This is a genomic window from Clostridium sp. AF17-21AC (assembly GCF_003461365.1).
GTDB lineage: Bacteria > Bacillota > Clostridia > Lachnospirales > Lachnospiraceae > Coprococcus > Coprococcus ammoniilyticus.
Genome location: NZ_QTWY01000004.1, coordinates 1 through 57,671, shown reverse-complemented (window position 1 = coordinate 57,671; position 57,671 = coordinate 1). Strand labels below are relative to the sequence as shown.

The 57,671-nt window shown below is 42.1% G+C and carries 45 protein-coding genes and 1 other annotated feature (1 of these 46 running past the window's edge); of the genes, 5 read left to right on the top strand and 40 right to left on the bottom strand.

The features are described 5' to 3' along the window. The 5 genes from DWW85_RS07100 to DWW85_RS12925 form a co-directional block, all read right to left on the bottom strand. A protein-coding gene (locus DWW85_RS07100) for an N-6 DNA methylase (protein ID WP_117808171.1) crosses the window boundary here: on the bottom strand, positions 1-569 show its 5' end (the start). Its footprint begins 1,039 nt before the window's first position; the window shows 569 of its 1,608 coding nt (coding positions 1-569); its start codon is at positions 567-569; its stop codon lies beyond the left edge, outside the window. 1 nt (position 570) lies between these two features. Beyond that, entirely contained in the window at positions 571-792 is a 222-nt protein-coding gene (locus DWW85_RS07095) for a helix-turn-helix transcriptional regulator (protein ID WP_117808344.1), read from the bottom strand. A 620-nt stretch (positions 793-1,412) separates the two neighbouring features. Continuing rightward, positions 1,413-1,655, bottom strand: coding sequence for a DUF6061 family protein (locus DWW85_RS07090; RefSeq protein WP_117808170.1), 243 nt, complete (start codon positions 1,653-1,655; stop codon positions 1,413-1,415). 74 nt (positions 1,656-1,729) lie between these two features. Continuing rightward, positions 1,730-2,407 carry a site-specific integrase gene (locus DWW85_RS12930; RefSeq protein ID WP_242996085.1) on the bottom strand — a complete coding sequence of 226 codons (678 nt, stop codon included), beginning with the start codon at positions 2,405-2,407 and terminating at the stop codon, positions 1,730-1,732. Positions 2,408-2,431: 24 nt separating this feature from the next. Then, complete coding sequence (locus tag DWW85_RS12925; protein ID WP_242996083.1) at positions 2,432-2,779, bottom strand: Arm DNA-binding domain-containing protein; 348 nt, start codon at positions 2,777-2,779, stop codon at positions 2,432-2,434. Between the two features lie 575 nt (positions 2,780-3,354). On the opposite strand from DWW85_RS12925, the gene DWW85_RS07075 reads away from it, so the two are divergent. Further along, the gene (locus DWW85_RS07075) at positions 3,355-3,795 is read left to right on the top strand and encodes a helix-turn-helix transcriptional regulator (protein ID WP_117808169.1); all 441 of its coding nucleotides are present in this window, start codon (positions 3,355-3,357) and stop codon (positions 3,793-3,795) included. Between the two features lie 290 nt (positions 3,796-4,085). Here DWW85_RS07075 and tuf read toward each other — a convergent pair whose 3' ends face one another. The 32 genes from tuf to DWW85_RS06910 form a co-directional block, all read right to left on the bottom strand. Continuing rightward, positions 4,086-5,273 (bottom strand): elongation factor Tu, encoded by a 1,188-nt coding sequence (gene tuf / locus DWW85_RS07070; RefSeq protein ID WP_117808168.1) that lies wholly within the window; start codon positions 5,271-5,273, stop codon positions 4,086-4,088. 209 nt (positions 5,274-5,482) lie between these two features. Continuing rightward, a complete protein-coding gene (gene fusA / locus DWW85_RS07065) occupies positions 5,483-7,600 on the bottom strand; it encodes an elongation factor G (RefSeq protein ID WP_084770701.1) in 2,118 nt (705 codons plus the stop codon). 39 nt (positions 7,601-7,639) lie between these two features. After that, positions 7,640-8,110 carry a 30S ribosomal protein S7 gene (rpsG, locus tag DWW85_RS07060; RefSeq protein ID WP_044945754.1) on the bottom strand — a complete coding sequence of 157 codons (471 nt, stop codon included), beginning with the start codon at positions 8,108-8,110 and terminating at the stop codon, positions 7,640-7,642. A gap of 189 nt (positions 8,111-8,299) precedes the next feature. Next, the gene (gene rpsL, locus DWW85_RS07055) at positions 8,300-8,722 is read right to left on the bottom strand and encodes a 30S ribosomal protein S12 (RefSeq protein WP_044945751.1); all 423 of its coding nucleotides are present in this window, start codon (positions 8,720-8,722) and stop codon (positions 8,300-8,302) included. Positions 8,723-8,833: 111 nt separating this feature from the next. Then, positions 8,834-12,592, bottom strand: a complete 3,759-nt coding sequence (gene rpoC, locus DWW85_RS07050) for a DNA-directed RNA polymerase subunit beta' (protein WP_117808167.1) — start codon at positions 12,590-12,592, stop codon at positions 8,834-8,836. Positions 12,593-12,609: 17 nt separating this feature from the next. After that, on the bottom strand, positions 12,610-16,449 hold the full coding sequence (locus DWW85_RS07045) for a DNA-directed RNA polymerase subunit beta (RefSeq protein ID WP_117808166.1): 3,840 nt from the start codon (positions 16,447-16,449) through the stop codon (positions 12,610-12,612). Between the two features lie 449 nt (positions 16,450-16,898). Further along, the gene (gene rplL, locus DWW85_RS07040; RefSeq protein WP_021944598.1) at positions 16,899-17,264 is read right to left on the bottom strand and encodes a 50S ribosomal protein L7/L12; all 366 of its coding nucleotides are present in this window, start codon (positions 17,262-17,264) and stop codon (positions 16,899-16,901) included. An 84-nt stretch (positions 17,265-17,348) separates the two neighbouring features. Beyond that, entirely contained in the window at positions 17,349-17,837 is a 489-nt protein-coding gene (rplJ, locus tag DWW85_RS07035) for a 50S ribosomal protein L10 (RefSeq protein WP_008402032.1), read from the bottom strand. Between the two features lie 55 nt (positions 17,838-17,892). Continuing rightward, positions 17,893-18,030: a sequence feature (ribosomal protein L10 leader region), on the bottom strand. A gap of 152 nt (positions 18,031-18,182) precedes the next feature. Further along, entirely contained in the window at positions 18,183-19,418 is a 1,236-nt protein-coding gene (fabF, locus tag DWW85_RS07030) for a beta-ketoacyl-ACP synthase II (protein ID WP_117785714.1), read from the bottom strand. A 202-nt stretch (positions 19,419-19,620) separates the two neighbouring features. Continuing rightward, positions 19,621-20,376, bottom strand: coding sequence for an OmpA family protein (locus DWW85_RS07025; RefSeq protein ID WP_117808165.1), 756 nt, complete (start codon positions 20,374-20,376; stop codon positions 19,621-19,623). A 3-nt stretch (positions 20,377-20,379) separates the two neighbouring features. Further along, the gene (locus DWW85_RS07020; RefSeq protein ID WP_117808164.1) at positions 20,380-21,390 is read right to left on the bottom strand and encodes a MotA/TolQ/ExbB proton channel family protein; all 1,011 of its coding nucleotides are present in this window, start codon (positions 21,388-21,390) and stop codon (positions 20,380-20,382) included. Positions 21,391-21,668: 278 nt separating this feature from the next. After that, entirely contained in the window at positions 21,669-22,517 is an 849-nt protein-coding gene (locus DWW85_RS07015; RefSeq protein ID WP_117808163.1) for a hypothetical protein, read from the bottom strand. Positions 22,518-22,592: 75 nt separating this feature from the next. Next, positions 22,593-24,488 carry a fibronectin type III domain-containing protein gene (locus DWW85_RS07010; RefSeq protein ID WP_117808162.1) on the bottom strand — a complete coding sequence of 632 codons (1,896 nt, stop codon included), beginning with the start codon at positions 24,486-24,488 and terminating at the stop codon, positions 22,593-22,595. 3 nt (positions 24,489-24,491) lie between these two features. After that, positions 24,492-26,690 carry a hypothetical protein gene (locus DWW85_RS07005; RefSeq protein WP_117808161.1) on the bottom strand — a complete coding sequence of 733 codons (2,199 nt, stop codon included), beginning with the start codon at positions 26,688-26,690 and terminating at the stop codon, positions 24,492-24,494. A gap of 35 nt (positions 26,691-26,725) precedes the next feature. After that, positions 26,726-27,793 carry a hypothetical protein gene (locus DWW85_RS07000; protein ID WP_117808160.1) on the bottom strand — a complete coding sequence of 356 codons (1,068 nt, stop codon included), beginning with the start codon at positions 27,791-27,793 and terminating at the stop codon, positions 26,726-26,728. A 501-nt stretch (positions 27,794-28,294) separates the two neighbouring features. After that, positions 28,295-29,035, bottom strand: coding sequence for a 3-oxoacyl-[acyl-carrier-protein] reductase (gene fabG, locus DWW85_RS06995; RefSeq protein WP_117808159.1), 741 nt, complete (start codon positions 29,033-29,035; stop codon positions 28,295-28,297). Further along, complete coding sequence (fabD, locus tag DWW85_RS06990; protein ID WP_117808158.1) at positions 29,028-29,951, bottom strand: ACP S-malonyltransferase; 924 nt, start codon at positions 29,949-29,951, stop codon at positions 29,028-29,030. The genes fabG and fabD overlap by 8 nt, the downstream gene beginning before the upstream one ends. 182 nt (positions 29,952-30,133) lie before the next feature. Continuing rightward, positions 30,134-30,367, bottom strand: a complete 234-nt coding sequence (gene acpP, locus DWW85_RS06985; protein WP_008402591.1) for an acyl carrier protein — start codon at positions 30,365-30,367, stop codon at positions 30,134-30,136. Positions 30,368-30,485: 118 nt separating this feature from the next. Next, a complete protein-coding gene (locus tag DWW85_RS06980) occupies positions 30,486-31,769 on the bottom strand; it encodes an FtsX-like permease family protein (protein ID WP_117808157.1) in 1,284 nt (427 codons plus the stop codon). Next, positions 31,770-32,690 (bottom strand): hypothetical protein, encoded by a 921-nt coding sequence (locus DWW85_RS06975; RefSeq protein ID WP_242996081.1) that lies wholly within the window; start codon positions 32,688-32,690, stop codon positions 31,770-31,772. Positions 32,691-32,692: 2 nt separating this feature from the next. Beyond that, positions 32,693-33,370 carry an ABC transporter ATP-binding protein gene (locus DWW85_RS06970; protein ID WP_117808156.1) on the bottom strand — a complete coding sequence of 226 codons (678 nt, stop codon included), beginning with the start codon at positions 33,368-33,370 and terminating at the stop codon, positions 32,693-32,695. A gap of 146 nt (positions 33,371-33,516) precedes the next feature. Beyond that, positions 33,517-35,973, bottom strand: coding sequence for an ABC transporter permease (locus DWW85_RS06965; RefSeq protein WP_117808155.1), 2,457 nt, complete (start codon positions 35,971-35,973; stop codon positions 33,517-33,519). A 60-nt stretch (positions 35,974-36,033) separates the two neighbouring features. Then, complete coding sequence (locus tag DWW85_RS06960; protein ID WP_117808154.1) at positions 36,034-38,469, bottom strand: ABC transporter permease; 2,436 nt, start codon at positions 38,467-38,469, stop codon at positions 36,034-36,036. A 213-nt stretch (positions 38,470-38,682) separates the two neighbouring features. Continuing rightward, positions 38,683-39,720: a HAMP domain-containing sensor histidine kinase gene (locus DWW85_RS06955; protein WP_117808153.1), complete on the bottom strand. Its 1,038-nt coding sequence runs from the start codon at positions 39,718-39,720 to the stop codon at positions 38,683-38,685. A 17-nt stretch (positions 39,721-39,737) separates the two neighbouring features. After that, on the bottom strand, positions 39,738-41,843 hold the full coding sequence (locus DWW85_RS06950) for a glycoside hydrolase family 13 protein (protein ID WP_117808152.1): 2,106 nt from the start codon (positions 41,841-41,843) through the stop codon (positions 39,738-39,740). Positions 41,844-42,727: 884 nt separating this feature from the next. Beyond that, positions 42,728-44,650: an ATP-dependent zinc metalloprotease FtsH gene (gene ftsH / locus DWW85_RS06940; protein ID WP_008402561.1), complete on the bottom strand. Its 1,923-nt coding sequence runs from the start codon at positions 44,648-44,650 to the stop codon at positions 42,728-42,730. Between the two features lie 49 nt (positions 44,651-44,699). Further along, positions 44,700-45,221, bottom strand: a complete 522-nt coding sequence (gene hpt / locus DWW85_RS06935; protein ID WP_117808150.1) for a hypoxanthine phosphoribosyltransferase — start codon at positions 45,219-45,221, stop codon at positions 44,700-44,702. Then, positions 45,205-46,647 carry a tRNA lysidine(34) synthetase TilS gene (tilS, locus tag DWW85_RS06930; protein ID WP_117808149.1) on the bottom strand — a complete coding sequence of 481 codons (1,443 nt, stop codon included), beginning with the start codon at positions 46,645-46,647 and terminating at the stop codon, positions 45,205-45,207. The genes hpt and tilS overlap by 17 nt, the downstream gene beginning before the upstream one ends. Positions 46,648-46,857: 210 nt before the next feature. Beyond that, complete coding sequence (locus DWW85_RS06925; protein ID WP_117808148.1) at positions 46,858-48,981, bottom strand: SpoIIE family protein phosphatase; 2,124 nt, start codon at positions 48,979-48,981, stop codon at positions 46,858-46,860. Between the two features lie 130 nt (positions 48,982-49,111). Next, complete coding sequence (locus tag DWW85_RS06920; RefSeq protein ID WP_117808147.1) at positions 49,112-49,411, bottom strand: septum formation initiator family protein; 300 nt, start codon at positions 49,409-49,411, stop codon at positions 49,112-49,114. 85 nt (positions 49,412-49,496) lie between these two features. After that, entirely contained in the window at positions 49,497-49,877 is a 381-nt protein-coding gene (gene yabQ / locus DWW85_RS06915) for a spore cortex biosynthesis protein YabQ (protein WP_117808146.1), read from the bottom strand. Next, positions 49,877-50,161 carry a YabP/YqfC family sporulation protein gene (locus DWW85_RS06910; RefSeq protein WP_117808145.1) on the bottom strand — a complete coding sequence of 95 codons (285 nt, stop codon included), beginning with the start codon at positions 50,159-50,161 and terminating at the stop codon, positions 49,877-49,879. Before DWW85_RS06910 ends, yabQ begins: the two co-directional genes overlap by 1 nt. Before the next feature lie 333 nt (positions 50,162-50,494). Here DWW85_RS06910 and spoVT point away from each other — a divergent pair, with 333 nt between their 5' ends. The 4 genes from spoVT to DWW85_RS06890 all read left to right on the top strand — a co-directional run bounded on the left by spoVT (position 50,495) and on the right by DWW85_RS06890 (position 52,507). Then, entirely contained in the window at positions 50,495-51,040 is a 546-nt protein-coding gene (gene spoVT / locus DWW85_RS06905) for a stage V sporulation protein T (RefSeq protein ID WP_021943528.1), read from the top strand. 187 nt (positions 51,041-51,227) lie between these two features. After that, positions 51,228-51,500, top strand: a complete 273-nt coding sequence (locus DWW85_RS06900; protein ID WP_117808144.1) for an HU family DNA-binding protein — start codon at positions 51,228-51,230, stop codon at positions 51,498-51,500. Positions 51,501-51,739: 239 nt separating this feature from the next. Next, positions 51,740-52,198 carry a ferritin-like domain-containing protein gene (locus DWW85_RS06895; protein WP_117808143.1) on the top strand — a complete coding sequence of 153 codons (459 nt, stop codon included), beginning with the start codon at positions 51,740-51,742 and terminating at the stop codon, positions 52,196-52,198. Positions 52,199-52,267: 69 nt separating this feature from the next. Further along, positions 52,268-52,507, top strand: coding sequence for an RNA-binding S4 domain-containing protein (locus tag DWW85_RS06890; protein WP_117808142.1), 240 nt, complete (start codon positions 52,268-52,270; stop codon positions 52,505-52,507). Between the two features lie 462 nt (positions 52,508-52,969). On the opposite strand, the gene epsC is transcribed toward DWW85_RS06890, so the two are convergent. The 3 genes from epsC to DWW85_RS06875 form a co-directional block, all read right to left on the bottom strand. Further along, entirely contained in the window at positions 52,970-53,872 is a 903-nt protein-coding gene (gene epsC, locus DWW85_RS06885; protein ID WP_021943530.1) for a serine O-acetyltransferase EpsC, read from the bottom strand. A 184-nt stretch (positions 53,873-54,056) separates the two neighbouring features. After that, a complete protein-coding gene (locus tag DWW85_RS06880; RefSeq protein WP_117808141.1) occupies positions 54,057-55,682 on the bottom strand; it encodes a response regulator in 1,626 nt (541 codons plus the stop codon). A gap of 261 nt (positions 55,683-55,943) precedes the next feature. After that, positions 55,944-57,671: Cna B-type domain-containing protein (locus DWW85_RS06875; protein WP_117808140.1), on the bottom strand; the 1,728-nt coding region annotated here is incomplete at its 5' end.

The window sequence follows — 57,671 nt, the reverse complement described above, 5'->3', positions numbered from 1 at the left end:
TCTCCCTCTTCTTTTGTAGCATTTACTGCAAATTCTTTAAGAAAGTATTCGTATACACGACCGATAAGATCTTTTTCTTCACCAAATGCCTTATGGCTGATTTTGTTTACTTCATCAACTATTTTCTTTATATCATTGGCAGCAAGATTTCGTGCCGTAAATGTTCCTTTCACAAAACAACCTTTCAACCACGGATCTTCTTCCCCTAGTCTTTGCAAAGCAGTATCAAGTGCAACATTTAATCCCGGAGCTGGTGTATGAATAATTGTCGACCATCTTGCTTCTGGTGGTAAATTATATGTTCCATCTGCGAAAGTAGCATCATCAAAAAAGGCTGCTCTTATATTTTCATCTTCCGGGTCTAATCCCTGTTCTATAAGTGTTTGCTTCAACTTTTCAATTCCATCTTCATACTTTTCTCCAATAAATCTCAAGAACACAAGTGTAAGCATCATATCTCTTTTTTCAAAGAATGAGCCAGAGTTACGTGCCGCACGTAAGTAATCTCTACAATTAAATAAAATACTATCTATGTTCAATGCTTTTTCAACTGTTTTCTTCTTAGCCATATTACTTTTCTTTCCTTTCCTCATCTGGAACGAATTCCATAATGTCTTGTATCTCACAATGCAATACATTACATACTTTTTCCAAAACTTGTGTACTTACATGTTCATTCTTCCCTAGTTTTGCCAGTGCATTTGTTGTAATTCCTGCCTGGTCTCTAAGGTCAACTTTCATCATATTTTCATCTATTAATTTCTTCCACAATTTGTTGTATCTGATTGCCATTATTAAACCCTTTCGTGACATCACAACTATTTACTATGCCCTTTGTATTATATCATCTGCAGCAACAATCTTCAACTATAAGTTGATTTATTCAACCTGGCACTATTTCCCCTTTCTCTCATTATACCGCTTCCCGTCCTTCGCCAGATACACACTTTGTGCCCACAACCCCCTTCGTGCATCCGCTTAAGGGGCAAAGCCCCCTAAAACCCCGTTTTCATATAGGTACTCCACTTTTTGGAGCCATATCATCAAAGTAGCTCCACTTTTTGACGTCATTTTTCAAAAGGTGCTCCATATTGTGGAGCCACTATAAAATTATCAAAATATCTATCATCTGATAGTGCGTCACTTTTTGGAGCCACTTTTATAAAAGTGCTCCATTTATTGGCGTCACTTTCCAAAAGGTGCTCCAAAAAGTGGAGCACCTATGTATATCCAATGGGTTTTAGGGATTTTTCCCTAACCAGTACAGCATTTTGCACCGGATATCCAAAATGCGTATCTGGCAAAAGACACCTCTAAACTTATCTGCATCATTTTACGACATAGGAATACCATTTCAGCAAATAGCAAAACCGACTGAATTTCTCCAGCCGGTTCTACTCCCACTTATCTTTCTACCATACACTCAAGTCATCCAACGCATCCAGCCACACCTGCATTTCCCCGCTAAGCATTAACCTCACATACTCTACCGGGGCATCTATCGCCAGTGCATCCATCCGTCCTTGGGAGTTTGGGGTGGTCCGAAGACCACTCTCCCACTTCCCACAATCAAGACTTATGATGTGATTGGTATCGTAGTGAACCACATTCACCGTATTATTCTGCTCGTTGTAAAATCCTCTTATCATTCTCATGACCAGCCACCTGCCTTTCGAAACCGCATCTCTGTTGCCATATCCACCAAATTGCTTTCCGGTTCCCCGGTAGCCTATGCATTCAGCAAATCCGCCACCTGCTTCTGCTTATTCGGATAAAGTTGTCCGTAGATATTCATGGTCGTATTCACGGAATCATGTCCCACCCTCTGGGCGATCACCAATGGTTGCATCTCCTTCTCTATAAGCAAAGCAATGTGCGAATGACGAAGATCATGCACACGGATAGGCTTTAGTTTCGCCTGCTCCGTCTTTTGCTTCATCTTTTTCTGAATTGCTCTGTCCGTGATAGGAAAGATTCGATCCTCTGGTGTCAATCCATATTGTCTGTCCACAAAGTCCTTCATCTCCTCTGCCAGGAACTTCGGAATAGTAATCTGACGATTAAAACTCTCGGTCTTCGGTGGTGTAATATAATCTGTCTGATTTCTCCTGTAATAAGTATTGGAGATGTTCACCGTTCCATTTTCAAAATCAATATCCTCGCTGGTAAGTGCCAGCAGCTCCCCTACCCGGCATCCAAGCCAGAATAACATCTGAAAGATAATCCGGTACATCTCCTCATCTGAACTAAAACCTTGTATAAACTGTTCGTACTCATCCTTGGTCCAGAAGTTTAACTCCTTCGCATTCGGACGCCCCATTTTATCCACCTTCTTGCAGGGATTGTCCTTCAGATCATAAAACTTCTCTGCGTGGTTAAAAAGTGCTGTGATCTGGTTCTGTATCATTCTCAGATACGTTGGCTTGTAATCCTAATTCAAAAGTGCATTCTGCCACTTGATAATATCCACAGCAGTAATTTCATTCATCTGTTTCTCACCAAAGTAAGGTATGATTTTGGTTTCAAATAGAGTCCGCTTTGTCATTATGGAACGCTCCTTCAGTCTCGGTGCCTTATCCTCAAAGTACACATCCACAAAGGAAGCAAACTTCATATCCATGCTTGCACTCTGTTTCTGTAAAAAATCACGTTCCCACTGCCGGGCATCCTTCTTGGTAGCAAATCCGCGTTTCATCTTGGATTTACTCTCACCAAGCCAATCCTTATAGTTGCACTTACAAAACCAGGTGTTTCGTTTCTCGTCCTTATAAACCGGCATATTCTTTACCTCTCTTTCTTGCAGCTGCCACACCCGGAATTACTCCGGGTATGGCTTATTCAGTTATCAAAGTTCATCTATTGTGCTTCGCCATATCCGTAGCACTTCTTCTCAAAGTAAGCTCTCGGAACGGAACCTGCCTTGGTAAAATACCCCAGTGCTTTCAGTTCCTTATTTCATCCACGAATGACTGCGTAAGCGGTTGATTCTGCAACTCCCAGAAGTTCTGCAACTTCCTTTGCAGATAAATAGCGATTCGTCATACTCCTTCCTCCTTTCCACTAAAACTTATGTACGTTCTTGCACATGGCACTCACCTCCCGTTATCTACTTAGTAACTATATTGTTACTGTTTGTTTTTGATTGTGTAGTAACATATATGTTTCTGTCAAGAGATGAGCGAAAAATATTTATCACTTATAAAAAACACTTCTTTTTATAGAGTTTACATTCCCATATCCACGGCTCTGCATTCTGTCCTGAATTGTAGACTTTTTTATTGCCATACAGTAACATTTATGTTATTGTATTATCAGAAACGATATTGTTACTATGTAATTGGAAGGAGTTACACGATGGCTATTGGTGAACGAATAAAACGAATCAGAACTTTCCGTAAACTGACACAAGCTCAGCTTGGCGAAGCTGTTGGCTTATCCGACGTACGAATCCGTCAGTACGAAATCGGCAACCGCACACCCAAGGAAGATATGATACAAGAGCTGGCAAAAGCCCTAAACTGTAATTACCGCTCCATCTACGAGCCTTCCCTCTACGCAGCGGAAGATGTAATGTATGCTCTCTTTGAATTGGATGAACATTACAATATGCCCCTCTACGAAGTTGCAAATCCCGAAGACCCTACCAAGAAACATATCGCTGTTGGTTTTGATTATTCTTTGTTGGATGATTTCCTGAATACCTGGAAAAAGAAAAAAGAGGACTTAGCCTCCGGTAAAATTACCAAAGAAGAGTATTTTGAATGGAAGATTAACTGGCCTCACACCAAAGATTAGAAACCCGTGTATCACACGCGTATCACAAGCCCATTTTGAGTGAAGAACTTGAAAAGGGCATTTTCTATGTTCGTTAATCTTTTCTAAGAAATGCAACCTCGCTTGACGGCTCGGTCGTGGCATTCGCCACATAAGAAAAGCCACTAATACCAAAGGTCATGAGCAAGCTCACTCCCTTGGTTTTAGCGGCTTTCCTGCATTTCTCATTGCTAAAACGCAAAAAACCGCAACTCCTCATAAAATGAGGAATTGCGGCTTGTATTTAAGTTTCTATGATACGAAATCAAAGATTACTCGATAATTGTAGCAACACGACCTGATCCTACAGTACGTCCACCTTCACGAATAGCGAAAGTAAGACCCTGGCTCATAGCGATTGGGTGAATCAGTTCGATTGTCATTTCTACGTTATCACCAGGCATGCACATCTCTGTACCTGCTGGAAGGTTACAAACACCTGTTACGTCAGTTGTTCTGAAGTAGAACTGTGGACGGTAGTTGTTGAAGAATGGTGTATGACGACCACCCTCGTCCTTTGTAAGAACGTAAACCTGAGCTGTGAACTTTGTATGACATGTGATTGAACCTGGCTTACAAAGAACCTGACCTCTTACGATATCTTCTCTCTTGATACCACGAAGAAGAGCACCGATGTTATCACCAGCCTGTCCTTCATCAAGGAGCTTTCTGAACATCTCGATACCTGTTACTGTTGTCTTCTGGATTTCTGGCTTAATACCAACGATTTCAACTTCATCATTTAAGTGGATAACACCAGCTTCTACTCTACCAGTAGCAACTGTACCACGACCTGTGATTGTGAATACGTCCTCTACAGGCATGATGAATGGCTTATCTGTATCTCTCTGAGGATCTGGAATGTATGAATCTATTGTGTCCATAAGTTCCATAATCTTATCTCCCCAAGGTCCCATTGGATCTTCAAGAGCCTTAAGAGCTGAACCCTTAACGATTGGGCAATCTGTGAAACCATACTCTTCAAGCTGTTCTGTAACTTCCATCTCTACAAGTTCGATAAGCTCGTCATCATCAACCATATCGCACTTATTTAAGAATACAACGATGTAAGGTACACCAACCTGACGTGAAAGTAAGATATGCTCCTTTGTCTGAGCCATAACACCATCAGTAGCAGCAACAACAAGGATAGCACCATCCATCTGAGCTGCACCAGTGATCATGTTCTTAACGTAGTCAGCATGTCCCGGACAGTCAACGTGTGCGTAATGTCTCTTCTCTGTCTCGTACTCAACGTGAGCTGTAGAGATAGTGATACCTCTTTCTCTCTCTTCTGGAGCCTTATCAATGTTAGCGAAATCAACAGCTGCGTTACCAGCTACTCTCTCTGAAAGAACTTTTGTGATAGCTGCTGTTAATGTTGTTTTACCATGGTCAACGTGACCGATTGTACCAATGTTACAATGTGGCTTACTTCTATTAAACTTTTCCTTTGCCATTTTTTAATATCCTCCTTAAATTTCGTACCCCTAAGGGCTATGCTTGGCTAAAACTCATTATATAGAATATATAAAAGATTTTCAACCTTTTTTTATCTCTTTATACCAGCAGGCACAAGGATTTTCAACCTTTTTACCTGCTGATATGATTTATTTTACTCTTTTAAGTCGAAAAGCACGGCAAAATGCCTTTCTGAGTTGTCAAACTATTATTTTGACTTTTCTGCAATAACCTTCTCCTGAACACTCTTTGGACACTGAGCGTATCTCTCAAAGAACATTGAATAGTTACCACGTCCCTGTGTAGATGAACGAAGCTCTGTTGAGTAACCGAACATCTCTGCAAGTGGAACGAATGCTCTGACGATCTTACCACCGCCGATATCATCCATACCTTCGATCTGGCCTCTCTTAGCATTTAAGCTTCCGATTACATCACCTAAGTATTCCTCAGGCATTGTAACTTCAACCTTCATGATAGGCTCCAGAAGAACTGGGTTTGCCTTAGCCATAGCATCCTTGAAAGCCATAGAACCAGCGATGTGGAATGCCATTTCTGATGAATCGACTTCATGGTATGAACCATCGTATACATTTGCATGAACACCAAGTACCGGGTATCCACCAAGAATACCAGCCTTAGCTGCTTCTTCGATACCTTCACCAACTGCTGGGATATATTCCTTAGGAATAGCACCACCAACAACTGTGGATTCGAACTTGAATGTCTCTTCACCGTTTGGATCCATTGGCTCGAACTTAACTTTACAGTGACCATACTGACCACGACCACCTGACTGCTTAGCATATTTGCTATCAACGTCAACAGCCTTGGTAAATGTCTCTTTGTAAGCAACCTGAGGTGCACCTACGTTAGCCTCAACCTTGAACTCACGAAGCAGACGGTCAACAATAACCTCAAGGTGAAGCTCACCCATACCGGCGATAATTGTCTGTCCTGTTTCTTTATCTGTATGTGCTCTGAATGTAGGATCTTCTTCAGCAAGCTTTGCAAGAGCCTCGCCCATCTTACCCTGATCATTCTTTGTCTTAGGCTCGATAGCAAGCTCGATAACTGGCTCTGGGAATTCCATTGACTCAAGGATAACCGGATGCTGCTCATCACAGATTGTATCACCGGTTGTTGTTACTTTGAAACCAACAGCAGCTGCGATATCACCAGCGTAAACCTTATCAATTTCCTTACGAGCATTTGCATGCATCTGTACGATACGTCCTACACGCTCTTTCTTGTCTTTTGTTGCATTTAATACATATGAACCTGAGTTCAATGTACCTGAATATACTCTGAAGAATGCTAACTTACCAACGAATGGGTCTGTCATGATCTTGAATGCCAATGCAGCAAATGGTTCTTCATCTGATGAATGACGAACTACATCATTTCCTTCAGGATCTACACCTGTGATATCAGGGATATCTGTAGGAGCTGGCATATATTCAATAACACCATCAAGCATCTTCTGAACACCCTTATTCTTGTATGCGGAACCAAGGAATACCGGAACTGCTTCACAAGCAATAGTTGCTCTACGAAGAACTTTCTTCATTTCGTCGATTGAAGGCTCTTCACCCTCAAGGTACATCATCATTAAGTCATCATCTAACTCGCAGATTTTCTCTACAAGGTTCTCATGCCATTTGTCAGCAAGCTCTTTTAAGTCATCAGGGATCGTTGTGATCTCGATGTCTTCACCCTTATCATCTTTATAATAGTATGCATCCATCTCAAATAAGTCGATCAGACCGATGAAATCGGATTCTTTACCGATAGGAATCTGAACTGGAATTGCATTCTTGCCCAGACGATCAATAATTGTCTGAACTGAGTAGAAAAAGTCAGCACCCATTTTATCCATCTTGTTGATGAATGCCATACGTGGAACGTTGTATGTGTCAGCCTGACGCCATACGTTTTCTGACTGAGGCTCTACACCAGCCTTTGCATCGAATACACCAACGGCGCCATCAAGTACACGAAGTGAACGCTCTACTTCTACAGTAAAGTCTACGTGACCTGGAGTATCAATGATGTTGATTCTGTGCTCTAAAGCACCAGCCTTTGGTTTGTGATGATCCTCTAATGTCCAGTGACAGGTTGTAGCAGCGGAAGTGATTGTAATACCTCTTTCCTGCTCCTGCTCCATCCAGTCCATAGTAGCTGTACCATCATGAGTATCACCGATTTTATAGTTAACACCGGTATAGTATAAGATTCTCTCTGTAAGAGTTGTCTTACCAGCATCGATATGAGCCATAATACCAATGTTTCTTGTTCTGTCCAATGGATATTCTCTTCCAGCCAACGGATTGTCCTCCTTTTATTATTCTGTAGACGGCACAGATTAGAATCTGTAGTGAGCAAACGCCTTGTTTGCTTCTGCCATCTTGTGCATATCTTCTTTTCTCTTTACAGATGCACCTGTGTTATTAGCTGCATCCATGATTTCTCTTGCAAGTCTTTCTTCCATGGTCTTTTCACTTCTGGCACGTGAAAATGTTGTTAACCAACGAAGTCCAAGAGCCTGTCTTCTATCTGGTCTTACATCGATAGGTACCTGATATGTTGCACCACCGATACGTCTTGCCTTAACCTCGAGTAATGGCATGATATTGTTCATAGCCTCTTCAAATACCTCGATAGCGTCCTTACCAGTTTCAGTTGCGATACGGTCGAATGCACCGTAAACAATCTTCTGGGCAACACCCTTCTTACCATCTAACATTACGTTGTTGATAAGCTTGGTAACCACCTTGTTATTGTAAATTGGATCCGCTAATACGTCTCTCTTTGCGATATGTCCTTTACGTGGCACGGTTCTTCCCTCCTTAATATTTATTAATTCTTCGGTACTCACATTATAAAATGTGTTCGTGCTGTTATTTCCATCTCTTCTATCTATCTGATGTTTTCTGCATTTTTATACATCAACACCTTATCTCATAGCAAAAACATGGCCTAACCAGCACATTTTTTTGGAATGTTTCCAATAATACGGTTTTAATTACTTCTTAGCATCTTTTGGACGCTTAGCACCGTACTTAGAACGAGCCTGACGTCTCTTTGCAACACCTGCTGTATCAAGAGTACCTCTGATGATATGGTATCTTGTACCAGGTAAGTCCTTTACTCTACCACCACGGATAAGAACTACGCTATGCTCCTGAAGGTTGTGACCTTCACCCGGAATATAACTTGTAACTTCGATACCGTTTGATAAACGAACTCTGGCGATCTTTCTCAGAGCTGAGTTAGGCTTCTTAGGAGTAGCTGTCTTAACTGCTGTACAAACTCCTCTCTTCTGTGGAGAGCTTGTCTCAGTTGGCTTCTTCTTTAATGAGTTGAAACTTCTCTGAAGAGCTGGTGCAGTTGACTTCTTCTCTACTGTCTGTCTTCCCTTTCTAACTAACTGGTTAAATGTTGGCATGTTTTCACCTCCTACTTTCAAAATAAAAAATAATATAAGGCATACGTTCTCACGCATGCCTTACCATTATATATATTGAAATTATTCGTGTCAAGCACTTTTCAAATTTATTTATTCGTTATCAGATGTCTCTGCCTCTACAGATTCCAAGTCTGAAGCATTTTCTTCCGCCTCATCCTCTGCATCTGCATCGGTATCAACTGCATCTTCTAACTCTGTGCTTTCCGGATCATCTCCGAAGTCGATCTCGTCATCATCATCAAAGAAGTTGATCTCATCCATCTCTGTATCAAGCTTTACAGAACGATAACGCTTCATACCTGTACCTGCTGGGATCAGCTTACCGATAATAACGTTCTCTTTCAGACCATTAAGCGGATCTACCTTACTCTTAATAGCTGCATCTGTAAGAACCTTTGTTGTCTCCTGGAAGGACGCTGCTGACATGAAGGAATCTGTAGCAAGTGATGCCTTTGTAATACCAAGCATTACCTGTGAGCCTTCTGCCGGCTGTTTGCCTTCTGCGATGAGCTGCTCATTTGTATCTTCAAAATCAAGAACGTCAACCAGTGTTCCCGGAAGGTAGGATGAATCTCCGTTATCCTCGATCCTGATCTTCTTTAACATCTGACGAACAATGATCTCGATATGCTTATCATTGATATCAACACCCTGAAGTCTGTATACTCGCTGTACTTCACGAAGCATGTAATCCTGAACTGCACGGATACCTTTGATCTTTAAGATATCATGTGGATTAACAGAACCTTCTGTTAATTCATCACCGGCTTCCAGAACCTGATCGTCCAGAACCTTGATACGGGAACCATAAGGAATTAGGTATGCCTTTGATTCGCCTGTCTCGTCATTTGTGATAACAACTTCTCTCTTCTTCTTATTATCACGAAGCTGAACCTTACCGCCAAACTCTGCGATGATCGCAAGTCCCTTTGGCTTTCTTGCTTCGAACAACTCTTCTACTCTAGGAAGACCCTGTGTAATATCATCACCGGCAACACCACCAGTATGGAATGTTCTCATGGTAAGCTGTGTACCAGGCTCACCGATTGACTGAGCTGCGATGATTCCGGCAGCTTCACCAACCTGTACCGGCTGTCCGGTTGCCATGTTGGCACCGTAACATTTTGCACATACACCAAGGTGTGACTTACATGTCAGGATCGTTCTGATCTTAAGCTTTGCATCCTGTCTTGTAACACCTGTATCCGGATCAAGGAACGGAACACCGTTTGAATCTACGCCCTGATTTACGATCAGAGCAGCTCTCTTTGGTGATACCATGTGGTTTGCCTTAACTAAAAGGTTACCATCTTTATCGTATACAGATTCTGCAAGGTAACGACCTGTAATTCTCTCCTGGAAGGATTCGATTACTTCTTTTCCCTCCATGAAAGCTTCTACTTCCATACCAGGAATTGCTTTTCCTGCACAACAATCTGTCTCACGAATGATCAGATCCTGTGATACGTCAACCAAACGTCTGGTCAGGTATCCTGAATCGGCTGTACGAAGCGCTGTATCAGACAGACCCTTACGAGCACCATGTGCCGAAATGAAGTACTCCAGAACGTCAAGACCTTCACGGAAGTTTGACTTAATCGGAAGTTCGATCGTACGACCGGTTGTATCTGCCATCAGACCACGCATACCAGCCAGCTGTTTGATCTGCTGGTTAGATCCACGGGCACCGGAATCTGCCATCATGAAGATGTTGTTATATTTATCAAGTCCGTCCAGAAGGGCTTTTGTCAGAACCTTATCGGCTTCTTCCCAAACCTTAACAACAGCGAGGTATCTCTCCTCCTCTGTCATAAGACCACGTCTGAACATCTTTGTGATCTTGTCAACCTGAGTCTGAGCATCTGCAAGGATCTGCTTCTTCTCGTCCGGCACCTTCATATCTGAAATAGATACTGAAATAGCACCTCTGGTTGAATACTTGTAACCGATTGCCTTTACGTCATCCAGAACTTCAGCAGTCTTGGTTGCGCCATGTGTATTGATACATTTGTCAAGGATCGGCTTTAACTGTTTCTTACCAACATGGAAATCAATCTCAAGTTTCAGGATATTGTCAGGATTTGTTCTGTCAACATATCCAAGATCCTGAGGAATGATCTCGTTGAACAGCAAACGACCGAGTGTAGTATCGATGATACCTGTAACCTCTGTTCCGTCTTCTGTCGTAACAGTTCTTCTTACTTTTATCTTAGAATGGAGAGTGATCTCCTTGTTCTCATATGCAAGCAGTGCTTCGTTCTTTGACTTGAAGAACTTGCCTTCTCCGATATCGCCATCCTTCTCCATTGTCAGATAGTAGATACCAAGAACCATATCCTGTGAAGGAACGGCAACCGGAGCACCATCTGAAGGCTTCAGAAGGTTATTCGGGGACAGGAGCAGGAATCTACATTCTGCCTGTGCCTCAACTGTAAGCGGAAGGTGAACAGCCATCTGGTCACCATCGAAATCGGCGTTGAACGCTGTACATACCAGTGGATGAAGCTTGATTGCCTTACCTTCTACAAGGATAGGCTCAAATGCCTGGATACCCAGTCTGTGAAGTGTAGGAGCACGGTTTAACATAACCGGATGCTCTTTGATTACATCCTCAAGTACATCCCAAACTTCCGGCTCAAGCTTTTCTACCATCTTCTTAGCAGCTTTAATGTTATTTGCTCTGCCGCTGGCTGTCAGTTCTTTCATAACAAATGGCTTGAATAACTCGATAGCCATTTCCTTTGGAAGACCACACTGATAGATCTTAAGTTCCGGTCCTACTACGATAACGGAACGTCCTGAATAGTCAACACGCTTACCAAGAAGGTTCTGACGGAAACGTCCCTGCTTACCCTTTAACATATCGGACAGAGACTTTAATGCTCTGTTACCCGGACCTGTTACAGGACGGCCTCTTCTACCATTATCAATTAACGCATCAACAGCTTCCTGAAGCATTCTCTTCTCGTTTCTGACAATGATGTCAGGAGCGTTCAGATCAAGAAGTCTTCTTAAGCGGTTATTTCTGTTGATAATTCTTCTATATAAGTCATTCAGGTCAGATGTAGCAAATCTGCCGCCATCCAACTGAACCATAGGTCTGATATCCGGTGGGATAACAGGAATAACATCCATGATCATCCACTCCGGCTTATTCTCAGAATTACGGAATGCTTCAACAACTTCCAGTCTCTTGATGATTCTGGCTCTCTTCTGTCCGCTTGAATTCTTAAGCTCAGCCTTTAATTCTTCGCTTTCTTTATCCAGATCGATTGCTCTTAAGAGCTCCTGAATGGACTCAGCACCCATTCCTGCACGGAAGGAGCCGTATCCGAAGTCCTCTTCAGCCTTTCTGTATTCCTGCTCTGTCAGAACCTGCTTATAAGTAAGCGGTGTGTCCTTTGGATCAAGAACAATATAAGATGCAAAGTATAATACCTTTTCAAGTACTCTTGGAGAAATATCAAGGATCAGTCCCATACGGCTAGGAATACCTTTGAAATACCAGATATGGGATACCGGTGCTGCAAGCTCGATATGACCCATACGCTCTCTACGAACGCTGGCCTTTGTAACCTCTACACCACATCGATCACAGATAATACCTTTATATCTGATCTTCTTGTATTTACCACAATGACATTCCCAGTCCTTGCTAGGTCCAAATATTCTCTCACAGAACAAACCGTCTTTTTCCGGTTTTAATGTTCTGTAGTTGATAGTCTCAGGTTTCTTAACCTCACCATGTGACCATTCTCTGATTTTTTCAGGAGATGCAAGTCCGATTCTAATTGCGTCAAAGCTTAAAGCCTGTTCCTGTTCTGGAGTTTCCATGTTAAATTCTGGCATCTTACAAAATCTCCTTTCTAAAATTCATCATCTGAGTTGTCATCATAATCATCGCTGTAATCATCCAGATATTCTCCGTCTGATAATGATGTCAGCTCATCATTTTCATCTGTTCCGCTGAAGCCCGCTTCTTCAAATTCACGTCCATCAGCTTCCCGTTTATCATCATCGATCATGCTCTTAACATTCTCGTCATACGCTTCGATCGTCTCACCGAGATCAACCTCTGTCATATCGTCTTTTACAACTCTGACATCGAGACCAAGTGACTGGAATTCCTTCAGCAGTACCTTGAATGACTCAGGGATACCAGGTGTAGGAATGTTCTCACCCTTAATGATCGCTTCATATGTCTTAACACGTCCGATTACATCATCCGACTTAACAGTCAGGATTTCCTGTAATGTATATGATGCACCGTATGCTTCCAGTGCCCAAACTTCCATCTCACCGAAACGCTGTCCACCGAACTGAGCTTTACCACCCAGAGGCTGCTGTGTAACTAATGAGTACGGACCGGTTGAACGTGCATGGATCTTATCATCAACCAGATGGTGGAGCTTAAGATAATGCATGTAACCGATTGTTACAGGGCTGTCAAATTCTTCACCGGTTCTACCGTCACGAAGCTGTACCTTACCGGTTCTGTCGATTGGAACGCCCTTCCATTCTTCTCTGTGATCTCTGTTCTCATAGAGGTAATTCATTACTTCTTCTGAAACAGAATCTTTATATTTCTCGTAGAAGTTCTCCCACTCAGTATTTGCATAATCATTCGCCATCTCAAGAGTATCCATGATATCAAACTCGTCTGCACCATCAAACACAGGAGTTGAAACCTTGAATCCGAGAACCTGTGAAGCAAGACCAAGATGGATTTCAAGAACCTGTCCGATATTCATACGTGAAGGAACGCCCAGTGGGTTCAACACGATATCGAGCGGACGGCCATTTGGAAGGAATGGCATATCTTCTACCGGAAGTACACGGGAAATTACACCCTTGTTACCATGACGACCAGCCATCTTATCTCCTACCTGGATCTTTCTCTTCTGAGCAATGTATACTCTGACTGATTTATTAACACCCGGTGAAAGTTCATCACCATTTTCTCTTGTGAAGATCTTGGTATCCATGATGACACCAAATGCTCCATGAGGAACCTTCAGGGAAGTATCTCTTACTTCTCTTGCCTTCTCACCAAAAATGGCACGAAGGAGTCTTTCCTCTGCTGTCAGTTCTGTCTCTCCCTTAGGAGTAACCTTACCGACAAGGATATCTCCGGCACGAACCTCAGCACCGATACGGATAATACCATTCTCATCCAGATCCTTTAATGCATCGTTGGACAGTCCAGCAAGATCTCTTGTGATCTCTTCCGGTCCGAGCTTGGTATCTCTCGCTTCGCATTCGTACTCCTCAATATGAATAGATGTATATACATCATCTTTTACAAGTCTTTCACTTAAAAGAACAGCATCCTCGTAGTTGTAACCTTCCCAGGTCATGAAACCGATCAGAGGGTTCTTTCCAAGTGCGATCTCTCCACCTGAAGTAGACGGTCCGTCTGCGATAACCTCTCCAGCCTTAACATGCTCGCCCTTGAATACGATAGGTCTCTGGTTCATACAGTTACCCTGATTGCTTCGTGCGAACTTGATAACGTGGTAGATATCCTTTGTTCCATCTTCATCTGCCTTAATACAGATTTCCTTACTTGTGGAATATTCAACTACACCATCTCTCTTTGCAACGATGCATACACCTGAGTCAACGGCTGCCTTTGCTTCCATACCGGTACCTACAACGGCTGATTCGGTAAGCATAAGCGGAACTGCCTGACGCTGCATGTTTGATCCCATCAGAGCACGGTTTGCATCATCGTTCTCAAGGAAAGGAATCATGGATGTAGCAACTGAGAATACCATCTTAGGAGAAACGTCCATCAGATCAACTCTTGATTTCGGGAACTCTGTTGTATCCTCTCTGTATCTTCCTGATACGTTGTTATTTACGAAATGACCATCTGCATCCAGAGGTTCATTTGCCTGTGCAACTCTGTAATTATCTTCTTCATCTGCCGTCAGATAAATAACCTCATCTGTAACTACAGGGTTTGCAGGATCTGATTTATCCAGTTTTCTGTATGGTGCTTCTACAAAACCATACTCATTGATTCTTGCATAAGTAGCCAGAGAGTTGATCAGACCGATGTTAGGACCTTCAGGAGTCTCAATAGGACACATTCTACCATAATGAGTATAGTGTACATCTCGAACCTCGAATCCTGCTCTGTCTCGTGACAAACCACCGGGACCAAGGGCTGATAATCTTCTCTTATGAGTCAGCTCAGACAATGGGTTGTTCTGATCCATGAACTGTGACAACTGGGAACTTCCGAAGAATTCCTTAACTGCTGCTGTTACAGGCTTGATGTTGATCAGAGACTGTGGAGTGATCGTCTCTACGTCCTGAGTCGTCATTCTCTCTCTTACAACTCTTTCCAGTCTGGAAAGACCGATTCTATACTGATTCTGAAGAAGTTCTCCGACTGCACGGATACGTCTGTTACCAAGGTGATCGATATCATCCTTTGTTCCAATACCATATTCAAGGTGAATGTTGTAGTTAATTGAAGCGATAATGTCTTCTTTTGTTATATGCTTTGGAACAAGGTCAGATGCATCTCTTGCGATAGCTGCCTTTAATTCTTCTTCGTCTGAATATTCATTTAAAAGGGTTTCAAGAACAGGATAGTATACACCCTCATGGATACCTACTTCAGCAGGATCAAATCCAACATACTTGGACAGATCTACTACCATATTTGAAAGCACCTTTACGTTACGTTCTTCTGTCTGGATCATAACATATGGTACAGCAGCATCCTGGATATACTTTGCCTGTGCTCTTGTAAGTGTCGTGCCTGCTTCTGCGATCACTTCACCGGTTGCCGGATCGATCGCATCCTCTGCAAGTATCTGACCTGTGATTCTGTTCTGGAATGCCAGCTTCTTATTGAACTTATAACGTCCAACCTTTGCAAGATCATAACGTCTTGGATCAAAGAACATTGCATTGATCAGGTTCTCTGCACTCTCTACTGCAAGAGGCTCACCCGGTCTTATTTTTTTGTACAGCTCAAGAAGACCATCCTGATATGTCTCAGAAGGATCCTTTTCAATACTTGCTAAAATCTTTGGTTCTTCGCCAAACAGATCGATAATCTCTGCATTTGTTCCGATTCCCAGTGAACGGATAAGTACTGTGATAGGCACCTTTCTGGTTCTATCTACACGAACATAGAAAACATCATTCGAATCTGTTTCGTACTCTAACCATGCACCACGGTTTGGGATAACTGTACAGGAGTACAGCTTCTTACCAATCTTATCATGTGCAATATCATAGTAGATACCAGGTGAACGCACCAACTGGCTTACGATAACTCGCTCTGCACCGTTGATCACAAATGTACCTGTCTCGGTCATAAGAGGAAGATCACCCATGAAAATCTCATGTTCTGACATTTCCTTTGCGTCATTTGCATGGAGTCTTACTTTTACTTTAAGCGGTGCAGCATATGTTGCATCTCTTTCCTTGCACTCTTCGATTGAGTACTTCACATCATCTCTACATAACTGGAAATCTACAAACTCAAGACTAAGCTGTCCTGTATAGTCAGTAATAGGAGAGATATCTTTAAATGCCTCCTTCAGACCATCGGTAAGGAACCACTGGTATGAGTTTTTCTGAACTTCGATAAAGTTAGGCATCTCCAGTACATCTTTCTGTCTGGAATAACTCATTCGGATACCTTTACCAGATTGAACAGGACTAATTCTGTTTTTTTCCATCGACACATTCACCCCTTGGAATTTATTTTTAAGCGTATATTCTGTTGAAATGCTTACATTTAACCGAAATATATTAGCCGTGTCATTATATGTCTGGTTCGAACGCAAACCAACCCATAGTATAGACATCCTACACTGTATCACATTTTCAAGGTATATGTCAAGAAATATTTGGAATTTTTTATTAAAGAATTGTATATGAACTTTTATCCATATTTATATGCCCCTCTGCATTCTTTTGAAACAGCCTGCAGCGGTATTATTACAGAACAGATACATAACGCTGACTATATCATGTCGTATCTGTGTTCAGAATCTTAAAATCACTTATTCGGTCTCAACTGCTCTTATTGGTAAAAATGATCAGTTCGCCGGAACTTTGACAAAAACGACCTGGCAGGTAATTCTCCCGCCAGGTCGAAAGATATTCATAAATACAAGGAATAAAATTACTTTAATGTAACCTTAGCGCCTTCAGCCTCTAACTTAGTCTTAGCTTCCTCAGCCTCGTCCTTTGAAGCTCCCTCTTTGATAACCTTTGGAGCGCCATCAACAGCATCCTTAGCTTCCTTTAAGCCAAGACCTGTGATCTCACGAACAACCTTGATAACCTTAACCTTGTTAGGACCAACTTCTGTAAGTTCGATATCGAATGAATCCTTCTCTTCTGCTGCTGGAGCGTCTCCGCCTGCTGCTGCTACAACAACACCTGCTGCTGCTGATACACCGAATTCTTCCTCACATGCTTTAACTAAGTCATTTAATTCTAATACTGATAAGCCTTTGATTACTTCAATAATTTCCTGAGTTGTCATTATTATTTCCTCCATTAATATAATATAGTTTAATAATTGCTGCTTCTATTAAATAGAAGCCGACGTGCCTGTATGCACAAATAATTAAGCTTCCTTCTGTTCTGCAATCTGCTTGATAACACGAGCGAAGTTTGCAATAGGTGACTGGATACTTCCAAGGAATTTGGAAATAAGTACTTCTCTTGAAGGAATGTTTGCAATAACTGCGATACCTGCTGCATCGTAGAATGTACCTTCTACAACGCCACCCTTAAGCTCAAGTGCCGGAGCAGTCTTTGCGAAGTTAGCCAGGATTCTGGCTGCTGCTGTAGCATCTGTCTTACAGATAGCTAATCCGGTAGGTCCTTCGAGACATGGCTTCAGTCCCTCGAACTCTGTGCCTTCAATAGCGAAGTTGATCATGGTGTTCTTGTATACCTTATAAACAACCCCAGCTTCTCTTAACTGCTTACGAAGCTGTGTGTCCTGCTCAACTGTAAGTCCACGGTAGTCAACTACAACTGCTGTCTGAGCACCATCTAAGTTAGCTTTGATTTCTTCAACTACTGGCTTCTTAATCTCTACCTTTGCCATAATGCGCCTCCTTGTTTTACTAATGACTGCACATAGTTAACAGAAAGCATCTTCTGCTAAAATAAGAAAAGCTCTCTGTCGATAAGACAGAGAGCATATAGTTAAAATAATATTAACGATATATTCCTCGGTAGGTGTTTTTCAACTTATGCCATCCGGCACCTACTGTCTTCGGCAGTTCATCGGGAGATACTTTACCATAACACAAGGAATATGTCAATACGTTTTTTCACTTTTTGATGTAAATTTTCACTTTTCCATGTAAATTTACACTTTTTCGTGCAAATACTTTTGCTCACATTATTTATGATGTGTAATTCTTTTATATCTGTTTTTGTCTGGATCTTATTCTTCCCATTTCTTTACAAGAATGCTGGCATTGTGTCCACCAAATCCAAGAGAATTGCTCAGCGCATATGTAATGTCCTTATGAACGCCCTCACCCTTTGTATAATTCAGATCGATCTCGCCTTCTGTCTCACGAAGACCTACTGTTGGATGAATGTATCCATCTTCGATAGATTTTACACATGTAATAAATTCAACTGCTCCGGCCGCGCCAAATAAATGACCGATCATGGATTTTGTAGAATTAATATTTACATTATATGCATCTTCACCAAATGCTTTCTTAATTGCTCTTGTCTCATAGAGATCATTGTGGTGGGTACTTGTTCCGTGTGCATTGATATAATCAACGTCTGCCGGTGTAATGCCAGCCTCGTTGATTGCAAGTGTCATGGCTCTTGCTGCACCCTCTCCATCCTCGGCAGGGGATGTAATGTGAAATGCATCACAGGTGGAACCATATCCGACAACCTCGGCAAGGATCTTTGCTCCTCTTGCCTGCGCATGCTCCAGAGATTCCAGAACTACGACTCCAGCTCCTTCACCGATAACGAATCCACATCTGTCTTTGTCAAACGGAATCGACGCACGATCTGCTTCTGTTGCACTTGAAAGTGCTGTCATGGAGATAAATCCTGAAACATTTGTCTCACAAATCGGTGATTCAGCACCTCCGGCTACCATCACATCTGCATCTCCGACCTGAATATAACGATATGCCTCGCCAATGCTGTTTGTTCCTGTCGCACATGCTGTTACAACATCTGTACATTTGCCCTTTAAGCCATATGCGATTGCTACATTTCCGGCTGCCATATTCGAGATCATCATAGGAACCATCATTACACTGACACGGTTTGCCTTACCATTCATAACCTTGGCATGTTCCTTTTCGATCGTAGCTACACCGCCAAGTCCGTTACCGATACAGGTTCCGAATCTTGTCAGATCTTCTTTCTCAAGATCAATACCGGCATTCTTGATTGCTTCGCCTGTAGCTGCAACTGCATACTGGCAGAACGGCTCCATTCTTCTGGCTGCCTTTGGATCCATATATTGTTTCGGATCAAAATCTTTTACTTCAGCACCCATTTTGCATTTATATTCGGATACATCAAATTTTGTAATCTCGCCAATACCTACTTTATTCTTCTTAATGCCATCCCAGAATTCTTCTACATTATTTCCGATCGGGGTTACAGCGCCCATTCCTGTTACAACTACTCTTTTCATCTCGTTTTCCTTTCAAAGACAATCTATCCATTTTAGTACATATAAATATGTACCGTCGCAATGCTCATTGTACCATTTCACCTGTCGGTTCAATGTTGGTTTCGCATTATGCTGGTATGTACAAACACATCCCATCGCAATGCTCATTGTACCATCTCGTTTTTAAAACCGCAAGTGTTGGTCTGTTTCTCTTTCAAAATATCTATTTCTCTTTCAGAATATCCATCATCTCAGCGATCATTTCTTCATCCTGAAGCCGAAACAGAATCTCTACTCGTCTGGATGCTTCCAGATCGACAGATCCATCCTCCTTATAAATCGGATTGCTGTAGGACTTTCCATTTGCCGTCAGCACACTTCGGAGCAGTTCAACATCCGTGGAGCTTATGATCCCGTTACTCTCGGTCAGGCAATACTTCGCAACAGAAAAGGCTCTCTGCTGGGAAAGTTCAAGATTATAAATATAAGATCCATTCGTATCCGTATGGCCTTCTATAATAATCTCCGATACATAATCACGATATTTTTCATCTAACAGTACATTACAATATTTTGGAAGAAATTCTTTTAAGAACGTCTTTCCTTCTTCCTTCAGCTTGCTGTCTGCCACATCAAACAAAACGCTGGCATCAAAGGTGATCGCACCCGTTTTCTCGTCTACCTTGACATTTAACGAACTGTCTGCGAACTCATCACGGAGTGCCGCCACCAGATCACTTCGGATTCCTGCGATACGGTCAAGCTCCTCCTGCTGGTCTTTTAAGAGCTGTTCCTGCTCTTTAATGATCTCCTTCTGCTTATCAAGCTCTGCCTGTTTGCTCTCGTACTGGCTCTTTGACTGCATCAGTGTAAATGAAATGATCAGGATAAAAATCAGAAGGAGTGCTGCCATCATATCAGAATAAGACAGCCAGTAGGAGGTTTCTTCTTCCTCCGGTCTTCTTCGTTTCTTGCTCATGCCTTATCCCTCCCTGCTGCTCTGTTCGATCGCTCTCGGGCGGTTCAATCTGCCACGGAAGATATCATTCTGATCCTTTGTCAGGATACGGATATCCTCGATGTCCTCATGCATAGATTTCAGATAAGTCAATGTCTCCTCGATGGCTTTCTGTGTTGCTATCGTTGCTTCCAACTGTTTCTTCTGAAAATCCAGTTCCAGATTACCGTTATCGTAAGTCGCATCCGGACGTACATACCGTTTGAACTCTGCTACAAATTCATCCAGCTTGTGATATGCCTGTTCCAGAACAGTCTTAAAGATCAGGTTAAATGTCAGGGAAAAGATCATTCCATAGATAGAGGTATGGAACGCAACCTTGATACCATCCATCAGAGGTCCGATACTGTTCGTGATCTCTTCTGCTGATCCAGTGTTAAATGCCTGAAGTCCGATTGACAGACCGATAAAGGTACCAAGAATACCAAGTCCGGTCATGGCACCCGGCACCAGATTCAGACGACCCTTTTCTACCGCATCATCGATCAACTGGTAATTGATAAAATCTTCGATATCGCAGGCATATTTTCCTTCCTCATCCTGCTCCAGACGTTTCATTTCTTCCACATAATCTACATAGGAATTTCTCAGATGTTCCTCATTAAAGATACCATACCGGGTCTCGGTACGATACAGATCCCAAAGAAGCTTCTTTTCTTTTGCATAGTCGCCCTTGATATAGCTGATGGCTATACGAAAATCTTCCCCCATCTGGTCGATATGCTTCAGATGCTTATATGCATAGACAAATATCGCTCCCACAATTCCAAACATACAGACACTGATCAGCACATTTGCCGGATCCAGACTATCATTTGTCACATTCAGTAAAATACAGATACCGAGCATCACCACATAGACAACAGGCAGCCACTTTTTATTCAGCTCTACCTTCATGTTCTGCTTCTTACGGAATGCTCTTGCCGCGCGTTCATTCTGCGGCCGAATGGTTTTTAACCGGTTTCGTTTGTTCATTTTTTCGTTTCCTCTCGTATGATCTCATTCAGCCTTTTCATTCGTATCTGCCAAAGCGTTTCCCCATTCGTTTTATTGTAGCATTAATCCGCATTTTTTACCATCACAATGCGTAAAAAAACGACACCAGATACAAATAAATCCTGTTATCTGTATCTGATGCCGTATGCTAAATACAACATCGTCCATCTGATGCCATAAGCTCTAACTGTCTATCTGACGCTATAAGTTCTGACCCTCACCTGACACCGACCGGCTGTAACGCCTGTATTTTCATTTTACCAACCGCTTGCAGAAGGTTCTGAATATAAAACTTTGGATCCTTTCCCGTTCTTTTTCACGAGTATCAGTTTGGAATATCCATTTTTATCACATTTCTTATACACAATGTAATCACCCTGTAATGTATAATACTGTATCGTTGAAGTGCTGCTTGCATTCTTATCCTTCAATACATTATAGATCTCCGTTTTCTTTCCCTTTGATGTCGTATAATCTATCGCCTGTGGAAAATATAAACTACCTACTGTCTTTCCTCTGGAGGTAAGTGAACCTTTTGATGTCTTGATCGGCGTTCTTGCATCCCGTTCTGTATTTAATACAACAGATTTTGCTTTCTTTTTATTTTTTCCGGTAAGTGACATGGAATATGTACCGACCGTTTTATCATATTCTATGTCACTGGTCTTTACATGCTGCGTCTTTGTATAGTAGATCTTTTTGCCTGCAAATACAAAATCACGGCCTCTTGCAAGTTTTGTTTTCTTACCATTCTTAATAGATACACGCACGATATACTTATCTGATCCATCGGATCCGCCATAATTATCATAGACTGCATACAGATAATTTCCTTTTTTTCTCAAGCTTCTAAATCCTTTTCCACCTGCTTTGGCAATGGTTTTTGTCTTCTTCGTTTTGATATCATAGCAGAAGATTTTTCCAGTTTCCGTGATTGAATAATAAACCTTATTACCACTGATCACAACTGAACATCCGCCGCTTCCATTGTAAACATCCTGCGTTTGATACGTCTTTGCATCTGCCTGATTCGGGTAAATCAAACATCCGATCAGGACTGCAATCATACTAAATAAAATAACATGTGATTTAAAAAATTGTTTCATATCTTATCTATCTCCTTTATTATTTGATTAAATATCTGCCTCTATATTCTTCGCTTCTTCATGTCCGACACGGATCTAATCTCTGATGACCTTATCCAGGCAGCCATGTTCTTCGCATGAATTTCTTGCCATTCTTCCCTGCGCATCGATATATACGATATCGCCATCAGCATCTTTGTATGCCAGAGACTCATGCGCTCCTGTGCTTGGATTGGTACTGGCATCTCCGATCGTAAGCCATACGCCTTCGCCTTCTGCAACAGTATCTGTCGCTTTATCATACAGATAATTCAGTCTCAGATCCTCCTCTGCCGCAGCGCAGACAATATCTATAGCCACACAGGTTATGATACCGCCACGCAATGCCATCGCGCGGTTTAAAACCGGCATATTGAACATATTATAATAAAGCGCAATACCATCGACTGAGAATCCATCCCACAGAGTCGGATTTACATCTTTTTGAGTACATTGATATCCCGGATAATGTGCTGTCGTTGAAATATAATCTGCAAGAGTTTTCAGCTTATCATAATTCGACATATCATCTGTCCACAGCTTTGCCTCTACATTTCTCCGAACCTTTGTATACAATTCTGTATCAAGAAGATTTCCATCTTCATCATATGGCTTCGGAGCAACATACATAGTGTCATATAAAACACCATCCCTGTAAGCATCCAGTCTGCATACGCGCACACCTGCACCAGCTGTTACAGTAAGCTTGCACTGTGACATTGCCTTGCCGGAAAATTCTATTTTTCCACTTGTTGTCGAAGTCGTAACGGATGTTGTCTCTCCATATACCCCCTTCAGATTATAGGTTTCTACTTTTATTTCCGGTTCTGAAGTATTCCAGCCTGCCCAATCCATCAGATTTCTGTATTCTTTCGGTGTAACATCGGATACCTTAAAGGTTATATGTTCATTTAACCATGCAGCATTACCTTCACATGCAAACCATTCACAAAAAGAACCTGTACCATTCGTTACGGTTGTATCTTCAACCTCTTTCTTCATGGTTTCCCCGTACTTATAACCGGACAGATTAAATCCTCCAAGCGGGTCTTCATTATTGTATATTCTCACTTTTCCCAAAGAAATCCATGTCTCTTTATAATGTTCTGTCTCAGGGAATATAATACACAGGCTAGTATGTCCGACACTCGTACATACCATATTTCCGTTCTCATTCTTTTTGGTATATCTTTCTGTATAATCGATATATTCTCCCCGATTACCATAAGTATAATATTCCTTTATTTCTCCTGCACATTCCGGCTGCTTGGAATAATGAACCTTTATTTCTTCTCCCAGTTCATATTCCATTTTTTCCAGCTCTACTGTACCATCCCACTCTTTTTTTTGATCCTCGGACTCTTGTCCACCGGAATTCGTGTCCCCGGCAGCGTCTGGGTTCCCGATGGTATCTGTATCCTTATTTGCACCCATGTTTCCAGTGGTGTCTGTATCCTTAGTGGCGCCTGTGTTCTCAGTGGCATCTGTTACATCCGTGGTGTTCCCTGACTTATTGCTATCACCAGTATTCTTCTGACCGGATTCCTTCTTTGTCGTCTTCTTTTTCACTTTAACAGACTTCACTTTACTCCATGCGCTGTGATATTTTTTCTTCTTTACAGTCCGGTACACACGCACTCTGACATAATATTTTTTGCCCTGCTTCAGCTTCTTAAACGTTACCGTTGTTTTCTTAGCACTGACTTTCTGGCTTTTTACGTTTTTCTTAAACTTCTTGTCTGTACTGATCTGAATCTGATAGCTGCCCGCCTTTTTTGATTTCTTAAATCTTACTGTCACCTGTCCCGCTGATCTGGATCTTACTGACGTAATAGATGTCTTTGGAACTGTAACCTTACTGCCTGTTTTCGCTTCTGATGTAAATGAGCAATTCACGCATAGCAATGCTGCCACCATGCACCAGACAATGATCTGCTTCAATCTATTCTTCATGTATTATCTCACCTTTTTTACTTTTACACCCTTCTTCACATAGTAAACATGATTTCTATAGGCGACATTTCCGGTATAAGACTTCTTCCATACGCCATTCTTGACATAGTATTCCCGTCTGCCATTCTTGATGAATGCTGTCTGTGTAGTCTTCAGACCTTTCTTAACGTAATAAGTTGCCTTACCGACTTTTACAAATCCGGTCTTGGTGTTCTTTGCGCCCTTATTCAGATAATAGGTCTTCTTACCTACCTTTACGAATTCATTCTTTGTACTGCAGACACCCTTCTTTACATAGTAGTACTTCTTGCCGTTCTTCACGAATCCGGTCTTTTTATTCTGCACTACACCCTTCTTGATGTAATAGGTCTTCTTGCCAACTTTGATGAATCCGCTTCTGCCTGACTGGATCAGACCTTTCTTTACATAGTAATATTTTCCGTCAGATCCCTTTACAATGCCATTACTTGTAAGGGATACCTTTGGTTTTGAGATCTTATAAGAACCACCATTGATGCTTCTTGCCATCTTATCGAATACTTTATAAATATTCTGATTATTTTTCATAGCTGCAGGATTCTTACCCTTACTGATCACCTTCTGAGCTGCAACGGTATTATTTGGAAGGTCGCCCAGAGAACGCATTACAGAAGGATCGCAGCATAAGGCTTTTAGGAACTGCACTGCTGCTTCATCCTGCCTGCCACTCTTAATTGCGTAGTATGTACCACCCCAGTTATAGGCAAATGGTCCCTGACAGGCAGCCATCGGCTTGTCAAATGTAATGCTATACTGTCCCCAGGTGCCAGAGAACCAGCCAAATACCTTACCGGATGTCATATCAGCCACCCAAGCACTGCTCCACATCGAGCTTCCTGTATCATATCCATTTCTACGGGTCGCCTTCGCGATCTTTTTCACAGTCTTCTTATCTGCTTCAGATAACATAAATACCTTGCTATTATCCTCGTAAGAATACGATGTATCCCCTATCATGTTATTGAGAATACCCTCACAACCACTCATTGTATATTTTGATGCTCCGGAGGTCATATAGTAACCGGCCTCTTTCATCTTTGCAGCAACAGACAGATAGCCATCAGCTGTTCCGATCATCTTCTGAACCTTTTCAGGATCTGAAGTTCCAAGAACCTTCTGTGCAATATCCGGATCAAACATAAATGCTCCCGGTGTTGCTTCCGGTGTCATCGCTACAAGCTTGCCCTTATAGGTTCCTGCTTTTCTGGTATATGGATAAGACTGGCTGTAAGCATCTGTAAGTCCAAGCTTGTCCAAATCTGTAAATACTCCTGTAGATAAAAGTACATCCAGCTTTGCTGAATCCATCAAAACAATAAACGTAGCTTCGGGATTGTTTGCAAGCTTCTGCTGTACTAATGCATAATATTCAGCTGATCCTCCGCCAACTTCATATTTGATCACTTCGATATTCTTTGTATAAGACGGATATTTCTTATTAACCGCCTTTATCGCCTGTTCCACCTGACTATCCCATGTCAGAATATAGACCTTATTTGTCTTTAATTTGCTCTCTTTGGCTGTACTGTTTACATATACAGTAAAGGAAACTGTGCTTGAATTACCCATTTCATCAGAAATCACACAGTGATAATCCTCAGTCTTCAGCTTTTTTGTTTTGTTTACCGGTGCTGTACAGGTATAAGATGCTTTATGCCCTAACTGTCCTACATCTCCCCCGTATGACTGTCCTTTATACCATGTATATGTAAGCTTCCCCTGATTACTGCTTGCGGATACCTTTAGTGTTACTTTCTCTCCTGAGTTCGCTATCACCGTATTATTGCCAACTGCTTTAGCTGTTATATTTGAAGAATTTACAAAAATATAAAATTCGCAAAATCTTCCATCTGTACTATTCTTGTTGGATATAGATACATAAACAAACTGGGATTTTGTAACATTTCTCAATGTATATGACAATCCATCTGCACTAACAGCTCCACCATCTGTAAGCCAGTTACAACTACCCACCTCAAAACCTGCCGGTAGATTTAACTTACTGAGATTTATTGATAAGGTGACATCTGCTCCGGATTCTACCAACACCGTCTCCTCGTAATCAACACTTCCCGCCTCTACCGGAAACTTTAGTCCCGGCAGCCATATGAGTGCAGCTATAGCGATGCACATAAGCGCCAGTAGTTTCTTCATTTTTTTCATAATCATCTCTCCTTTGCTTTTAAAATTGTGATATATTACTCATTATAATTTACATTGTAGCTATACAGATCTTTGATCTTCTTACCTTTATTATTAAGAAGCTGAAGGGTGATTTTACATTCACCCAGTTTCTTCTTTGCTTTATTCTTTCTTAACAGAATATAGTCTCCAAGCACAATATAGCTTCTTCTCTCGCTTGAGCTGGAATTAATGACCTTTTCTTCTCCTGTCGCAATATTCTTTTTGTTTAACAGGCCAAAAGATCCCATTGAGTCATATTCATATCCCTTATACTGTGCTTTCTCACCGTCAATTACGCAGCCGGATGTGCTGACCTTAACCTTCATATATGTTTTCGGCAGATTCTTGATCTTTGTCTTTTTCCCTTTTTTATTTATTTTGTAGAAAACATCAAAGTTGTTATAGACATACACCGCATCTCTATAAACAATCATGCGGCTGTCCTTTACATTTCGACACACTTTCGTAAGCGCTTTTTGGCTGATTACTTTTTTATGAGAGCCATCCAGATTCATAGATGCAAAATAATAATTATAGTTTGAAGTGCCATTTGAATATGCATAATATATCTTATTCTTATAAATGGAAAACTCAAAACCCGGCTCCGGCAAAACACTGCTTGATGAACACTCAAAAAATAATTTTTTCACCTTTCCGTTTTTCACATTTACGCGAATAATGCCATAACACATAAGACCATCCATTAAACCACAATAAAGATATCCTTTATAGTAAAACATGTTGCTGATATTGGCATAATTCTTATAGGAATAATATGTATTCTTATTTCTTACCTGCTTTGGCAGCTTTGCTAACTTCTTGTTTGTCTTTTTCTTGACATCATAGCAAAAGATATAACCCGTTCTGTCACTTGAATAATAAATCTTATTGCCTACCTGTACCGCAGCATAAGATGTATCATGCAATCTATGACATCCTATCGCTGTCTGGGAATCATCCGCCGCTGATAATGATGCTGCCTCCGTCTTTAATACCGGTGCCGTAGGTATGATACCGCTGATACCCAGCATCACGGCTAATACAAGACACATGATGCGTTCTTTCATCTTATTCTTTTTCATCCATCTCTCTCCTTTTCTCTTATACACTATGCCTTCTATCGGTTACATTGCTTTTCTTATACTTATGTAAACCTCATTGATGTCTGTAAAAAAGCACAAATATTATAAAAAAAAAAAAACGGCTGTCAATAGTCTACAAAAACATTCTTGCTTTTTAGATGTTTTGCACATTTTACTTTTTCTTTCTATAATAGTCGCATATTTTTTCATAACGAAAGCATCTACTATAACAGACAGGTCAATTTGCAAAAAAGTTTTAAAAAAATAAAAAAATCCAGATACAGCATTTCTGCCATACCTAGATCTTTTATTTATCAATATTTCGCAAAATCAATATCCTTGTAAGCAATTAATTTTGACAAAAAACAATATTAATGATAGTTTCATTACAACATAAATATGATTTTTGAAAAATAAAAATGCTATAACGAAACAATGCCAGATACAAATATATACTTTGTATCTGGCATTGATATTCTTTAAACTATATTCTATTCTGTCTTACAGGCTCATGCCACCGTCTACACGGATCACCTGTCCTGTAATGTAAGATGCCTTGTCGGATGCAAGGAATGCTGCTGTCTCAGCGATATCTGATACCTCACCCAGTCTCTTAACTGTGATGTGGTCAAGCATTGCATCCTTCATCTTATCTGACATTGAGTCTGTCATATCGGTCTTGATGAATCCCGGTGCGATCGCATTTGCTGTTACGCCGCGGCTGCCAAGCTCCTTTGCTACAGACTTTGTCATGCCGATGATTCCGGCTTTGGATGCAGCATAGTTGATCTGTCCTGCATTTCCCTCGATACCGACTACGGATGACATGTTGATAATTCTGCCGTACTTCTGCTTCATCATCGGTCTGTACACATGCTTGATACAGTTAAATGCACCCTTCAGGTTGATATTGATAACCTGATCGAAGTCTTCTTCCTTCATGCCGAGCATGATATTATCTTTTGTAATACCGGCATTGTTTACGAGGATATCAACTCTGCCATACTGCTCCAGTGCGAACTTGATCAGTCCCTCTGCTTCTACAAAATCAGCTACATTTGCCTTATAAGCAACTGCTTCTCCGCCAGCTTCCTTGATCTCTGCTACGAGACTGTTTGCACGTTCCTCTGAGCCATTATAATTGACAACTACCTTTGCGCCATATCCTGCAAATGTCTTTGCAATGGCTCTGCCGATACCACGTCCGGCACCTGTTACGACTGCTACCTTATCCTTAAGCATTCAGTTCCTCCAATTTCTTCAGATCATCAACAGTTGCGATGTTGATGCATTTCATTTCCTTGTTGATCTTTCTCATAAAGCCGGACAGAGTCTTTCCAGGTCCAACCTCTACAAATGTATCTACGCCGTCTGCGATCATAGCTTCGATACTCTGCTGCCATCTGACAGATGAATATACCTGACGCATCAGTAAAGTCTTAACCTCTGAAGCATCTGTTACATAACATGCATCAGCATTACATACATACGGAAGGAAATCGTCTGCAATCTCTACATCTCTTAAGTATGCATATAACTTTTCACCGGCCGGTTCCAGCATCTTGGAATGGAATGGGCCGCTGACATTTAACTTGATCACTCTCTTGGCTCCTGCTGCCTGAAGGGCTTCACATGCTTTGTCAAGGGCTTCTGTCTCACCGGAAATAACGATCTGTCCGGGGCAGTTATAATTTGCGATCTGAACATTGCCCGGAGTCTCCTCACAGACCTTTGCGATCACTTCTGCATCTGTAGCGATAACGGCTGCCATAGCACCCTGACCAAGCGGGACTTCATTCTGCATCAGGATACCACGCTGTCTTACGGTCTTGATCGCATCCGAAAGCTTCATAGCACCACAGGCTGTCAGTGCGCTGTACTCGCCAAGCGACAGACCTGCGAATACATCTGCCTTCAAACCTGCATTCTTTACATGCTCATAGATAGCAAGCTCTGCTGCCACCATCGCAGGCTGTGTATATTCTGTCTTGTTGATGTCTTCATTTTCCTCAAAGCAGATTTTCTTCAGATCAATGTCAAGTACACTGTCTGCTGTATCGATCACTGCCTTACTGTCTTCAAAATTGTCATAAAAATCCTTAGCCATGCCTACATACTGAGCACCCTGGCCAGGAAAAATCACTGCTGTTTTACCCATTCTTTTCACCTGTCTATTCTTTATATTTACTGACAACGGCCGAACATCATTCACTCTTTGACTGTCGTCATCGTCTGTTCCTCTATACTAAAAGAAGCAGCCAGTCTGTCATCCACCAACCTGCGCCGGGCAAATCTGGTATGTAGACATCTTCGCTGCCTCTTGTCTGCTTCTGATGTGAATTATTCTTCTACACCTTTGCTCTTAAGATAGTTAAGTACGTCTTCGAATGTAGCAACGTCTTCAAGCTCCTCAGCAGGGATCTCAACATCGAATTCATCTTCCATCTTCATTACTATCTCATATAAATCTAATGAATCTACTCCTAAATCATCTTTGAAGTTAGTATCGAGCTGCATCTCATCCTGTGATACTCCTAACTGCTCTTCGAAAATAGCTTTTACCTTATCGAACATATTAATAATTCCTCCTAAATATAGTAAATGTTTATCTCACTGCCCCGCGGACGATTATAATATAACGCATGGATACAGTAAAGTCAACAAAATACTGTTCCGTTTTTTTCCTTTTTTTCTATCTGTTTCTGACAGCATCTAACGGCTGCAATTTCGATGCAAATCTCGCAGGAAAATATCCGGCACATATCGCAAGCAGAATCGCTCCGACAACGGCTCCGACTGCAAGTTCCCATGGGATTATTGCAATCTGCGTTCCCTTTGCCAGATCGAACATTTTAATAGCGATCTTATCTACGATACCCTTAAAACCATACGATAAAAGCACTCCTATGATACCGCCCGCCGCTCCGATGATTCCTGCTTCTGTAAGGAACAGAAGCTGCAGCTCATCCGGATCGCATCCGAGAACCTTTAATACGCCGATCTCATTGATCCGGTCAAATACCGATGTTGTCATGGTGTTGCTGATTCCGATCACGGCTACGATCAGTGCGATTGCTCCGATACCACCCAGTAAAAGCTGTACCATCTTCAGATATTTCTGTATTGTATCCAGATACTCTTTCTCATTTTCCGTCGTATACCCCATATCCTGAAGCTTCTTCACGGTAGAATCGACATGATCAATATTATCAACAGTCACAACCGCTCCGGAATATACGAAATCCTTGTACGGATTTCCATTTGCATCAAGCGGCTGTCCCGGCAGCGTTCCCCCACTGGATACTCTGCCTAAAAAGCTCTTTAACATATCCAGATCGCAGTAAATGCTCTGTGAGTCTCTGTTATATGTATCTTCTCCACTGTCAATAACCGCTCCGACTTCTATCTTCACCGGTGTCATCTCCTGTGAATCCCAGAAGGACAGATCCACTTTTTTTCCGATCCATGTCTCTGCTTTTTTCTTCTCTGTCACATCATAGGTCTGCTCCGTTTCCGGATTATAGAATAAGGATGTGACCTTATTTCCCATAATAAGCACCGGCTTCACGCTCGATGTTGTCTGCTTTGACGTCTTTGTATACTTAAGCTTCGCAAGCTCCGACTGTGGAATACCGGTAATCGCACCATCATAAGAATATTTTCCATTTGTGATGGTCACATACATCTCATAGGTCGGATATACGGAACTGACATATTCAAGCTCCTGAAAAGTTTTCACGGTCTGATCCATGATCATCCGGTCTTTGTGCTTGCCGCCGGTTGCTCCGGTCACCTGAATCCGGCAAATACTTTCACTATCCACCATGGTATTGATCATTACCTGTCGTACGCCGATACCGACTGCAAGCAGGGTCACAACAGAGATCACACCGATCACAACTCCAAGTATGGTTAGAAAGGTTCTGGTTTTTCGTCTTTTCATATTCATCAAACATAAATGACTGATCCAACCCATTTAGAACTCCTCCAATATCTCTTTCTTCCTCTTACTTCTGCGAATGATCCAGATAACAATGAGTGCTGCAACAACCACAGCAACAACGATCTCTATGATCATCTTACTGTAATCTTTCTTCTGTACATCCTTTACCTTTTCAATATCTGTATAGACAGGTGCATTTACACTGATTGAGAAATTTTCTTCCAGTGTTGTTACATTTCCTGACTTATCTTCATATGTAACGATAAGCTTACCCATCTCACCGCCGGTGCCTGTCGTCTTCGTTGTGTTTGCAAGTATATCGATCGAGCCATTCTTACCCGGTTCGATATTGCCGATATAGACATCACCTTCAGATGTAAATCTTGTATCGATCTTTGCCTTTACATTATAAAGAGTAGATGCCCCCAGATTGCTGACACTTCCCATGATCTCGATAGAATCTCCGAGTGTCACATCTGACTCTGCATATACGCCTGTGATCTCACCGCGCTGTTTGATCGTGACCGGCAGATAGATCGTATCTGTCACGGTATATGGATTGCCATAGCGGTCTTCATACTCATCTGTCACTGTCAGCTTATAAGCCTTTTCTTCCAGATTGGCTGCTGCCTGCATCGGGAACTCAAATGTATAAGTCTCTCCGCCTTCCAGACTTGCCAGATATCCGGTTCCGGCTCCGGATGCCGGAATCAGTTCGCCTCCCTCGGAAGCGACTGCCATTTTCAGATTACTGATCTTTTTATCTGCGGTATTCTTGATCGTAACCTCAAGTGTAAAGGTTCCGCCTGCCACTACTTCATTCTCTTTGATCTTATAATCGGTTACCATAACCTTTGGCTCCGCTGCTGATACAAAAGCCATCGTGTCCTTATATCCAAATACAGCAAGGAATCCAAGTACACATGCCATATAGATTGTTAGTATTCGTTTCATCTCTACATCTCCTCTCCTTCTGATATCTTTCCATCCGTGATCCTCACGATACGGTCTGCCTCTCTCGCCAGATCGATATTATGTGTGATAAGTACCAGTGTCTGATCCAGCTTCTTAACAGAATTCTGAAGCAGAGTGATAACTTCATTTCCGTTTTTGGAGTCAAGTGCTCCGGTAGGCTCATCGGCAAGAATCAATGCCGGGCGATTTGCCAGTGCTCTTGCGATCGCTGCACGCTGCTGCTGTCCACCGGATAACTGGTTTGGAAGATGCTTCCGTCTGTCCTTCAGACCTAACATCTCGATAATATGATCGATGTAATCGCGATCCGGCTTTCTGTGATCGAGCAGGATCGGCATCTTGATATTTTCCTCTACTGTCAGTACCGGGATCAGATGATATGCCTGAAATACAAATCCGATCTTTCTTCTACGGAAGACTGACATCTCCTCATCAGTCAGTCTTGTAATATCCTTTCCGTCTACGATGACATTTCCCTCATTTGGAGTATCCACACCACCCATAACATGAAGCAGGGTGGATTTACCGGAACCGGATGCACCGACAACCGCCACGATCTCGCCCTTATTCACTGTCAGGTTCACATCATCAAGCGCCCATACTCTGGTATTTCCTTCTCCGTATATCTTTGTTACATGTTCCATTTTTACGATTTCCATAGCGTACCCTCTTTCCTCTGCCTTTCCCGCAGATCTTTCTATCTATAATTTTTATCTATATATTTATTGCATTTCTGTTTTTTAACCTTGTAATACAGCAACTCCGTTTCACCTTTCATCTGCTGTATCAAACTTACCTTTCACGCCTACTCTTCAAGCTTCAGATCTTCTACCATGGCTACCGGAAGATCTCTGATCCCCAGCCAGATGCTTCCGCAGATGATCAGACCGGATGCCACAAGCCCGACTCCAAATGCCCACCAGGCAATGGACTTTCCTGCCTCGATCACCATATTAAGATAGTAAAAGACACCATATGATAATCCAACGCCTATAATAAAACCAAATACATTCGCAACAACCGTCGTCATAACTCCCTCTAACATAACGGTTTTTAACAGGCGCTTTCTGGACATTCCGATCACCCGGAGCTGTGCGAATTCTTTTCGTCTCAGATGCAGATTTCCGGCTGTCGTATTCACGATGTTTACTGAGCTTAATACGAAGATAAACAGTACTGCTGCAACCGCATACCGGACAAAGCTTTTCAGGTATACACAGATCTGCATAGACTCTCCATATAAGGAATCACCGATATAGGAAAGCATATCTGTTACAGAGCTGACTGATACACTGTCCAGATTGACCTTATATTTCATTCCGGCAATGTCATTTTCTCCATATCCAGTCAGATTGAAATAATCATTCTGGCGCATATAGATCTGACGGTCTGCAGTCTCACCAAATACCTGTGTGCCAAGATCCAGAATACCTTCGACCTTGTAAGTCTTGTAGTGTCCCTCTGCGATCAGCTGATCTCTGATCTGCTCATATTCCACATACTCCTGGCTCATAGCCGTTCTTCCTTCTGCATTTTCTATTTCGCCACTGTCTTGTGTCGTTCCTGCTTCCTTCTGCAGTTTTTCAAATTCCTGCTCGATCCTCTCCTTTGCTTTCAGACATTCCTTCTGATACAGAGCAAAATCGACTAACTGAACGGTATCACCCAGTTCAAAATGATAAGTCTCAAAATGATAGATCTTGTCATATAAGGTATCAGCCTCATCCCCATAGGCATCTCCGTCCAGATCCCAACTGTTAAAGCTTCCTCCTGCCACAACCAGAATACCATTCTCTGACAGCTCCGTTGTTCCCGCTGTCAGATATTTTGTAAGATGATTCAGATCTGAATCATCGCATCCGATCACATCGGTACTGTTTACCATAGTTTCCGCTACACTTCTGGTAACTTCCGGATCCTTATCATCAGATGCCTCTCCTGTTCCATTTAACTTATCCATATAGACACCGTAATAATGTCCCATCGTAACCTTGGTTCGAAATTCATCTGTGATCTTTCCTGTATAAGAATCCGTATCTACCAGATCGGCCTTGCAGCCATATACCTTCTTCGATTCTTCTACACTGTTATTCCGTGACAATTCCCGGAATACTTCTACAGATGGCAGTGTACTCTGCGCTTCCTCCAGACTCGTTGTAGCGGATGAATATGATGTCAGATTGATCTGATAATCTCCAAACTTTTCATCTGTAGACTTCCAGTATTTCCGAAGCTGTCCCCAACAGCTGCAGATCAATACGATCGCCGAAATGCTAAACACCATAGCGGTTACTGTCTTTATAAATCTTCCTTTGTTTCGAAGAACACTCTTTCTGGCATATGATCCTTCAATTCCAAATATCTTTCCCATCAGTCCGCCGCCATGACGACGAAGCTTTTCTTTCTTGATCCTGTATTCACCACGAACCGCACTGACCGGCGTCATCTTCGTTACCAGCTTGGCATTCTCACGCATTACAAAATACATATCTCCCAGATAAGTGATCAGGATCGGTATCATCGGAATGATATGGAAGCCTGCGCTTATCTTAAATATAAATCCAAGGATCATGCTGACAATTCCGCCCATCACAATGCCGGCAAGCAGTCCGGCTATCTCAAGCATGGCTCCCATCCGATAGATAATGCCGCTTAGCTGTCCTTTCGTCGCTCCGATACATCGTAAGATTCCATAGTCTTTCACCTGCTCTAATGTGAACATCTGGATCGTATTTCTGATAACTCCGACTGCAAAGATTGCAAATATATATGCAATCAGCAGAACCACGATCAATATAACGGCAAATCCTTCCTCCATGTCCTGCAGATACCAAGTGGACAGATTCCAGTTAAGTTCTGCATCCACCCCATAATCTTCTATCATCTCGTTCATGATCTTAGCCATCCTGTAAGGATGTCCGGTATTTACATACAATGCATTGTCGTATACCTTTTCTACATATTTGCCATCCGTTCCGTTCACTGTCTCCCACTCACTCACCGCATATTTTCCTGTATATGCCTGTGTGACACGATCATCCGACGCAATCTGTGATAAGGTTTCCTGATCATCCGTCAGGAACACGATCTCATAGTCCGCTTCCTTTCTTACATCCTTTTGCTGCTGTAGCATATAAGAATAGAAAATGTTCAATCCCGCATACAATACGATCACTGTGATCATTACACCGATGATCGTGATCACACACCGCTTTTTGCTGGCTTTCAGATAATATGCTGCAAGTTTCTTATAGTCTGTCATTTCTCACCTCTCCTTTTTTTCACACCGATAACTTTGGCCTTTCTTCATCATTATCGTTTTTTATTCCTCAAGCTTCAGGTCATCCACAATATCAACCGGAAGATCCCTAAGTGATACATAGATGCTTCCACAGATCACCAATGTGGATGCGATCAGTCCGATACCAAATGCCCACCAGGCAATGGTCGGTTTTATATATAAAAGCATGCTGAGATATTCATAGATATATATTGTAAATATCGTACCGAATAAAAATCCAAGAATATTCGATAAGGCAGTTGCCATCACTCCCTCTAACATGACCGTATGGATCAACCTCTTTCTGGACATTCCAAGTACCCGGAGCTGCGCCAGTTCTTTTCGCCTCATATGCAGATTTCCTGCTGTGGTATTAATGATATTCACTGAACTTAATATAAATACAAAGGCAGCAAACGCCAACGCATACCGCATTACATTTCTGACATAGGCATATCCATACAAAACATCCGTAAGATCGGACGATAGCATGTCAAAATAGGATATCGGAACACTGTCAAGATCGATCGCATACTTTACTCCCGTCATATCCTGTTCATCAAATCCGGTCAGATCGAAATAAGAATCTCTTTTCATATAGATATCAGCCCATTCCGGAATTATCTGATCTCCAAAATCCAGAACACCCTGAACCGTATAAGTCCGATAATATCCTTCCGCAATGAGTTCCTGCCGGATGCGTTCAGCGATCACATACTGTTCCAGTCCGGTCGATCTTCCCTCTTTTGTTGCCCGTTCTTCCGAAACATATTCACCATCTGCATCTTTCTCAGAACTGACCAAAACACTTTCCGCTATCATTTTTTCATAAGCGTCCTGATATCGTTTTTTATATTCCTTGTAATCGACCAGTTGGATCGTATCTCCTACCTGAAGATCATATGTATCAAAATGTTTTCCCAGATCATACAATGTCAGCTTTTCATCACCCGTCCAGGAATAATCCATTACACTTCCTCCACCGATGACCAGGATACCATCGTCATCCAGATCTGCTGTTCCACTCTTTATAAACTCTGACAGATAATCCAGATCGTTCTGATCACAGCCTTCAATGCTTATAAATGAACTATTCAGACTGTCAACAGTCTTTTCATATTCTACATCATCTTTCTCGCTGTATTCCTTTGTATTCCGCTCTCTCCATCTCTGCATCATTGCTTCGATGCCACTTCCCAAACTCGTCTGTTCTGCATAATCTTTGTTAAGCTTGCCATAATAGGTTTCGGGATCTACCAGATTTCCTCTGGCACTATATACCATTTTTGTTTCTGTTACATAGTAATGCAAAGAATTCTCTTTGATCTCTTCAACAGAGGGCAAATATTCACCCTGTATCGATTCCACATCACTAAATATGCTGGCAGGCGATTGGTATTGGTTTTCTTCCAGATACCTGCCATACATATCATCAATATTCTTTTTCGTATCACGAACCATACCCCAGGTACTCAGACATATAACAGTCGCAGTTATGCTGAGCATCATAGCAGTTACCGTCTTTGCAAACCGCCCGCTGTTCCGCAATACGCTTTTCCTTGCATAGGCTCCTTCAATACCGAACAGCCGTCCCATCAGACCATTGCCACGGATCTTGATCTTCTCCTTTTTGACCCGGTACTCTCCACGGACTGCACTGACCGGTGACATCTTCGTTACAATCTTTGAACACTCCTGCATTACAAAATACAGATCCCCAAGATATGCGATCAGTATCGGAATAACCGGGCCGATATGGAATCCAACATCTACATTCTTTAAAAAGCCAAGGATCACACTGACGAATGTTCCGAGCAGTACACCGGCTGCAATGCCTGTCAGTTCCATGCCCGCTCCCATCCTGTATATGATCCGGTTCAACTGTCCTTTGGTTGCTCCGATGCACCGCAGGATTCCATAATCCTTTACCTGCTCTAACGTGAACATCTGCACCGTATTTCTGATCATTCCGACAGCAAAGATTGCAAAGATATAAGCAACCAACAGAACAAGGATCAATACAACACCAAGCAGACCATCTGAATCCTGAAGATATAACACAGCCAATTCATTATTCAGCCTTGCATCCACTCCGTAATCCGCTTTCATGGCCTCCATGACCGACTCCATCTGATAAGGATGTCTGATATTCACATATAAAGCATTTTTATAATTTACTTCTACAAATCTTTCTTCATCACTGACATATTCTTCACCGGAATACGCCCCGCTATATGCCTGAAGTACCCGGTCATCTGCTGCGATCTGCGCTAATCTGTCTGTATCTTCTGACAGAAAAACGATCTCATAGTCTGCTTCTTTCTTCACTTCCTGCCGTGTCTGAAGCACATACGAATATCCAAAATTCAATGCTGTATATAGCACCGCCACTGTGATCATCACCCCAACGATCGTAACGATGCATCGCCTTTTACCTGCTTTTAGATAATAAAGTGCAAGTTTTTTATAATCTGTCATTCATTACCTCCCCGTGATATATATGAAAAAAAGATAGATACCTCTTCGTTGTATCTATCTTCTCACTTCTATCTTACATTCCCGTGAATATCTGTGTATTCTTTTCTTACAATATTGTAAGAAAGAGATAATTTCCTACATCAATTCCCATCACCATAGTATTTTCTGTTATTGCTTCACATTAATTTCTTTAGAATTCTTTTTAGAATCAGCTTAATCTACATGTACAAATGTAATGATAAACCAGGTATATGCTCCTTCTTCACTCCGCACCGTGATCTTGCCGCCCATTCCTTCTACGATAGATTTTGTAAGGGATAAGCCGATTCCAACACTGTTCGGATTCACATCATGGTGTACACGGTAGAATCGTTTAAATATATTTCCGAGATCCTTCTCTGCGATTCCCATTCCATGATCCTTGACATAGATCCTGGTAAAGACCGGATTGTGTTCTACCTCAACCGTGATCTCTGTCTTCTCCGGTGAGTAGTCTGATGCATTCTTCAAAAGATTGATGATCGCCTCTACGAGCCAGTCACCGTCACAGACCAGCTTCCTGCCATCTTCACAGATTACATGAACCTCCTGTTCCCTGCTCTCCGTCAGATAGGTTACGCTGTCTCTTGCCTGTAATAATAACAGCTTCAGATCACATTCTTTTCGGTCAAACTGGATTGCTCCCGCCTCGATCCGGGCAAGCTTTAAAAGAGATAATACCATCCATTCCATTCTGGTAAGCTGATTTTTTGATTCATTAAGCACCCGCATCCGTTTTTCTTCATCTGTAAAGGAATCATCTAACAGCAGATCGATGAATACATTTAAGGATGCCAGCGGTGTCTTAAGCTGATGAGAGATATCTGACATGATATCACGTAAGAATACTTTCTCTGACATTTCCCGCTCTTTACTTTCTTTTAAAAATGTCACCATCTTATAAAAGTTCGTATATAAGATTCCGATCGTGCCCTGCATGTATTCTTCCTCCGGCAGTTCATCTTCTCCCTGAAGCACACGAAGCATCTCATCCGACACATGCTCAATCTCCCGATAAGTATGGCCGATCTCCCGATAACTGATGAAAAACAGAATTACAAGCCCAACCGCTAACATCAGCAAAATAACTGCAATTCTCTTTTCATCGCCACCGAACAGGAACCGTATACCGATTCCAACCACTGCCAGCAATATTACAGCCAGGATCACAAATCGTTGTATGAACCGTTTTCTCTCAAAATCACTTTTCAAGATTTTAGTTTCCTCTTTTAAACATCTCTTCCCACATTTACAAGAACCATAGCTGACATCTTCGGCACCTTCATATAAAGCATATTATGCTCTACTTTGTAGTCACAGGTTTCCAGACTGTAGCCTTCTTCATTTGTAAGCATCACTCTGCGCATGATCTCATGGTTCTTGACCCCAATCCGTCTGACATGCAGCTTCACATCGATGTCTTCATAATTTGTATTCAGGATCACAACCAGTTGCTCCGTATCTGTGAACCGTCCATATGCGATAATCTTATGTGCTCCATGCAAGAACATAACCGAGCCTCGGATCAGAGCCTCATAGTTCTTATGGATACAGATCATGTCTTTATGAAACCGGATCAGTTCCATATCTTCTCTGCCCCACGGATACGTTCTACGGTTATCCGGGTCAGTCCAGCCACAAAGTCCTGCTTCATCTCCATAGTAGATCGTCGGAGCTCCCGGCCAGGTCATCTGGAATACAACGCCCTGACGGAATATACTCTTATCGATACCCTCATTTGCCGCCTGCGGCCCCATCGTATGCGTACGTCCGACTCTCCGGTTTGTACGGGTTAAGAATCTGGAATGATCGTGGTTTGATAATTCATTCATTGCAATCTCAAGGGATGGACGCTGGAATCTCGCCATATGATAATTCATGGCTCCCATAAATGTATCCGGATTACCCAACAGATCACCACGGAACTCATCACTGTGTTTCTCAACACCAGTCAGAAACCAGGTAATCGGCTCCATAAATGCATCATAGTTCATAACGGTATCCCACTGATCGCCCTTTAACCAAGGCTTTGGATCTCCATAATGCTCTGCCAGTACAATTGCATTTGGATTTGCCTCTTTGACTGCGTTACGGAACATTCTCCAGAACTTATGATTATATTCCTCCGAATGTCCGAGATCTGCTGCAACATCCAGTCGCCAGCCATCCACGTTATATGGAGGGGACACCCATTTCTTTGCTATATTCAAAATATATTCCACCAGTTTTGGGGAATCTTCATAGTTCAGCTTTGGAAGTGTATCATGCCCCCACCAACCATCGTAGGTGGTATTATACGGCCATACCTCTTCGTTATAAAACTTAAAGAATGACTTATACGGACTGCTCCAGGATACATATGCTCCCTTCTCGTAGCCTTCCTGATTCTCATAGATACACTCACGATCCATCCATTTGTTGAAGGAACCGCAATGGTTAAATACACCATCTAAGATAACACGCATACCACGGCTGTGAATCTCCTCCACCAGTTCTGCAAAAAACTGATTGCTGGCTTCCAGATTCCGTTTGTCGGTTACACGGCTGATATATTTTGTTGCTCTTTTATTCTCTTTTACGCCATCCGGCAGGCATTCGCCCTCGTCCACAACGATCTTTCCGAAATGCGGATCAATATAATCATAATCCTGAATATCGTATTTGTGGTTGGATGGTGATACAAATAACGGATTAAAATAGATAACATCTACGCCCAGATCCTGCAGATAATCTAACTTATCCTTAACACCCTGAAGATCTCCGCCATAGAAACGTCCGACATCCATATTTGCCGGATATTCATACCAGTCCTTCACCTGTCTGGTAGGACTGTCGATGTAGCAGTATTCGTTGTCCAGTACATCGTTCGATGGATCTCCATTACAGAAACGATCCACATAGATCTGATAAAAGACAGCTCCCTTTGCCCAATCCGGTACATCAAAGCCCGGACAGATTTCAAAGTTATAGTCCGGATTCACATTCTTCTGTACACCGATCCTATTATAATAACAGGTCACACAGCCCGAATGGACCTCAAAATAATAGGATATATATTTCTCTCCGGCGGGGATCACCGCCGTATAGTAATCAAATAAATCATCGGATTCTTCAACAGACATGACGAGTTGCTCGCCATTGTAGATCAAATAAACTTCATCGGCATTATCTGCACATGTTCGAAATCTAACCTTCACCTGGTCATTGATTCCAGGCTCCTGCGGTATTCTGTAGTATTCAGAACCATCGGAAAACAATCCCCCTACATTGATAACCGGCTTCAGATCATATATATAATCATGAATTCTTTCTGCGTTCGTGTATTTGTCGGACATTCAAAACTCTCCCTTTCGTTTATGCCTTTTCATTCTAATACTTTTTTAATAAATAGACAACCTTTTTATGCTGACAACCAATGGCAAAAACTAAGCCCCACAGCATCCTCCGCCGCTCCCCGGGAGTCTGCCCCTGTTATAAATACCTTGCTACGTTTTCTATTCACTGCACATGTCTGATTCGTAAATACTCCTGTGCTAACTCGCCTTCGGCTCAAACAAGCACCCGTATTTACTGACAATGTGCAGTTCATAACGAAAGCCTTGCAATGGTATTTATAACAGGGGCAGACCCCCGGGGAGCGGTGGAGGATGCTGTGGGGCTTTTTATACGGACTATTGCCATGAAAATTGTCTAGGCAAAAGATAAGACATATAGGTCTGGGGCTGCCTGTCTATCTGTATTATAATATAACGTTTTTGAGGATTTCGTCGTTTACTGCACATTGTCAGTAAATGCGGGTGCTTGTCTGAGCCCGAAGGGCGAGTTGCACAGGAGCATTTACGAATCAGACATGTGCAGTGAACAGAAACCGCAGAAAGTTATTTATAATGCAGATAGACAGGCAGTCCCAGACCGTCAGGATGAATGAGTAGTGCCCGCCATAAAAATAAAAGAGACAGTCAACGCACGACTGCCTCTTTTGGAGAAGGTATTTTGTTACTTATGGGGTGTAGCCAAAACTATATAATGTATTGGGGGGTTACAAGTATTATTATATACAAATGCTTCTAAAAGTCTGCCCAAACATTTTTTTATTTTAAAAATTTTATTGTGCAAAACAGAGAGCGGCGTTTTTTGAAATTATTCAAAAAACGCCGTTTTTGTGCAACATGTACAATTTTTTATTGGTTTTCAATCAATTTGTTCGTGTTACTATTGTCTATATTGTTGAAGGCTCTGCGTTTGCAGTAGAGTTTGCATTTGGAACATCATCAAACAATGCTTCAAACTCAGCCCGGTCGATTCTCTCTTTCTCAAGGAGAAGCGCTGCACATTTATGAAGGATGTCTTCATGTGCTTCAAGGATTGCTCTGGCATCTGCGTAACATTCATCGATGATGCGCTTAACTTCCTTATCGATTGCTCCCGCAACCTTCTCACTGTAATTCTTCGCGTGACCAAGATCACGTCCAAGGAACACTTCTTCCTGATCATCGCTTTCATAATTGATCAGTCCAAGCTTCTCAGACATACCATACTTGGTAACCATTGCTCTGGCATACTGGCTTGCCTGTTTGATATCCTGCGAAGCACCTGTTGTGATATCCTCAAGGATCAGTTCTTCCGCGATACGTCCGCCAAGGCTTACCTTGATATCCTCTAACATCTTTGCCTTTGTCATGAATACGTTGTCATTTTCAGGAAGCGGCATCGTATATCCACCTGCACCGGTTCCGGTCGGGATGATAGATACGGTATAAACCGGTCCCACATGAGGAAGCAGATGAAACAGGATCGCATGACCAGATTCATGATAAGCGGTAATTCTGCGCTCGCTCTCCGGTACCAGACGGCTCTTTTTCTCTCCACCGATCCCTACTTTGATAAATGATTTATCTACATCTTCTTTTACAATATAAGCACGGTTATCCTTCGCTGCACAGATCGCAGCTTCGTTCATCAGGTTCTCCAAATCAGCACCTGCAAAACCTGCCGTTGTTCTTGCAATATCATTCAGATTTACATCTTCTGCAAGTGGCTTATTCTTTGTATGAACCTTCAGGATCTCTTCTCTACCCTTGACATCCGGACGATTTACGAATACCTTACGGTCAAAACGACCCGGTCTTAAGATCGCATGGTCAAGAATATCCACACGGTTGGTTGCTGCAAGAACGATAATTCCTTCATTTACACCGAAACCATCCATCTCAACAAGCAACTGGTTCAAGGTCTGCTCTCTCTCATCATGTCCACCGCCAAGTCCGGTACCACGCTGTCTTGCAACAGCATCGATCTCATCGATGAAAATAATACATGGCGCATTCTTCTTTGCTTCGTCAAACAGATCTCTTACACGGGAAGCACCGACACCGACAAACATTTCCACAAAATCAGATCCCGAAATGCTGAAGAACGGTACACCGGCTTCGCCTGCAACCGCCTTTGCCATCAATGTCTTACCGGTTCCCGGAGGTCCTACTAACAGAACACCCTTAGGGATTCTGGCTCCAACCTTTACGAATCTTCCCGGATTCTTAAGGAAGCTGACGATCTCTTCCAGATCTTCTTTCTCCTCATCCAGCCCTGCTACATCTTTAAATGTAACCGTCTTTCCGATATCTTCATTCTTCTTGGCACGGCTCTTTCCGAAGTTCATCATCTGTCCGCCGGATCCACCACCCTGGATTCGTCCGATCATGAATGTCATGATAATGACCATAATGATCATAATGATCAGATATGGGATCCACATGCCAAGCATGCTTTCCTTCTGCACATCATACAGATTATACTTTGCCAGTTTTACCTGATCCTCTGCAGAAGCTGTCGCATTCTTCTTATCAACTGCTGCTTCATAGTCATTATAGATCTTAATAATCTCATTAACATCTGCCGCATAGAATGTAAGCTGTTTTCCGGAAACAAACTCCACATCCACGGTTGCTGTCGGCACATTTGTATTCTGTGTAATATCTACCGCTGCGATATTTCCCGCGTTCAGATCTGCCGAAAATTCCGTATAGCTGTAATTGGTCGCAACATTACTGCTGCCACCCAGCCATTTGTTGATCAGCAGGAATCCGACAATAAGGATGATCGCATAGATCACAACAGCACTTCTTGCTCTCTTCTTATTCATTGTCTACTCCTTCATTTTGGTCTGTCTTTTTATATAAACAGTCTGATATCTACTGTTCAATCACTCCGATATATGGAAGGTTCCTATACTTCTGTGCACAATCAAGTCCATATCCTACTACAAAACGATCCGGGATCGTAAATCCTGTCATATATAATTCAACCGGAATCACACGTCTCTCCGGCTTATCAAGCAGAGTTATTACCTGCATGCTCGCCGGCTTTCTGTTATTTAATAATTTGATCAGATACGACAGCGTTCTTCCTGAATCGAGAATATCTTCAACGACGATCACATCTTTTCCTTCTATTGATTCGTCCAGATCCTTATTCAGCTTCACAATTCCTGATGATTTCGTATCATCTCCATAACTGCTGACTGACATAAAATCCATGGTTACAGGAACCGTGATCTTCTTCGCCAGCTCACACATGAAGAATACACTTCCTTTTAATATTCCGATCAGATGAACGGTCTTTCCTGCATATGCTTTATCAATAGCTGCTGCCATCTCTGAGATTCTGTTATCTACTTCAGTTTCAGATATCATGACTTTAATCTGCTCTTTCATCTTCATTTTCTCCTTCTGGTATATATTCTAAACATATCACTCTTTTTGTATCAGGCCGTACCTTGTACTTCTCACTCAACCGGATGCCCACTGCCCAGATGATGTCATGTCCGGAAGCTACAAGCGGTATCTGCAAACGCTCTGCCACCGGTATCTTGCAAGATGAAAATAACCGGTTTATCTTCTTCGTTGAGCCGTCTGATGCGATCACCATATAGTCATTTTCCATATATTTCCTGATAGTAATGCCATTCTGTATTCTATCATAATCTGCAAACTTCGTATACTCTTTTTTTGTTAAATCTAAATGAACAGATTTCTCAAATATTTCAATCTTCATCCTTCCCATTCCGGGCAGGATATATTCACCTGCACCTTTTATAACTATCTCCTGCCAGTCGACATCGCGTGCGCCCTCTGCTGTCTTCTCAAAACACAGGTATCCATAATTCTGATATACCATTCCATCATGCGGAAGCATGATCCGACTTCCCGCAGCTGCCTGATACAGCTTCTTCACTTCTCTTACATGGTTCTGACCGACATCCTTTCTTCCGCCGCTGACTCTGCCAATCAATTCTAAGATCACAAGATCCTCGATCAGTTCATCCTGTTCCCGCAGCTTCCTGATTTCCAATACATATGCATCTGTTTTTCCGGTCTGTTTCCGTATCTCCATATGTTCATCCAGAAAATATCCTACCTGCTTCGTCACATAGGTATCATACATAGCCGCATAGGCTGCTGCCTGACTGATATGTGCCGCTGCTTGTGTGTTTATCTCATTAAGTGCCGGAATCACCTGATTACGGATCTTATTTCTGGCATAATCATTTTCCAGATTTGTGGAATCCGTACAATACTGTATCTCCTGCTGTTCCAGATAAGCCTCAATCTCCTGTCTGGTACATGAAAGTAACGGACGCACGATCCGGTCCCGCTTTACCGGTATTCCGGCCATTCCGGCGATCCCCGTTCCCCTTACCATGTTGAGCAGTACCGTCTCTGCTACATCATTTTTGTTATGAGCAACTGCCACCTTATAATCAGTGATGCCATACTTGTCCGCTGCCCGGGCAAATGCCTCATACCGGGCATTTCTTCCCGCTTCTTCCTCCGTCAGCTTCTGTTCCTTTGCAAGCTGCGGCACATCGATATGGTAACAGTCACATGGTATTCCAAGCTTCTTACAATACTCTGCCACATAAGATTCATCTGCATCTGCCTCTGTTCCGCGGATCATATGGTTAACATGGACAGCATACAGCTTGAGCTCCATTTTCTCCCGAAGCCCTGCCAGAACCGTCAGCAGACAGATGGAATCCGCTCCGCCGGACACACCAACGATGCAGACATCTCCTGCTTTAAGCAAATTTTTTTCTTTTATAAATTGATAAATCTGTTCTTCTAATGTATTTTCTGTCATCTGTTTTCCACACCTGTCCGTCTTCTATGATTCGGATATTCGATCATCTATATTCATTACCTGTATCTTTGTATGCATATTGTATATACGTTTCTTTAAAATCCTGCATCCACCGATATATGCAGCTTCGTTATTTTACATCTGTCATATACATTTCTTCGTTATCTTAATACAAGCCTGCTATAAATTTCAAGTAACAAACCGGAAAGTTTATGCTATTTCCAATTTTGCCACGATCACCGTCACATCATCCTCAAGTCTGCCTTCACAACGCAGAAGCACCTGTGAAATGATATACTCCAGCGTTTCCTTGCAGTCCTCCGTATCCAGATTCTCCAGGATCTCACGCATATCCTCTTCATCCCCAAATGCTCCATCACTCACCATCACCAGTCGATCCTCCGGTTCCAGCTCCTGATGGATCACATCACATTCTGCCTCCGGCAGAACTCCGATCGGAAGTGAAGCCCCACAAAGAACCTCGATTCCCTCTGAATGTATAATATATGTCGGTGCTGCCCCCTGCTTATACTGTGTCAGCTCCCCGTTGTACAGGTCTACGATTCCCATATCAAAGGTTGTAAAACACCGTCCGCTGTTTTTTTCGGAAATGCAATTATTGGAAAATGCAATTCCATAAGAAGGATCAAAGCCAGCATCCAGCAGTTCTTCCATCGTGTCAATCATCAACGTACTCTCGCAGGATGCAAGGCTTCCGCTTCCCATCCCATCCGAGATCATCATTACAAGTCTGCCATCCTCATGCTCCTTCACCGAAAAATTGTCTCCCGATACATTGGAACCATATTTCTTGATCCTTCTGACAAAATAACTGCAGCGATACCTCGCACATTCCTCAAATGTGATCACACGGTCATTTTCAGATATGATCGCTGAAGTATCCTCGGATGCCCGGATTGGCTTATCAAAAACCTCTGAAAGAATGTCTGCTGCATCCTTTGACAACATGATTTTCTGATTCTTTGTTCTGGCTGTTATATAATATTGTACATGATCCATTTCATTCTTCATCGAAGAAAGGTGCGTCATGATCACCCCCTGTTCCAGAAAGCGCGTCCGCAACTGCTCCTCCCGGTTAAACGGAACCGGTTCTGCCGTTTCCAGATTATCGGAAAATCTTCCGATCATATCTCCGATCTCACCCAGATCTACCTTGGCAGCCGCCGGGCCACATCCGGCAAGCGTATATTCGATCCGTTTAAATGCCCCGGATAATTCCCGTATTTTCTCTGCCGTTATCCGGTTGATCTCCGTTGCTGTCTGAAAATTATACTGCGACTGGATCCAGCCATCCCTGACGGTAAGCATCCATTTTGGTGTCGCTGCAAATAACAGCACTGCACTGCCAGCACTTTTTATCCCCTCAGGTGTCAGAAAATATGGATCGTAAGTAAGTCCGATCAATATACATGCAAGCAGCACTGACACAATAGTGCCTGTTTTCTTCTTATCCGACAGTGCTCTGCCCGCAAGCACCAGGATCGCACAGATAAAAAAACTTCCGACAAATTCTGCTTGTCCGCTTTTGATCGCTGTGATCAGACCACATACACCCGTTACCGCCATTCCATATCCGGCTCCAAACCGATGCAACGTATACCAGGACAGATACAGACCGGTCATCAGCAGCCAGGTAACAACTCCTCCTATTTTATATGGCATTCCCCATATACATACTGTAACTACTATCAGTATTCCAAGCAATTCTTCATTATAATGATCCCGTTCCCTCTTATGCAGCAGGATAACCTCCAGACCTTTGCGGAATGCAGGAATCAATCCTGTCGAGATCACCGCCTCGCAGCCGGCAGCCGGCAGGGCATTCTGCACCGGTTCGACCATCAGACCACAGACCGTACTGATTCCAAAGACAAGTATGGCGCATATGCCAGCCAGAATCCACCGGATATTGGTTCCATATGATTGTTTCACACCTTTTCGTTTTGTCTTTTTTCCACTTCTGTCTGTGTGTTCGGACAGGTTTCTCCGAACTCCCTCCGTCAGGTTCAGACCGACCAGAACACCGATCAGTATCAAACTATATTTTAACAGAAAATATGTAACCGGAAGCTGCTGTTCCCCCATTACATACGGTCCCATCTGAAAAACGTTTCCTGCATTCCAACCGCCGATCCCATACATAACTGCTCCGCCAAAGAGCATAGCTGCAAACAACCCAAACGTACTTTGTCTGATGCTGTAAACCGCTGCCAGCATCGGAACCATAAACGGATGCATTCCAACAACCGCAGAATGGCCACACAGAAAGCCCAGCAGATACAACAAAACCCGATTCACCTTTTTTTCTTTCATATATATGTCCTCCCTTTTTGCCTTAAGTGTCAGACATTATACGGAGACTGAACGTAAAAAAAAAGCGAAAGCTGAAAACAGCTATCACTTTTCTTTGACTCTTTTTTATATTTCTTTCTTAATTCTGTGTTTATTCTTCAGGGCGAATCACTATTTCGTCAGGATATACCAGCCCAAGCTGATTTCTTGCAACATCCTCAACGTATTTCTTCGTCTTCATATAGTCTTCTTTTTCTTCTAGTTTCTTATGCTCGTTCTGTGCATCTTCAATCTGGGCAGTAATCTCTGCTGCCTGTACCTGCAACTCTGCTTTCTTCTCCCTTAACTGAATCGACTTCACCAACACGACAACAACCAGTAAAAGAAGAGTGATCAGAATAATAGCGGTACTGATCTTCGATTGTTTTCTTCCGGTATTGCTTCTACCCATGGTCCATTTCCCCTGTTTCCTGCTTCTTTTCGAACAGACCTGTTCTGCTATAAAAACAGTTCTTTCGAAGTGTATTGACATAATTTTACCTTCTCGAACAAATTATGTCAACAAGCATTTTTGCCTTTAAAATCACTTTTCTCAACCCCATTTTCACCCCATACAATATGTAGTCCAGCAGTCTAGAAACAACCCAATTTATAGTAGCAAAATACACCCCGGCTCCCGAAAAAAATCCTAAAAAAATATACAGCCGAATCTCTCCGCTATTATAATAAAACATCACCAGAATAACCATTGCACATAATGCAAGCCAAAACATCAGATCAAAAATACCGATCCAGACGTCATGCATCTTTATCACTTTTTTCAAAGCATAAAAACAACTTATCAGAAAACTAATGATTACGCCGCATAACACACATACGACAAACGCAGTTGACTGTTGTTCCATCATTTCCGTCATTATTTAAACAACCTCTTAAGCGAAAATGTTCCGTCCTCTTTATCTGTCATATAACAAATACAGTCAACCTTTCCATTCATGTCAAGAACGCCCTTGTCAATATCCAGATTCGTCATATGCATATCTTTTCCGGTCAGCTTCATTTTTCCGGCCTTTGTGAGAAGATATACCAGATCCGGTTCAAACGAGATTACCTTTTCCACTCCGGTTATCTTTGCTTCCTTTCTGTCATCCATGATCAGTTTATGTCCATCGGAATTTCCTGTGCTCTGTACCTTCTCCATGTATTCCCCTTTTCCAAAAAGCCTTCAGAAGCTTTCTTAAGTCTGTTAGAACAGTATATGAAGCTTATACCTGCAGTAGAACCTATTCTCAATCCCATATCTCAACAAACAATTCTTCCAGCTTGCCGATATTGATCAGTTTTGACTGATTTTTATTTTTTGTTCTTTACCATCTCTTAGCCATAAATTTATATCCATTCGTATTTGTAAGAGTATAATTCCCCACATTTGCCACATACTAACTCTAAAGCTAAAACCTAGCAAAAAAGGATGTATTTTTATTACAACAAAAAATCATTCTTACAAAATATGGGTATTGGAGGAAAATTAAGTATGAGACCCACAGGAATTGTCAGACGTATCGACGATCTGGGCAGGATCGTTGTTCCGAAAGAGATCCGGCGTGTGCTTCGGATCCGGGAAGGTGATCCCCTTGAGATCTTTACCGGAAAAGACGGCGAAGTTATCATAAAAAAATATTCCCCGCTCGGCGAGCTCGGAACCTTTGCACAGCAATATGTAGATTCCATTTCACAGATCCTCGGCTGTCCGGTATGCGTCACTGACCGCGATCAGATCATTGCAGTAGCCGGCATGCCAAAGAAAGAGTTGGTCGGCAAATCCATCCACAAGGATCTGGAGGATGTCATCAATGACCGGGAAGCTGTAATTGCCCGCCGCGGTGATACAAAATATGTCAACATCACTTCCGATGACACTGACTATGCCGGACAGGTGATCCAGACGATCATCTGTGAAGGTGACGCGATCGGAGCGGTCATTGTATTGAGCAAAGATGACAAAATGCGTTTCGGGGAAACTGAACAGAAAACCGCGATCATTGCTGCTAATTTTCTCGGAAAACAGATGGAGAACTAATTCTATGTCATTTGCCTTGAGAAATGGCGAAAAATCAAGGTTTTTCAAGGCAAAATGGCGTTCTAACCTTGACAAATACTGGCATTTTAGGTATAAATATACATGTTGGGGCGTGACTTACGCCAGGAGTTATCCGGTTTAGCTCACCAGGATAATATATTATGAGTATTTTAGGAGGATTTTTTCGATGAACAAGACTGAATTAGTTGCTGCTATAGCAGAAAAGACAGAATTATCAAAGAAAGATGCTGAGAAGGCTTTAAAGGCTTTTACAGACGTTGTAGCTGAAGAATTAAAGAAGGGTGAGAAGGTTCAGTTAGTTGGTTTCGGTACATTCGAAGTTGCTGAAAGAGAAGCAAGAGAAGGTAGAAACCCAAGAACAGGCGAAACAATGACAATCGCTGCTTCTAAGTCTCCAAAATTCAAAGCTGGTAAGGCTTTAAAGGATTCACTTAACTAGTTTTTTATAGAACGAATCAAGTACTTAAGGGATGCTGCATCGTATAAATCAGCATCCCTTTTGCTTTTCTGTTTTCCAGAATAATCGGACTGCAGTCTTGTATGATATGATTATTTGCCGGAATAACCCGACTGTCTTCTGGCAATACTTCTGATAGATGCAAAAAACAGCGTACTGCCGGTTGTCCCTGCATACCTGTTATATGTATCAATTCATTAAATAAGCAGGAGGCAATAACTATGGTCTTAAAAGAAAAGGAAAAACAGGCGATCAAGGATCTTCAGACACTGGAACAGGCCTGCATTGACAAATACGACAAATATGCAGCCCAGGCAAAGGATCCTGTGTTACAGGAATTATTTACCACGCTGAAGGGAAATGAACAGAAGCACTATGACAGTCTGGAGCAGGTTCTGACCGGAACCGTACCAAGCTGCAACTGCAATGACAGTGATGGCAGAGACTACGACCCAAAAGCTACCTACAGTCAGCTCGGACAGTCTCAGGATAAGAAGGATGATGCCTTTCTTGCAACAGACTGTATCACCAGCGAAAAGCTCGCATCCTCTGAATATAACAGTGATGTATTCATATTTGGTGACAGTGCGATCCGTAAGCTTCTAGCTGACATCCAGGTCGAAGAGCAGAATCACGCCGAAATGCTCTTCAAATACAAAACAGTAAATGGAATGGCATAAGCCTTCCAACAAAATACTCTTACGACTATATGGAACACTATCATTTAAAATACAAAAGGAGATATACAAATGAGATTAGACAAATATTTAAAGGTTTCACGACTGATCAAAAGAAGAACCATCGCAAATGAAGCCTGCGACGCCGGACGTGTTATGATAAACGACAAGGTTGCCAAGGCATCCACTGATGTGAAGGTCGGCGACGTTATCGAGATCGGCTTCGGCAACAAGACCGTCAAAGTCGAGGTAACGATGATTGCCGACTCCACTAAAAAAGAGGACGCCAAAGACATGTTTCGCTATTTGTAAAACGAACAAAACAAATGTCCTACCCACAACAGCCTGACTATAATTGACTCGCACAATTTCTATTCGCTGCACATGCCTGATTCGTAAATCCTCCTGTGCCAACTCGTCCTTCGGACTCAAACAGGCACCCGTATTTACTGGCACTGTGCATCTCATTACGAAATTTTTGCTAATGTCAATATATAGTCAGGCTGTTGTGGATAGGACATTTGTTTTTGTCTTTGATACAGACATAAAGTCTGCCTGTCTGGCTGCTATATAATAAACAATGACATTCATGTAGTTTCGTAATGAGATACACTCTAGCCGTCAGCACCAAGCCCATGTCTGAACCCGTAAGGGTGAGTTTGGGCGACTGCTGACAAACAGGCGAGTGTATCGAGTAGAAACGAAATGAGTCATGTGTTTATATAGCAACCAGACAGGCAGACTTTATGTCGTCATGAAAGGCGTTACGGCTGTTTAGTTTGAGGTTTTGATTTCAAGTTCCGGCATGGTGGAGGCAACCTTGGTGTTTGCAGGGATGGACTTCGTCACGAAGGTATTTCCCGCCACTACGGAATTTGCACCAATAATGGTCTCGCCACCAAGAATGGTTGTATTCGCATAGATAACTACATTGTCTTCTATGGTTGGGTGACGTTTGACACCGGACAACTGCTGGCCCTTTCTGGTCGACAGCGCACCAAGGGTAACCCCCTGATAGATTTTTACATTATTTCCAATATCGGTTGTTTCACCGATAACGATTCCGGTTCCATGGTCAATAAAGAAATATTCACCAATATTGGCACCCGGATTGATATCTATTCCTGTCTCACCATGTGCATATTCTGTCATGATCCTTGGAATAAACGGTACCTTCATCTGATAGAGCACATGTGCATATCGGTATACAAATATCGCAAATAACCCCGGATAGGAGAAGATGATCTCTTCACGGCTGTTTGCAGCCGGATCTCCGTTATATTCTGCTTCTACGTCTTTGCAAAGAAGTGCCTGAACCTCCGGTATACAACGGATAAAGCCCAGAGCTTTCTCCTGCGCTTCCTCTGTGATCTCCTGATAACTCTTAGCATCATTTTTATAACTCAATGCCACCTTGATCTGACGGAATAATTTATCATATATCAATGACAACTTATGTCCTGCAAAATACTCCTTATTAGCATATGCCATATTCTCTCTCCCGAAGAAACCCGGAAATGTTACTTTCCGCAATTCATCCACAAAATCAATGATCTCATCCTTTTGCGGAAGTCGCTCTCCGAGTGACAGATCAAATAATTTCTGATCCGAATAATTCTTATTTAATGCCTCAGCCATTTCTGCAACGACTGCTTTTACATCATTTTCAAATTCCATTCCAGTCTTACTCCATTTCGTTTCCTAATATCAATATATGCAGCGTAATATCATATGTCCTGTAAAACATCATCCATCTCTAACTGCATATAGCATTAGTATAACATCTCAATAGAAAATGTAAATAATAGTTTTATCATTACACTTCAACAGAAAATACAAATACTGTTTTTTCGGTTTCTTGCTATTTTCTGTCATAATCATATCCTGGATGAACCCTGTTCTTACTCTTCAGTTTAGTTATGATCAGAGCAAGCGTCTGCATTTTAACCGGCTTCTCAACCTGACCGGACATACCTGTTATAGCTGCCATCCGCATAGCCTCTGGTGTTGCGTGATAAGTCATTGCCAGAATCGGTATCGTTTTTGCCTGCGGATGATCCATCAGCCGGATTCTTCTGGCTGCCTGATAGCCATCCATATCCGGCATATCAGCGTCCATCAATATATACTGGAACTTTTCATGCTTTGAACGTTTAAACATCTTCAATGCCTGCTCTCCGCTCTTTGCTATGGTACATTCCGCTCCTCTTTTGGTCAATGCCTCCCGCAAAAGCAGTCCTTCCATATCATTATCATCGACCAGCAGAAAACGTTCGCCTACGAATGCGACCCTTGGAAGTGCTTCACGGATCTGTCTTTCTTTTTCCCGTTCTTCCTCCGCCGCTCTTTCAGCCGCTTCCTCTTCGGTTTCTTCTTCCAAAGCCCCTTCCTGTGCTAACCGGTACTCCCGGACGGTTTCCTCCATCACTGCATTCATACGCCGCAACTGTACATTATTTTCCCGGTGCATATCAGCCGTCTGTCGCTCATATTCATACCAGGTCCTCATATGGATCGCTCCGACCGTACCTACTGCCAGCACTAACATGATACATGCAATGATCACAACCGTAACCATCCATGAACGTGACACCTTCTTCTGATAATCCGTCAATACACTCTGTACCACTGCACACGGCGCCTGAAATACGAGAAAGAACTCCGTTCCTTCTAATGGCTGGTAATAGAAATATTCTGCATTTTTTCCTTTATATAGGGTAACACAATTCTGTCTGCCTTCGCTGAAATCCTCTGTGATCTGTGCATATTGTTCCTCTCCGATCACCGACTCATCCAGATAGTGATCAAGGATATTATAATTGCGCACAATACCCTCGTTATTATCCAGATCCGCATATGTTACCATGCTGTCTGCATTTGTCACATAGAGTTTTGCCTGTCCCCCGTATGCGGAATCAATAAACAGATCATTTACCCTATTTGTATTATAAATAAACGCTATGACTTCATATTCATTTTCATTTACATAGAACGCTTCATATTTTTTTGCTACAACAAATATTTCTTCTCCGTTTCTCCAGGTACAATATTGGACAGACTGACCGCCAACATCAAACAGAGTGCCCTTTGTATCACCCAAATCCAATGTTCCTGTTTTGCCATCATCACAGATATATTTTCCGGTATGATCAACGAATACGATATCCCGTACAGAATCATTCTCCATAGCTATAAAATAATCTTCATAATCTGCCAGTACAACAGACCTCGTTTTGCCATCAAACAGATAGTTCTCAAGACGTTCTGTTTCTTCATACATTGAATTAATCTGCATTTGATAGGAATGTTCTACCTGTTCCATCATTGCTGCGATCGTATTCTTACTGGATATATCAACATATTGTTCAAATTTGGAAAATACATTCCCACCCCAGATAATAAGCGCTATCAGAATAGCACTAAATAGAAATAATAGAAATGCAACTTTTTTATCCCGTTGCGTTCTGACATATGTTATCTTACTCATACGTTTATAGTCTCACCTTCGAGACCGTCCCCCCTTTTTCTTTTTTCCGTTTTTCGAAAGACCTTATCTGATTTTCTTCCATCAAGATCTCTCTAGCATTGCAATTACTATAACCGATATTTCGACATTGTGCAACTATTTCTTTTTTCAGTTAGAATTCATTCGCTATATTTCGACATAAATAACAGGAAAAAGCACCCTGATATGCATTTCTGCATACCAGAGTGCCTGACCTTTACTTGTTGTTTTTATAGATTCGTTTTATTTACGATCTGCACGATCATTTTTCTTTTTTACAACAATCACTGTTACAACTCCTGCTGCACTGAGCATAAACAGGATTACAAGTGGCATAAGTGGAGCATCATCGCCGGTTTTTGGTGTATCCGGTGGAGTGGAAGGTTTGTCTTCCGTTGTCGTGATCTCCGTAGTGTCTTCTGTCTCAGTTGTATCTTCTGTTTCAGTTGTGACCTCTGTTGTATCTTCCGTTGTGGTTGTAATCTCTGTTGTATCTTCCGTCGTGGTTGTAATCTCTGTTGTATCTTCCGTCGTGGTTGTAATCTCTGTTGTATCTTCCGTTGTAGTTGTAACTTCTGTCGTATTCTCTGTTGTAGTTGTCTTATCATATGTATCGACAAATGCAACATTTACTGTTTCATCTACAACTACTGTTGCTTCTGCTGACTTACCATCCTTCTGAAGGCCTGTTCCTACTACGTATTTGATGCTGCTTGTTTCATATCCATCAATATCATACTGTATTTCTTCAATGGTATAAGTTCCAGCCGGCTTATCCAGTTCTAATGTATATTTCTTTGTCGATACATCATACTGGAAATCAGTCAGTGCATATGTCTCGGAATTACCTGCTTCGTCTGTAATCTTGAACTTGATCACATTTTCAGCTTCTGCCTTATCGACATCACCAACAACGGTCTTTGTTAATACAAGTTTACCCTTTGTGCTGGTTCTTGTATTTGTAATTGTAATCTCACCTGTTGCAGGATCTGTTGTTATGCTGTCGGTATATTCCTTAGGTACATTTACTTCCTTGACCGTATACTGGATTAATCCGTTTGCATCATATTTCGGAAGATTATCCCAAGTCTTTGTCCAACCATTGCTTTCATCAAGCTGTACCGGAATTCCTGATATAGTTGTTCCGGCATAAAGCTGTACCGTTACAAATCCAGGTCTCTTATTGGCCTTGTTGTTATTATCGTTCCATGCTTTCTTAACAGTTACGGATGTAGTCAGATATGTATATGTATTTGTTACGGTTGCATTGACAACTGTATCCTTTGTTACATTTACATCACCTTCGCCACTGACTGTCAGATCATAATTCGTAATTGCTGTTCCGGTTGGAGCTTCGCTTACGTTGTATGTGCCTACCGGGATGTCATTGATTGTTACGCTTCCGTTTGCCGGCACGCTGATTCCTGTCTTGGTTGCTGTTATGCTTCCATCCTCTTTGACATATTCTCCACTTGCATTTGTTACATAGATCGTAAATGTCTTGTTCGCATCGAAGGTATATCCTGCAACTGCCTTGGCTACCGTTAAGCTTCCCTTATCCTGAGTATAAGTGTTCGTTACAGTTGCGGTCGCTGTCGCATCCTTTGTTACTGTTACATCACCTGCACCACTTACTGTTAAGCCATAATCCTTAACCGCGGTTCCATTTGCTTCCTCACTTACTGTATAAGTTCCTACCGGAATGTCATTGATCGTTACGCTTCCGTTTGCCGGCACGCTGATTCCTGTCTTGGTTGCGCTTATGCTTCCATCTGCAAGAACATATTCACCACTTGCGTTTGTTACATAAATTGTAAAGTTCTTACCTGCTGCTCCAAAGTCATATCCTACAACTGCCTTGGCTACCGTCAGGCTTCCCTTATCCTGTGTATAAGTGTTCGTTACGGTTGCTGTTGCTGTCGCATCCTTGGTGACGGTGACATTACCTTCACCACTGACTGCTAAGCCATA

Bases quoted from the DNA above. Each gene is read 5' to 3' on its own strand.
- DWW85_RS07095 (WP_117808344.1), bottom strand. From the start codon at position 792: ATGGCAATCAGATACAACAAATTGTGGAAGAAATTAATAGATGAAAAT.
- DWW85_RS07090 (WP_117808170.1), bottom strand. From the start codon at position 1,655: ATGAGAATGATAAGAGGATTTTACAACGAGCAGAATAATACGGTGAAT.
- DWW85_RS12930 (WP_242996085.1), bottom strand. From the start codon at position 2,407: ATGATACAGAACCAGATCACAGCACTTTTTAACCACGCAGAGAAGTTT.
- DWW85_RS12925 (WP_242996083.1), bottom strand. From the start codon at position 2,779: ATGCCGGTTTATAAGGACGAGAAACGAAACACCTGGTTTTGTAAGTGC.
- DWW85_RS07075 (WP_117808169.1), top strand. From the start codon at position 3,355: ATGGCTATTGGTGAACGAATAAAACGAATCAGAACTTTCCGTAAACTG.
- tuf (WP_117808168.1), bottom strand. From the start codon at position 5,273: ATGGCAAAGGAAAAGTTTAATAGAAGTAAGCCACATTGTAACATTGGT.
- rpsL (WP_044945751.1), bottom strand. From the start codon at position 8,722: ATGCCAACATTTAACCAGTTAGTTAGAAAGGGAAGACAGACAGTAGAG.
- rpoC (WP_117808167.1), bottom strand. From the start codon at position 12,592: ATGCCAGAATTTAACATGGAAACTCCAGAACAGGAACAGGCTTTAAGC.
- DWW85_RS07045 (WP_117808166.1), bottom strand. From the start codon at position 16,449: ATGGAAAAAAACAGAATTAGTCCTGTTCAATCTGGTAAAGGTATCCGA.
- rplL (WP_021944598.1), bottom strand. From the start codon at position 17,264: ATGACAACTCAGGAAATTATTGAAGTAATCAAAGGCTTATCAGTATTA.
- rplJ (WP_008402032.1), bottom strand. From the start codon at position 17,837: ATGGCAAAGGTAGAGATTAAGAAGCCAGTAGTTGAAGAAATCAAAGCT.
- fabF (WP_117785714.1), bottom strand. From the start codon at position 19,418: ATGAAAAGAGTAGTTGTAACAGGAATGGGCGCTGTAACCCCGATCGGA.
- DWW85_RS07025 (WP_117808165.1), bottom strand. From the start codon at position 20,376: ATGAGCAAGAAACGAAGAAGACCGGAGGAAGAAGAAACCTCCTACTGG.
- DWW85_RS07020 (WP_117808164.1), bottom strand. From the start codon at position 21,390: ATGAACAAACGAAACCGGTTAAAAACCATTCGGCCGCAGAATGAACGC.
- DWW85_RS07015 (WP_117808163.1), bottom strand. From the start codon at position 22,517: ATGAAACAATTTTTTAAATCACATGTTATTTTATTTAGTATGATTGCA.
- DWW85_RS07010 (WP_117808162.1), bottom strand. From the start codon at position 24,488: ATGAAGAATAGATTGAAGCAGATCATTGTCTGGTGCATGGTGGCAGCA.
- DWW85_RS07005 (WP_117808161.1), bottom strand. From the start codon at position 26,690: ATGAAAAAAATGAAGAAACTACTGGCGCTTATGTGCATCGCTATAGCT.
- DWW85_RS07000 (WP_117808160.1), bottom strand. From the start codon at position 27,793: ATGAAAAAGAATAAGATGAAAGAACGCATCATGTGTCTTGTATTAGCC.
- fabG (WP_117808159.1), bottom strand. From the start codon at position 29,035: ATGCTTAAGGATAAGGTAGCAGTCGTAACAGGTGCCGGACGTGGTATC.
- fabD (WP_117808158.1), bottom strand. From the start codon at position 29,951: ATGGGTAAAACAGCAGTGATTTTTCCTGGCCAGGGTGCTCAGTATGTA.
- acpP (WP_008402591.1), bottom strand. From the start codon at position 30,367: ATGTTCGATAAGGTAAAAGCTATTTTCGAAGAGCAGTTAGGAGTATCA.
- DWW85_RS06980 (WP_117808157.1), bottom strand. From the start codon at position 31,769: ATGGGTTGGATCAGTCATTTATGTTTGATGAATATGAAAAGACGAAAA.
- DWW85_RS06975 (WP_242996081.1), bottom strand. From the start codon at position 32,690: ATGAAACGAATACTAACAATCTATATGGCATGTGTACTTGGATTCCTT.
- DWW85_RS06970 (WP_117808156.1), bottom strand. From the start codon at position 33,370: ATGGAAATCGTAAAAATGGAACATGTAACAAAGATATACGGAGAAGGA.
- DWW85_RS06965 (WP_117808155.1), bottom strand. From the start codon at position 35,973: ATGACAGACTATAAGAAACTTGCAGCATATTATCTGAAAGCCAGCAAA.
- DWW85_RS06960 (WP_117808154.1), bottom strand. From the start codon at position 38,469: ATGACAGATTATAAAAAACTTGCACTTTATTATCTAAAAGCAGGTAAA.
- DWW85_RS06950 (WP_117808152.1), bottom strand. From the start codon at position 41,843: ATGTCCGACAAATACACGAACGCAGAAAGAATTCATGATTATATATAT.
- ftsH (WP_008402561.1), bottom strand. From the start codon at position 44,650: ATGAATAAGAAGAGAGCAAGAAGTGCTGTTGTGATCTATGCGATCATC.
- hpt (WP_117808150.1), bottom strand. From the start codon at position 45,221: ATGAAAGAGCAGATTAAAGTCATGATATCTGAAACTGAAGTAGATAAC.
- tilS (WP_117808149.1), bottom strand. From the start codon at position 46,647: ATGACAGAAAATACATTAGAAGAACAGATTTATCAATTTATAAAAGAA.
- DWW85_RS06925 (WP_117808148.1), bottom strand. From the start codon at position 48,981: ATGAAAGAAAAAAAGGTGAATCGGGTTTTGTTGTATCTGCTGGGCTTT.
- DWW85_RS06920 (WP_117808147.1), bottom strand. From the start codon at position 49,411: ATGGGTAGAAGCAATACCGGAAGAAAACAATCGAAGATCAGTACCGCT.
- yabQ (WP_117808146.1), bottom strand. From the start codon at position 49,877: ATGACGGAAATGATGGAACAACAGTCAACTGCGTTTGTCGTATGTGTG.
- DWW85_RS06910 (WP_117808145.1), bottom strand. From the start codon at position 50,161: ATGGAGAAGGTACAGAGCACAGGAAATTCCGATGGACATAAACTGATC.
- spoVT (WP_021943528.1), top strand. From the start codon at position 50,495: ATGAGACCCACAGGAATTGTCAGACGTATCGACGATCTGGGCAGGATC.
- DWW85_RS06900 (WP_117808144.1), top strand. From the start codon at position 51,228: ATGAACAAGACTGAATTAGTTGCTGCTATAGCAGAAAAGACAGAATTA.
- DWW85_RS06895 (WP_117808143.1), top strand. From the start codon at position 51,740: ATGGTCTTAAAAGAAAAGGAAAAACAGGCGATCAAGGATCTTCAGACA.
- DWW85_RS06890 (WP_117808142.1), top strand. From the start codon at position 52,268: ATGAGATTAGACAAATATTTAAAGGTTTCACGACTGATCAAAAGAAGA.
- epsC (WP_021943530.1), bottom strand. From the start codon at position 53,872: ATGGAATTTGAAAATGATGTAAAAGCAGTCGTTGCAGAAATGGCTGAG.
- DWW85_RS06880 (WP_117808141.1), bottom strand. From the start codon at position 55,682: ATGAGTAAGATAACATATGTCAGAACGCAACGGGATAAAAAAGTTGCA.